Source organism: Methanobrevibacter arboriphilus JCM 13429 = DSM 1125, from assembly GCF_002072215.1.
Lineage (GTDB): Archaea > Methanobacteriota > Methanobacteria > Methanobacteriales > Methanobacteriaceae > Methanobinarius > Methanobinarius arboriphilicus.
Genome location: NZ_JXMW01000012.1, coordinates 1 through 57,671, shown reverse-complemented (window position 1 = coordinate 57,671; position 57,671 = coordinate 1). Strand labels below are relative to the sequence as shown.

The 57,671-nt window shown below is 26.0% G+C and carries 42 protein-coding genes; 26 read left to right on the top strand and 16 right to left on the bottom strand.

The window, feature by feature from the left end:
• Position 1 precedes the first annotated feature (1 nt).
• Positions 2-1,363: a Ni-sirohydrochlorin a,c-diamide synthase gene (gene cfbB, locus MBBAR_RS06800; protein ID WP_080460551.1), complete on the top strand. Its 1,362-nt coding sequence runs from the start codon at positions 2-4 to the stop codon at positions 1,361-1,363.
• 507 nt (positions 1,364-1,870) lie between these two features.
• On the top strand, positions 1,871-2,701 hold the full coding sequence (locus MBBAR_RS06795) for a F420-dependent methylenetetrahydromethanopterin dehydrogenase (protein ID WP_080460550.1): 831 nt from the start codon (positions 1,871-1,873) through the stop codon (positions 2,699-2,701).
• A gap of 239 nt (positions 2,702-2,940) precedes the next feature.
• Here the strand turns inward: MBBAR_RS06795 and hisB are convergent, their stop codons facing one another.
• The 3 genes from hisB to MBBAR_RS06780 form a co-directional block, all read right to left on the bottom strand.
• Positions 2,941-3,525, bottom strand: a complete 585-nt coding sequence (gene hisB, locus MBBAR_RS06790; RefSeq protein WP_080460549.1) for an imidazoleglycerol-phosphate dehydratase HisB — start codon at positions 3,523-3,525, stop codon at positions 2,941-2,943.
• A gap of 188 nt (positions 3,526-3,713) precedes the next feature.
• Positions 3,714-3,962 carry an indolepyruvate ferredoxin oxidoreductase subunit alpha gene (locus tag MBBAR_RS10645; protein ID WP_282956049.1) on the bottom strand — a complete coding sequence of 83 codons (249 nt, stop codon included), beginning with the start codon at positions 3,960-3,962 and terminating at the stop codon, positions 3,714-3,716.
• A 240-nt stretch (positions 3,963-4,202) separates the two neighbouring features.
• Entirely contained in the window at positions 4,203-4,895 is a 693-nt protein-coding gene (locus tag MBBAR_RS06780; RefSeq protein WP_080460547.1) for a TOBE domain-containing protein, read from the bottom strand.
• Positions 4,896-5,519: 624 nt separating this feature from the next.
• Here MBBAR_RS06780 and MBBAR_RS06775 point away from each other — a divergent pair.
• The 3 genes from MBBAR_RS06775 (at position 5,520) to MBBAR_RS06765 (ending at position 9,056) form a co-directional block, all read left to right on the top strand.
• Positions 5,520-6,821, top strand: coding sequence for a TrpB-like pyridoxal phosphate-dependent enzyme (locus tag MBBAR_RS06775; RefSeq protein WP_080460546.1), 1,302 nt, complete (start codon positions 5,520-5,522; stop codon positions 6,819-6,821).
• A gap of 480 nt (positions 6,822-7,301) precedes the next feature.
• A complete protein-coding gene (locus tag MBBAR_RS06770) occupies positions 7,302-8,513 on the top strand; it encodes an ammonium transporter (protein WP_080460545.1) in 1,212 nt (403 codons plus the stop codon).
• A gap of 204 nt (positions 8,514-8,717) precedes the next feature.
• Entirely contained in the window at positions 8,718-9,056 is a 339-nt protein-coding gene (locus MBBAR_RS06765; RefSeq protein ID WP_080460544.1) for a P-II family nitrogen regulator, read from the top strand.
• 141 nt (positions 9,057-9,197) lie between these two features.
• Here MBBAR_RS06765 and MBBAR_RS06760 read toward each other — a convergent pair whose 3' ends face one another.
• Positions 9,198-9,953 (bottom strand): hypothetical protein, encoded by a 756-nt coding sequence (locus MBBAR_RS06760; protein ID WP_080460543.1) that lies wholly within the window; start codon positions 9,951-9,953, stop codon positions 9,198-9,200.
• A gap of 547 nt (positions 9,954-10,500) precedes the next feature.
• Between MBBAR_RS06760 and MBBAR_RS06755 the strand changes: the two genes are divergently transcribed.
• The gene (locus tag MBBAR_RS06755) at positions 10,501-11,088 is read left to right on the top strand and encodes a flavodoxin family protein (RefSeq protein WP_080460542.1); all 588 of its coding nucleotides are present in this window, start codon (positions 10,501-10,503) and stop codon (positions 11,086-11,088) included.
• A 221-nt stretch (positions 11,089-11,309) separates the two neighbouring features.
• On the opposite strand, the gene MBBAR_RS06750 is transcribed toward MBBAR_RS06755, so the two are convergent.
• Positions 11,310-12,851 (bottom strand): flippase, encoded by a 1,542-nt coding sequence (locus MBBAR_RS06750; protein ID WP_080460541.1) that lies wholly within the window; start codon positions 12,849-12,851, stop codon positions 11,310-11,312.
• Between the two features lie 451 nt (positions 12,852-13,302).
• On the opposite strand from MBBAR_RS06750, the gene MBBAR_RS06745 reads away from it, so the two are divergent.
• The 6 genes from MBBAR_RS06745 (at position 13,303) to MBBAR_RS06720 (ending at position 20,676) form a co-directional block, all read left to right on the top strand.
• Positions 13,303-14,352, top strand: coding sequence for a DUF1786 domain-containing protein (locus MBBAR_RS06745; protein WP_080460540.1), 1,050 nt, complete (start codon positions 13,303-13,305; stop codon positions 14,350-14,352).
• A 59-nt stretch (positions 14,353-14,411) separates the two neighbouring features.
• Positions 14,412-15,110 carry a PHP domain-containing protein gene (locus MBBAR_RS06740; protein WP_080460539.1) on the top strand — a complete coding sequence of 233 codons (699 nt, stop codon included), beginning with the start codon at positions 14,412-14,414 and terminating at the stop codon, positions 15,108-15,110.
• A 76-nt stretch (positions 15,111-15,186) separates the two neighbouring features.
• A complete protein-coding gene (locus tag MBBAR_RS06735) occupies positions 15,187-15,996 on the top strand; it encodes a DUF63 family protein (protein ID WP_080460538.1) in 810 nt (269 codons plus the stop codon).
• A 212-nt stretch (positions 15,997-16,208) separates the two neighbouring features.
• Positions 16,209-17,750 (top strand): 2-isopropylmalate synthase, encoded by a 1,542-nt coding sequence (locus MBBAR_RS06730; RefSeq protein WP_143746155.1) that lies wholly within the window; start codon positions 16,209-16,211, stop codon positions 17,748-17,750.
• Between the two features lie 363 nt (positions 17,751-18,113).
• A complete protein-coding gene (gene albA, locus MBBAR_RS06725; RefSeq protein WP_042702564.1) occupies positions 18,114-18,392 on the top strand; it encodes a DNA-binding protein Alba in 279 nt (92 codons plus the stop codon).
• A 316-nt stretch (positions 18,393-18,708) separates the two neighbouring features.
• The gene (locus MBBAR_RS06720) at positions 18,709-20,676 is read left to right on the top strand and encodes a YhgE/Pip domain-containing protein (RefSeq protein ID WP_080460537.1); all 1,968 of its coding nucleotides are present in this window, start codon (positions 18,709-18,711) and stop codon (positions 20,674-20,676) included.
• Positions 20,677-20,767: 91 nt separating this feature from the next.
• Here the strand turns inward: MBBAR_RS06720 and MBBAR_RS06715 are convergent, their stop codons facing one another.
• The 5 genes from MBBAR_RS06715 to MBBAR_RS06695 all read right to left on the bottom strand — a co-directional run bounded on the left by MBBAR_RS06715 (position 20,768) and on the right by MBBAR_RS06695 (position 26,595).
• Positions 20,768-21,940, bottom strand: a complete 1,173-nt coding sequence (locus MBBAR_RS06715; RefSeq protein WP_080460536.1) for an aldo/keto reductase — start codon at positions 21,938-21,940, stop codon at positions 20,768-20,770.
• A gap of 94 nt (positions 21,941-22,034) precedes the next feature.
• Positions 22,035-23,291 (bottom strand): outer membrane protein assembly factor BamB family protein, encoded by a 1,257-nt coding sequence (locus MBBAR_RS06710; protein WP_080460535.1) that lies wholly within the window; start codon positions 23,289-23,291, stop codon positions 22,035-22,037.
• Positions 23,292-23,447: 156 nt separating this feature from the next.
• Positions 23,448-24,701, bottom strand: a complete 1,254-nt coding sequence (locus MBBAR_RS06705; RefSeq protein ID WP_080460534.1) for an ABC transporter permease — start codon at positions 24,699-24,701, stop codon at positions 23,448-23,450.
• Positions 24,702-24,786: 85 nt separating this feature from the next.
• Positions 24,787-25,953 carry an ATP-binding cassette domain-containing protein gene (locus tag MBBAR_RS06700; protein WP_080460533.1) on the bottom strand — a complete coding sequence of 389 codons (1,167 nt, stop codon included), beginning with the start codon at positions 25,951-25,953 and terminating at the stop codon, positions 24,787-24,789.
• A gap of 114 nt (positions 25,954-26,067) precedes the next feature.
• Entirely contained in the window at positions 26,068-26,595 is a 528-nt protein-coding gene (locus tag MBBAR_RS06695; protein ID WP_080460532.1) for a PadR family transcriptional regulator, read from the bottom strand.
• A gap of 426 nt (positions 26,596-27,021) precedes the next feature.
• On the opposite strand from MBBAR_RS06695, the gene MBBAR_RS06685 reads away from it, so the two are divergent.
• Positions 27,022-27,789 carry a sugar phosphate isomerase/epimerase family protein gene (locus tag MBBAR_RS06685; RefSeq protein WP_080460530.1) on the top strand — a complete coding sequence of 256 codons (768 nt, stop codon included), beginning with the start codon at positions 27,022-27,024 and terminating at the stop codon, positions 27,787-27,789.
• A 30-nt stretch (positions 27,790-27,819) separates the two neighbouring features.
• Here MBBAR_RS06685 and MBBAR_RS06680 read toward each other — a convergent pair whose 3' ends face one another.
• Positions 27,820-28,611 (bottom strand): HAD family hydrolase, encoded by a 792-nt coding sequence (locus MBBAR_RS06680; protein ID WP_080460529.1) that lies wholly within the window; start codon positions 28,609-28,611, stop codon positions 27,820-27,822.
• Between the two features lie 837 nt (positions 28,612-29,448).
• On the bottom strand, positions 29,449-30,033 hold the full coding sequence (locus MBBAR_RS06675; protein WP_080460528.1) for a hypothetical protein: 585 nt from the start codon (positions 30,031-30,033) through the stop codon (positions 29,449-29,451).
• 733 nt (positions 30,034-30,766) lie between these two features.
• On the opposite strand from MBBAR_RS06675, the gene gatA reads away from it, so the two are divergent.
• The 9 genes from gatA (at position 30,767) to MBBAR_RS06635 (ending at position 47,735) form a co-directional block, all read left to right on the top strand.
• Complete coding sequence (gatA, locus tag MBBAR_RS06670; protein ID WP_080460527.1) at positions 30,767-32,152, top strand: Asp-tRNA(Asn)/Glu-tRNA(Gln) amidotransferase subunit GatA; 1,386 nt, start codon at positions 30,767-30,769, stop codon at positions 32,150-32,152.
• Positions 32,153-32,374: 222 nt separating this feature from the next.
• Positions 32,375-34,033, top strand: coding sequence for a nucleotide-binding protein (locus MBBAR_RS06665; protein WP_080460526.1), 1,659 nt, complete (start codon positions 32,375-32,377; stop codon positions 34,031-34,033).
• A 339-nt stretch (positions 34,034-34,372) separates the two neighbouring features.
• Positions 34,373-41,860 carry a transglutaminase-like domain-containing protein gene (locus MBBAR_RS06660; RefSeq protein ID WP_080460525.1) on the top strand — a complete coding sequence of 2,496 codons (7,488 nt, stop codon included), beginning with the start codon at positions 34,373-34,375 and terminating at the stop codon, positions 41,858-41,860.
• Between the two features lie 14 nt (positions 41,861-41,874).
• On the top strand, positions 41,875-42,339 hold the full coding sequence (locus tag MBBAR_RS06655) for a hypothetical protein (RefSeq protein WP_080460524.1): 465 nt from the start codon (positions 41,875-41,877) through the stop codon (positions 42,337-42,339).
• A gap of 72 nt (positions 42,340-42,411) precedes the next feature.
• Entirely contained in the window at positions 42,412-43,203 is a 792-nt protein-coding gene (locus MBBAR_RS06650) for a hypothetical protein (RefSeq protein ID WP_080460523.1), read from the top strand.
• Between the two features lie 55 nt (positions 43,204-43,258).
• Complete coding sequence (locus MBBAR_RS06645; protein WP_080460522.1) at positions 43,259-45,283, top strand: right-handed parallel beta-helix repeat-containing protein; 2,025 nt, start codon at positions 43,259-43,261, stop codon at positions 45,281-45,283.
• Positions 45,284-45,295: 12 nt separating this feature from the next.
• Positions 45,296-45,607 (top strand): right-handed parallel beta-helix repeat-containing protein, encoded by a 312-nt coding sequence (locus tag MBBAR_RS10100; protein ID WP_143746154.1) that lies wholly within the window; start codon positions 45,296-45,298, stop codon positions 45,605-45,607.
• Positions 45,608-45,652: 45 nt separating this feature from the next.
• Positions 45,653-45,880: a hypothetical protein gene (locus MBBAR_RS06640; RefSeq protein ID WP_080460521.1), complete on the top strand. Its 228-nt coding sequence runs from the start codon at positions 45,653-45,655 to the stop codon at positions 45,878-45,880.
• Between the two features lie 34 nt (positions 45,881-45,914).
• Complete coding sequence (locus MBBAR_RS06635; RefSeq protein ID WP_080460520.1) at positions 45,915-47,735, top strand: hypothetical protein; 1,821 nt, start codon at positions 45,915-45,917, stop codon at positions 47,733-47,735.
• Positions 47,736-47,943: 208 nt separating this feature from the next.
• On the opposite strand, the gene ribB is transcribed toward MBBAR_RS06635, so the two are convergent.
• From ribB to sepS, 3 genes are all read right to left on the bottom strand, one after another.
• Positions 47,944-48,612 (bottom strand): 3,4-dihydroxy-2-butanone-4-phosphate synthase, encoded by a 669-nt coding sequence (gene ribB / locus MBBAR_RS06630; protein WP_080460519.1) that lies wholly within the window; start codon positions 48,610-48,612, stop codon positions 47,944-47,946.
• A 230-nt stretch (positions 48,613-48,842) separates the two neighbouring features.
• On the bottom strand, positions 48,843-49,241 hold the full coding sequence (locus tag MBBAR_RS06625; protein ID WP_080460518.1) for a DUF120 domain-containing protein: 399 nt from the start codon (positions 49,239-49,241) through the stop codon (positions 48,843-48,845).
• Between the two features lie 25 nt (positions 49,242-49,266).
• Complete coding sequence (gene sepS / locus MBBAR_RS06620) at positions 49,267-50,931, bottom strand: O-phosphoserine--tRNA ligase (RefSeq protein ID WP_080460517.1); 1,665 nt, start codon at positions 50,929-50,931, stop codon at positions 49,267-49,269.
• A 455-nt stretch (positions 50,932-51,386) separates the two neighbouring features.
• Between sepS and tfrA the strand changes: the two genes are divergently transcribed.
• The gene (tfrA, locus tag MBBAR_RS06615; RefSeq protein ID WP_080460516.1) at positions 51,387-53,036 is read left to right on the top strand and encodes a fumarate reductase (CoM/CoB) subunit TfrA; all 1,650 of its coding nucleotides are present in this window, start codon (positions 51,387-51,389) and stop codon (positions 53,034-53,036) included.
• A gap of 63 nt (positions 53,037-53,099) precedes the next feature.
• On the opposite strand, the gene MBBAR_RS06610 is transcribed toward tfrA, so the two are convergent.
• Positions 53,100-54,443, bottom strand: coding sequence for an amidohydrolase family protein (locus MBBAR_RS06610; RefSeq protein WP_080460515.1), 1,344 nt, complete (start codon positions 54,441-54,443; stop codon positions 53,100-53,102).
• A gap of 452 nt (positions 54,444-54,895) precedes the next feature.
• Between MBBAR_RS06610 and hisG the strand changes: the two genes are divergently transcribed.
• The 3 genes from hisG to MBBAR_RS06595 are packed head-to-tail and all read left to right on the top strand — an operon-like array spanning position 54,896 to position 57,289.
• A complete protein-coding gene (gene hisG, locus MBBAR_RS06605; protein ID WP_080460514.1) occupies positions 54,896-55,768 on the top strand; it encodes an ATP phosphoribosyltransferase in 873 nt (290 codons plus the stop codon).
• 33 nt (positions 55,769-55,801) lie between these two features.
• On the top strand, positions 55,802-56,632 hold the full coding sequence (locus MBBAR_RS06600; RefSeq protein WP_080460513.1) for a fumarylacetoacetate hydrolase family protein: 831 nt from the start codon (positions 55,802-55,804) through the stop codon (positions 56,630-56,632).
• Positions 56,633-56,653: 21 nt separating this feature from the next.
• Positions 56,654-57,289: a MarR family winged helix-turn-helix transcriptional regulator gene (locus MBBAR_RS06595; RefSeq protein ID WP_080460512.1), complete on the top strand. Its 636-nt coding sequence runs from the start codon at positions 56,654-56,656 to the stop codon at positions 57,287-57,289.
• Positions 57,290-57,671: the final 382 nt, after the last annotated feature.

Sequence of the window (57,671 nt, the reverse complement as noted above, 5' to 3'; positions counted from 1 at the left end):
CATGAGAATTGTATTGGCTGGAACTGGTAGTGCGGTAGGTAAAACAACTATTTCAACAGGAATTATGAAAGTATTATCTGATGAAATGAATGTACAACCTTTTAAAGTTGGTCCTGATTATATTGATCCTTCATATCACTCTTTAGCTACAAAAAACCCTCCTAGAAATCTTGACTCATTTTTTATGAATGAGGATCAAATTAGAAGTTCATTTGTTAGAGGTTTAGAAATTTCTAAAGCTGAAATTGGAATTATAGAAGGTGTTAGAGGACTTTATGAAGGTATTAGTCCTACAGGGGATGTTGGAAATACTGCTTCAATAGCTAAAGCTTTAGATGCTCCAGTTATACTTATTTTAAATGCTCGTAGTCTTGTAAAAAGTGCAGCTGCTGTTGTTTTAGGGTTTAAAACTCTTGATCCTAATGTTAAAATTGAGGGAGTAATACTTAACAAAGTTAAAGGAAAACGTCATTATCTTAAAGCTAAAGAAGCTATTGAAAAACTTTCTAATACCAAAGTAATTGGTGGAATCCCTCGTGACGATGACTTAATAGTAAAAGAACGACATTTAGGTTTGGTACCAGCATTAGAAAAAGAGAGAATTGCTAATGATATTAATAAATGGGCTAATGTTATTAGAGAAAATATTGACTTAGATGCTTTAAAAAATATAGCAAAATCAAATTCAAAAGTTAAAACAGATTCTAAAACTGAACTTTGGACTTCTGAAAATAAAAAAAAGACAAAAATTGCAGTAGCTCTTGATGAAGCGTTTAATTTTTATTATACTGAGAATTTCGAAAGTTTAGAAGATAATAATGCAAAATTAATCTATTTTAGTCCTTACAAAGATGATGAGGTCCCTGATGTCGATGCTCTCTATCTTGGAGGAGGATATCCTGAAATTTTTGCAAAGGAGCTAGAATCTAATCAATCTATGCGAAAATCTATTAATAAATTCCATAATAATGGTAATCCTATTTATGGGGAATGTGGAGGTTTATTGTATTTATCAAAATCTATTGATGGGTTTAAAATGTGTGATGTTATTCCTCATCCTTCTAAGATGACTGATAAGGTTCAAGGTCTTAGTTATGTCATCGCTAAGTCAAATAAAGATAACCTTATTTCAAAAAAGGATGATATATTTAGAGGACATGAATTTCATTATACAAAGCTTCAAATTGAGAAAAATCTGATTAATGATGTTAATTTTGCTTTAGATATTCAAAGAGGAAGAGGAATAATTAATAATCATGATGGTATTTCTATTGGAAATACTCTAGCTAGCTATCTTCATATTCATGCTTGTTCTTGTCCTAATTTTGCATATAATTTTACAAATAATATAATTGAATTATAAAATAATTGGATTATTGAATAATTGGATTATTAAATAAGTGGGTTATGAAATAAATCATATAATTCCCTTTAAATCATTTTTATATTATTAAAAAGATCTCTTATAAAATTTATAAAATTTAGATTTTTATTAGAAATATTTTTATTAGAAATTCTAGAATTATAATTTTATGTACAAAGATTCACTTTTTTATAATTTTTCATAATAAACATTAAAATATATTAATAAAAATTAAAATTAATAATATAAATATTTTTATATTTAATTAAATATAATAGCTTTGAATTAAATATTTTCTATAATAAATAATTTTAATAGCTAATTTCTCAAAAATACTGGAAATTAAACCTATTGATTAGTTTAATTGTTTTCATTAAGCTTATTTCTTATTATATTTTTATATTAATGAGTTTTTTCAATAATATGAAACTTATATATAAACTTAATGGTCTAAACCAAAACATAAAGTACTTATTAAAAAACAATAAATAAAAAAATGGTGATAAAATGGTTGTCAAAATTGGAATTATAAAAAGTGGTAATATTGGTACTTCTCCAGTATTAGATTTATTACTCGATGAACGTGCTGATAGACCTAACATAGATGTTCGAATTATCGGTTCTGGAGCTAAAATGAACCCAGAACAAGTAGAAGAAGTAACTCCAAAAGTTAAAGACTTTGACCCAGATTTTGCTATATTTATAAGTCCTAACCCAGGTGCACCTGGACCAGCTAAAGCAAGAGAACTCTTATCTGGATATGATATTCCTGCTGTAATTATAGGGGATGCTCCAGGAGCTGGAAAGAAGGATGAAATGGATGAACAAGGTTTAGGATATATAATTGTTAAAGGAGACCCAATGATTGGAGCAAGAAGAGAATTACTCGATCCAACTGAAATGGCTTCTTTCAATGCAGATGTTATTAAAGTTTTAGCTTTAACTGGTGCTTACAGAGTAGTTCAAAATGCTATTGATGCTCTTATTGAAGCAGCTGAAGCTGGTAAAGAATTAGAATTACCAAAAATCATATTAACTGCTGAAAAAGCTGTTGAATCTGCAGGATTCACTAATCCTTATGCAAAAGCAAAAGCTATTGCTGCCTACGAAGCAGCTGGTAAAGTAGCAGACATTGATACTAAAGGTTGTTTCATGGTTCGTGATGCTAACCAATATATACCACTCGTAGCTGCTGCTCATGAGTTAATTGGAACTGCTGCTAAACTCGCAACTGAAGCAAGAGAAATCGAAAAAGCTAATGACTCAGTTTTAAGAACTCCACACGCTGGTGACGGTTCTATTGTTTCAAAAACTAAATTGTTAGATAAACCATCCTAAGTTTATATTAATAATTAGATTTTATTCACCGTTTTAAAAACGGTGTTTCTTTTTTTTATTGTTTCATTAATTTATTGTTTTATACTATATTTTTGGCTATTTCGTTTTATAATGATTTTGATATTTTAATTTTAACTTATATAATTATCAAAATATTATTTTAGAAAATATTATTTTAGATATTAAGTATTTTTTTTAGTATTAAGTATTTTTTTGTTATTAAGGCATTTATTTAGTTATTAAAGTATTCCTTTAGTACTTGGAATTGAATCATGCTCTACTTTACAAGCATCATGCAGTGATTTTGCAAATGCTTTGAATATTGCTTCAGCTTTGTGGTGATCATTTGAACCTTCAGCAGATATATTTAAATTTACCTTTCCTGAACTTGCGAAAGATTCAAAAAAGTGTTTAATCGTATCACTAGTCATATCTCCAATTTTATCATTATTAAATTTGAAATTAGCTTTGAAATAGCTACGTCCACTTATATCAATTGCGACTGTAGCTAAAGAATCATCCATAGGTACTATTGCATGAGACATTCTTTTAATTCCTTTTTTATCTCCAATAGCCTCTAAAAATGCTTTCCCAAGTAAAATTCCAACATCTTCTATTGTATGATGGTCATCTATATCTATATCTCCTATGGCTTGGATATCTAAATCAATCATGCTGTGTTTTGAAAATGATTCAAGCATATGATTAAAGAAATTTATCCCACTATTAATATTGTATTTTCCTTCACCATCTAAATTAATCTTTATTCTAATATCTGTTTCAGATGTTTTTCTTGAAACTTTAGCTAATCTATTTTTCTCCATTTCAACCACTAAATTTTATTATTATTTATTTATTATTTTTTATAAGAGTATTATTCAATAAGAGTATTATTTATATAGAAATTTATTTATAAACTATTATATATTTAGAAATATTACTTAGAAATATTATTAAGAAGTATTATTATATAAGGTATTACTATATTGAAATATTATTAATATATTAATTGTTAAATGCCTAATTTGCTTTTTCCAGATTTTGCTTTTTTAAGTCTTTTTATTTCTTCTTCTTCATTTGGAGCATTTCTTTCTATAGTTATTGCTCCTTCTGGACATTTCGATGCACATAGGGTACACACATGACAGTATTCAAGATTATTTGCATGTGCTGTTTTATTTATTTTCCAGATTTTTTGACCTTTGGGACATATATCTTTGCACTCTCCACAACCAGTACATTTATCTTTATCAACTAATATTTTTAAAATAAAAACACCTCATCATCAATAACTTAAAAGATAAAATATTATTTAATAATAGAATAGTATCTTATTTAATAATAAATTATTATTTAATAGAATACAGACTAATTACTAAAGTAGAAATTACTGAAGTATAATTGTTAAAGTAGTATAATTGCTAAATTAGAATAATTAATAAAATAGATTGATTAATAAAAAGATTAATTATTAAGATAGCATAATACTAAAGTATAATTACTAAAGTTTCAATGTTGCTATGGAAACAGCTTTGAAACCAAGATAAATTTCTTTCCCTAATCTTAACTTGAGATTTTCTTCTGCTGAACGAGTTATGTTTGAATATAAATAAATTCCACCAACATCTGCTTTAACTCTTATCATTTCTCCACTGAGACTTATTTCGACTATTTTCCCTTTTAATATATTTCTAACGCTTGATTCTTGTTCTTCTAACATTATAAATATATTATCATAGCTTATTAGAGCTAAAATCTTGTCTCCAACTTCATATTTTTCATTTAAAGGAATTGTCATATCAAGATCTTTCATCTCAATGTTCATAACCTGTTTTTCTTTGTTCACTGAAATAACTTCAGCTTCAATCTCGTTTACTTCTTTATGGAGTTCCATGATTGCATTAATTTTTTTACATTCTTTTAAAATTAATCTTCCTTCTGAGGTTAATTTTGCACTACCTCCTCCTCCTTTACCTCCTTTTGTAGTTGAAACAACAGCTATTTCTAATGAAGTCTCAATTTTTTCTATATAATTAAGAGATGTTCTATAAGATATTTTTGTTAGTTTAGCTGCTTCTGTAATAGAACCTGTTATGTTTATATAGTTAAGGAGATTAAACTTTTTTTCATTAAGGAGAAAATTTTTATCCCCAACATTTATTTTATATTCTACACCTGCTTTGACTTCTGTCATTAAAATCCTCTCTAACCTAGTTTATTTTTAAATATTTAATATATATCGTTTATATATATTTAATGTTTGTTAAATATCTTAATATTTGTCAATATCTTTAATATTTATCAATATCTTTGTATTTTATAAATACCTTTTAATTATTAATTATATTATATCTCTTTTTATTATATTCTTCTATATTATATTTCTATGTATTATTACTATCTTTATTATTTCTATTATTATTTTCTTTATTGTTTTTAGTATTATCTTAATTATTATTTTTATTATTGATAAAAATTATAAAGACATAGAGTTTATATTGATGAAGATTATATGTGATGATGTATTATAAATAAATAAAATATATAATTGAATATAATATTAATATTAAACAAAATATTATAATGTACAATAATGTACAACAAAGGTTTAAATAGTACCTTAAATAATTTTTAATATAATGATAAATTACACAAGAAACATAATAAGAAATTATAACAAGAATTTATAATAAGAAATTATATCTATGAATATTTTGATAAAATTTACAAATAATATTATTTATGTAAATAATTTATGTAAATGATACTATTCATGAAAAATCCAAATAAATATAATTTAAACAATAGAAAAAGGTGAATTATGTATAAAATAGAATTATCTTCCGATGAAGTACCAAAAAAATGGTATAATATTAATGCAGATCTTCCTTCTGAAATTCCTCCTCCGAAAAATAGTGAAGGTAAAAATCAAATTGAATATCTTCCTAAGATTTTTTCAAAAGGAGTTCTTGAACAAGAATTTTCAACAGAAAGATATATTAATATCCCAGATGAAGTAAGAGAGTTATATATGCGAATGGGTAGACCAAGCCCTTTATTTAGAGCTAAAGGTCTAGAAGATAAGTTAAACACTCCTGCAAAAATATATTTTAAAAGAGAAGATTCTTCTCCAACCGGTAGTCATAAACTAAATAGTGCGATTCCACAGGCATATTATGCAAAAAAAGATGGAATTGAAAGATTGACAACAGAAACAGGCGCTGGACAATGGGGTACTGCTCTTTCACTTGCTTGTTCTCAAGTTGATTTGGATTGTACTGTTTATATGGTTAAAGTATCCTTTGATCAAAAACCTTTCAGAAAAGTCATAATGGGTATCTATGGGGGGGAAGTTCATGCTTCTCCAAGTAAATATACAGAAGTTGGAAGAAAAACTTTAGCTGAAAATCCAGATCATCCAGGGTCTCTTGGAATAGCTATTTCTGAAGCTATTGAAGATGCATTAGATAATGAACATGCATATTACTCAATTGGTAGTGCTTTAAATCATGTAATGTTACATCAAACAATCATAGGTCAAGAAGTTAAAACACAATTAGAGATTGCTGAAGAAGAACCTGATGTAATGATTGGATGTGTTGGTGGTGGAAGTAACTTTGCAGGATTTACATTTCCTTTTATTAAAGATAAAATTGATGGTAATAGTGATTGTGAGTTTATAGGTGTTGAGCCTAGTTCTTGTCCTACTTTGACTGAAGGTCAATATGATTTTGATTTTGGAGATACGACTGGTTTAACTCCTCTTATTAAAATGTTCACATTAGGGCATGATTTTGTAGCTCCTTCTGTACATGCAGGTGGACTTAGATATCATGGTATGTCTCCTCAGGTTTCTTTACTTAAAAAAGAAGGATTCATTGATGCTAGATCTGCTACTCAGAAGGAAGTTTTCAAGGCAGGTGTCTTATTTGCTAAATCTGAGGGTATTGTACCTGCACCAGAATCTACTCATGCTATTAAAGTTGCTATTGATGAAGCTAAAAAATGTAAAGAAACTGGAGAAGAAAAAACAATTGTTTTTAATTTATCTGGGCATGGTTTACTTGATCTTGTAGGATATGATAAATTTCTTTCTAATCAGTTATCTTCTGATAATTGAGTAAATTGATTAGCTAAAAATATATTATGTTTAATATAATCTCTTTATATTTCTTTTAGGTGTCTATTTTTCTTTTATTCTTTTTATTCTTTTTATTTTTCTTTTATTTTTCTTTTTTGCTACTTTTTACTATTTTTATACTTAATTTCTTATTTAATTAATTCATTATATTTTTTAATTTATTTATAATAAATTTGATTTTTGTTGTTATATTGATTAATATTTCATTCTTTTTCCTATGTATTATATATTTTATTGTTGAAAATTATAAATATTGCTTAATTTCTAATTATTTTACATATCGGTGAATTATAATAAGTTTTATATACCTTAAAATTAATATAGCTGTAGGTATAAGGTTTCCGTTTTCCTTATATTCATAAAATAATTTTTATTATTTTATTGTTCTATTTTGTTTTATTTAGGATTTAAATTAGAATATTTGTTTATTAATAAATTAATCTATATAAGAGGTTTTTTATGGAAGGAATACTAAATGCAGGGGATACTTCATGGGTCCTTATTTCTACTATCTTAGTACTTTTAATGAGTATCCCAGGGATTGCTTTTTTTTATGGTGGCTTAGCTAAAAAGAAAAATGTTTTAAATACTATGTTTTTAACTTTAATTGCTTTTTCAATAGTAACAATAATTTGGATAGCTTTTGGTTATGAGCTTGGCTTTGGAAATTCTATTTCAGGTTTTATTGGATACCCTACAAGTATAATGTTACATGATGTTGGAATAAATTCAATAACAGGCACAATACCTACATATGTTTATATAGCTTTTCAACTAACCTTTGCAGGGTTGACAGCAGCTCTTATTTCAGGAGCTATTGTTGGAAGAATGAAATTTTCAGCATGGATTGTTTTTGTAGTGCTTTGGACAATTGGTGTTTACATTCCTATCACACACTGGGTTTGGGGTGGTGGATGGCTAATGAACATGGGAGTTATTGATTTTGCTGGAGGAACAGTTGTTGAAATATGTTCTGGTCTTTCTGCATTAGCATTAGCTTTTATCATTGGAAGAAGAAAAGACAGGTCTCTCTTGCCACACAATTTGGGATACACCGTATTGGGTGCAGGATTTCTATGGTTTGGATGGTTAGGTTTTAATGGAGGTTCTGCTTTAACTGCTGGAGGTCTTGCTGCATCAGCTTTATTAGTTAGTAACTTAGGAGCTGCAGTAGGTCTTTTAACATGGGTTTGTATTGATATTTGGAGAGAAGGAAAACCAACTGTACTTGGTGCTATTTCTGGTGCTATTTCTGCTCTTGTTGCTATGACTCCTGCTGCAGGATTTGTAAATGCTGATGGAGCAGTTATAATTGGATTTTTTGCAGCAATTTTATCATACATAGCTATTAGTTATATTAAACCGAAATTTGATTATGATGATGCTTTAGATGTTTTTGGAATACATGGAGTATCGGGTATTTGGGGAACTATAGCCACAGGAATTTTTGCAGTAGTTGCTGTTGGAGGTGTTTCAGGATTAATTGAAGGTAATGCTAATCAACTTTTAATTCAATTAATTGCTACGGTTTCTACAATGGCTTATGCATTTGTAATAACATTGATAATAGGCAAATTCATTGATTGGACAATTGGTCTTAGAGTATCTGAAAAAGAAGAAATAGAAGGTTTGGATACCCATATCCATGAAGAATCTGGTTATAGATTATAAAACTTTATCATTTTACAAAAATTTAGAATATAATATATATTAATAAAAGTCAAGATTTAATTAAATAAAAAATTAATTAAAATCAAAGATTAATTAAATTATATGAATAATGAGGTATAATATAATTTTGTTTGAAATATTTTTTATTTGAAATATGGTTTATATTAATATATAAATTTATCAATATTATTAGAGGTTTCTAAAATGAAAAAAATTGTAGCTATTATTCGTCAGGAAAAATTAGAAGATGTTAAAAATGCCCTTGTCGAAGTTGGTTGTCAAGGAATGAATTTAGCTGAAGTTAAAGGAAAAGGAAGACAAAGAGGGCTAAAAGAGTATTATAGAGGTCATAATTATTGTATAGAATTTCTTCCAAAAACAAAATTAGAGATAGTTGTTAATGATAATCAAGTTGAGGAGGTTGTAGATGCTATTATTAAAAGTGGTCGAACAGGGGAAATTGGAGATGGAAAAATATTTATTTCTAATATTGAAGAGGTTATAAGAATAAGAACTGGTGAAAGAGGAGAAAAAGCAGTTTAATGCCCAGCATTAATTATTTTTACTCTTTTTAAATATTTTATTAGTTTTAAACATTTTATTAGTTTAAATATTTAAATTTAAATATTTTATTAATTTTTAACTATTTTCAATGATTTTTCAATGTTTTGAATGTTTATTAACTTAGTATGATTTTAAGATAAACTCTTTTAGCTTTTTAGAAATATTTTCATGATAAGTTGCAGATTGTTTTGCTTTTTTAAAGGCAAGTTCTTTGTTTTTAAATTCCTGTTTTAAATTTTCACATTCTTGTTTTAACTTATCATATTCTTCTTTAAGTATTGATACTTCTTTTTTTTGCGAATATTGGAGTGTTTTTATACTATACTTTAAATCTTTTATATATGAGTCTAAAAATTCTATTTTTTCCTTTAAATCCTCTTTATCTTTTTTTAGATCTTCGTTTTCCTGATTTAATCTATTTAAATCTTTATTTTTCTCTAGAATTTTTATTTTATCTAAATTAGTAGGTTTTTCTGAAAATATACAATTTTCTAGTTCTTGATCATTAGTTTTTGCTTCATATTTTTTGAGTTTTTTCTCAAGAGAACTATTTTCCACTTTTAATTTTTCTATATTAGTTTTAATATTATAGATTGTATCATTATTTTTTTCTATTGTAGATTTTAAAGTATCGTTATCTTCGCTTAATTTATTATTTTTTAGTTTCAACTTGTTTATTTCCTCAGAACTTCTTTCAATTTCATTCATATATTTTGATGGAATAATGAGTACAACTTCATCATTTTCAAATATATTATCTTCTTTGGGCACTGTTATTTGAACTTGTTCTGTTTGGTATTTCTTTTTTTTACCATTTTTTAGAGTTCTGTTATATTCTCTAGAATATTTTTTAACGATAGCTCTTATAAATTCCATAAGAATCCTCAATATAAATTCTACTAAATAAATATATTATATTATATAATTATATTATATATTTTTAATATAATTATTTTTAATATAATTATATATTATTATATTATTTATTTTATTATTATCGTTTATTTATCTTTTTATTATTTTTATTTTATTATTTTTATATTATTATTTTTCATCCCTATTTTTTATATCATTATTTTTATATTATTATTTTTCATCTCTATTTTTTATATCATTATTTTTGTATTATTTATCTCATTTTTAACCTTAATTATTTTATTATTATGTATAATTAATTCATTGATATTGTTAAGATATTTTTGTTAATTTATGAACAATTATATTTATAATGAAATTAATAATAATAATATCGATTGATTATCCCAATTAGAGTATTAAATAATAATACAATGTTATTTTAGTGGTTTAATTTAAGAGATAATCTAAAGGTGAAATAGCTTAAATAATACAATATATTTTAATATTTAGGATAAAACTTTTAACTCAAAATTTAAATTTGGGTTAAGTTTGGGAGGCTTTATTCATGTTTATTGTAGGAATTTGTGGAAGTCCAAGAAAAAAAGCTACTGAGTATGTTCTTGATAAATCTTTAGAGGATTTAAAAGAACAAGGCTTTGAAACTGAAATGTTTACTGTACGGGGCAAAGAAATAAATCCTTGTCGGCACTGTGATTATTGCTTAAAAAAGAAAGAATGTGTAATGAAGGATGACATGTTTGATGTTTATGATTTGCTTAGAAAAGCAGATGGAATTATACTTGCAAGTCCAATGTATAATGGATCAATTTCATCACAAATTAAAGCTGTAATGGATAGATGCCGAGCTCTTGGTGCTGAAGATATTAATTTACTTAAAGGTAAAATAGGCATGTCAATCGCTGTTGGAGGTGACAGGGCTGGAGGGCAAGAATTAGCTATTCAGCAGATTAACACTTATTATATTTTAAGTGGAATAATTCCTGTAAGTGGAGGTCCTTTTGGAGCTAATCTTGGAGCTACGCTATGGTCACAAGATACACTGGAAGGGGTAAAAAAAGACGAATATGGTTTTAAAACTTTGAATAAGACTTTAAAACGATTTGTTGAATTTTTAAATAATTATAGACAATAACATTATAAACAAATTATAGACAATAATAGTATAAACAATATTAAGAAATATAATAATATTAAGAAATATTATATAAATTTAATAAGAGAATATTAATAAAAATATTGTAAATAAAATAAGGAGTATTTTTATTATTTTTTATCTCATTATTTATTTTTATTTCATTTTATTATTTATCTTTTTTTCTTTATTTTTTAAATAATTATATGAATCTCTAATAATTATATGAATCTTTCAATTACTTTTAAAACTTTATTAATTATATTGGATAATGGTCCAAATTTATGAGAAAATCTACGAATAGCATTTATATCTTCTTCAGAAAATGATCTTAGAAGTATTAAGAATACTAAATAAATTATTGGGCATGCTATTATTCCTAATATTAATCCAAGCACTGTATTTGGAATAATTAAAATAATTAAACCCATTAATAATGATGATATAACAACTTTTCCAATAAAGGAAATAGGGGCTTTTGTATTTGTTAAACTAAAGCTCATTTTTAATATAGGTATCATGATTAAAAAACATGCTATTGTAGTTGCAATAGCTCCACCAACAATTCCATAAATTGGAACCATTAGCCAATTAAGAATAAATGTTGCAATTGCCCCTGTTACTAAGACATACATTGGAATTCTTGGGTTTCCAATACCTTGAACAATACTTGAAGAAATTGCAAACAGTGAATAAAATGTCATTCCTATAACAAGAATACTTAAAGCAGGAGCTGCATCTAAAAATTTTGGAAATGTAATTTGAAGTATTGGAGTTGAAAATAATGATATTCCAATACACATAGGGATAACAATTAACATTGAGTATTTATATGATTGTGAAACATACTTACTAAGCAAATTTTGATTTTTTGTACTGAATGCAGCTGAAACTGCAGGTAATATTGTTGTTGCAAGTGAAGTTGAAATTATCAAAGGGAATCTAGAAATTGGATCTGCAGCACCAAAATACCCTGTAAATGTATCTCCCAATAATTTAGCTATAACAAAAGTAGATATTGCAAAAATAAGCATTTCAGCTAATGCAGTTATAGTCACTGGAACAGCAAAGAATATCATCTTCTTAGCTAACTTTAACTCTTCATAAATTGAAAATTTATATTCCACTTCTGGCTTAGGGACATATTTCCACATATATTTCTGAAATATAATAATAGATAGTATTGCTGAAGCTGCAAAGCCTATTACAGAACCCATCACTGCTCCAAATGCAGAATATCCTAATAAGACTAATAAAGTAGCAAAAATTATCATAGAAATTTGTTCTGTAGCTCGGGTAGCTAAAATATATTCCATTTTGATAACACCTTGGAAAGCACCTCTAAATGCTCCTACGATGACACTAAATGGAACTATGAAACCTACTGCTTGTAATGGATATAAAAGTCCTGGCATTTTTGGGTTTAAAGCTGCTAAATAAGGAGCTATAAAAAAAACCATTAGAAAACCAAATAAAATTCCAAGAAAGAGCATTATTTTTAGCGATGTGTATATTGTTTGTCTTGCAAGGGCTCTTTCATCAATAGCTGTATATTCTGCCACATACTTAGCTATAGCTGGAGGCAACCCTCCTGCAGATAATACTTGAAGAATACCTTGAAATTGTAATGTATAACTTAATATTCCATAAGAGGAGGGTCCTAAAAGCTGTCCCATTAAAAATCGATATACGAATCCTCCAACACGAAATATGATATTACCTATTAGTATTAAAATGCTTCCTCTTGCTAGCCTATTACTCATCACATCACCAAGATATAATATAAGATATAAATATAAAATGAAATTTAAGATATAATGTATAAAATTTAAGATATAAAATATAAGATAAGTATAAATTATAATATTATTTTTAATTTGATTACTATTTAGTTTATTATTGTTTTACTTCATATTTAACTTAAGTTCAATATGTATTTTTATTTTATTATTTTTACACATTTTATAATTCATAATCATTTAATTTCATAACCATTTTATAATTAATTTTATAGTTATATTTTGAATTCTAAATTAAATATTTAAAATTAAATATTTAATATTAGTATATTTTTAATATTTTTAATAAAAAATATTTTTAATATTTTTTAATATTTTTCTCATTGAATTTTTCATTGAATAATATAGAATATATAAATAATTTTAAATTTTTATAATTGAATAGTTTTAAATATTTTTAAATACAATTATTTTTATGAAAATTTTAGCAATTGACATTGGTGCAGGAACTCAAGATATATTATTTTATGATGATGAAAAAGAACTTGAAAATTCTATAAAATTAGTTCTACCTTCTCCACCTATAATAATTGTTGAAAAAATTAAGGAACAAACAGCTAAAGGAAATAATATTTACTTTGATGGAACTATAATGGGTGGGGGGAAAATCAAAAATGCTATTATTGCTCATATAAAAAATGGCTATAAAGTAGCTATGGAAAAACACCCTGCTCGGACTATAAAAGATGATTTGAAAGTAGTTGAGGATTTAGGGGTTGAAATTGTTGATAGTGGTAGCTTTTTAAAAGATTCAAAATATTCAAATTATTATAAAATAAGCTTAATAGATGTTAATATTGAACAAATAACTTCAACAATTTCAGAATATGATATAAACTTCAAATTTGATAAAATTGCAGTCGCTGCTCAAGATCATGGTTTTAGTGAGAAAATGGGTGATAGAGATTTTAGATTTGAAAAAATTAGGGAAAAGTTAAGTTATCCTATGCCTGTTGAAGAATTTGCTTTTGATGGTAATGTTCCTGATTATTTTTCTCGAATGAAAGCTATTGAAGAATCTCTTTTTGGTTTAAATCCAATTATTATGGATTCAAAATTTGCTTCTATTTGTGGGGCTTGTTTTGATCCTGAGATTTCTCATTTAAACAGTTTTGTTGTTATGGATATTGGTAATGGTCATACAATGGCTGCTTCTATTGAAGATGGAAAAATTCAAGGTGTTTTTGAGCATCATACTTCTAGTTTATCTCCAGAAAAAATAGAAAGACTTGTCCAAAGACTTGTTGAGGGAACTATAACTCATAAAGAGGTTCATGATGATTATGGTCATGGTGCACATGTAGTTAATCCTATTTCAACTCTTGAAAAGGTTGTTGTTACTGGACCTAAGCGAAAAATCATTGAAAAAACAAATTTAGCTTATTATAATGCTTCTCCTGGTGGAGATGTCATGATGACTGGTCCTGTTGGTTTGATTAAAGCTGTTGAATATTTAAAAAATTAATATTATTACAAATAATAATTAAAAACTAAAATAAAATAATATATATTTTTTTTGATAGAATGAAATTAGATCCTCATATTCATAGTTGTTATTCTGGAGATGCCAGGTCTAGTCCTAAAAGCATTATAAATCAAGCTAGAAAGATAAAGTTAGATATTATAGCTATAAGTGATCATGATACTATTAAAGGTTCTAGAATAGCTTCTGAAATATCAAAAAATTTTGATGATATTCTTGTTGTGCCTTCTATTGAAATTAGCTCTTCTGAAGGCCATATTCTTGGTTTTGGAGTAGATGCTGTGATTGAAAAGGGTCTTTCTCCTGAGGAAACTGTGGAAAAAATCCATGATGAAGGTGGAATAGCTATTATACCTCATCCATTTTCTTCTTATAGGAGTGGCCTTTTTTTTAAAAATGAAAAAACTTTTAAAAGTTTACTGGGGGATTATAAACTTAATAATAGCTTAGTCAGGGGCGTTGAAGTTTTAAATGCTAGATATATCATTGGATACTCTAATTATAGGTCTAATAAAGTTGCTAATAAATATAATTTAGCTAAGATTGGTTCTAGTGATTCTCATTTTATTGAATCAGTTGGTAATTGTTATACTGAAATTATTGATATTGATAATGAACCTACTGTTGATGATGTTATTGATTCTATTAAACCAAATAATACTATTGCTAGAGGTAAAAGGACTTCTAATTATTTAATTGCTAAGGAAGTATTTAACAAAAAAATAAGGAGAATTTATTAGTTATATTTATTTTTAACTTTATTTAAAATAATAATTATTTAATATAATAATTATTTATATATTTATGGATGATAAAATGTCTATTGAATCCTCTTTTATCAATTTTTTATCAATTTATTTTTTTTCAGGATATACTATATTTAACACAATTGTTTATGGGATAATTCTTGTTCTTGTTCTTTTCATGATTATTAAAATTTTTAAAAATTATAAAATCAACCCCACTGATCTTATAATTCCATTAATACCTTTTATTTTTCTGGGGTCTAGTGTAAGAGCTTTAGTTGATAATGGAATATATCCTTACAATTGGTTTTTAATAACTCCAGGAATTTACTTTATTGTAGCTGGTATTGTAGTGCTATCTCTTTTTTTAGGAATATTTATTCAGAAAAAAACTAATTTTGATTTTAAATACACATTATTCTTCATTGGATTAATTTTAGCTATTATTAATTTAATCAATATTCAAAGTATTAATTTAATAGCTTTTAGTCAAGTTATCTTATCTTGGTTAGTGATGACTGTTATTTTTATAATTGTTGGTATATTTTGGGATCTTTTTACTTTAAGTTCTTATGATGGTAAAATAAATCTATCAATCATATCTGCTCATTTGTTTGATGCATCTTCTACTTTCATTGCTGTAGATTATTATGGCTATTTTGAACAACATGTCCTTCCTGGATCAATATATAATCTAGCTGGAACAGCAATTACCATGTTTCCACTAAAAATAATTGTTATATGTATCTCTTTGTATATCATTGATAAATATGTTGATGATGAGATTTTATCTGGAACTTTGAAATTAGCTATTTTTATACTAGGATTAGCTCCAGGAGTTAGAAATTTTTTAAGTTTAGCTATTGGAACTTGGATTTAGTATTGGATATTTAACTTAATTTATATTATTTTTAATTTAAATATTTTAATTTAAATTTTTCAATTTAAATTTTTCATGCCTATTTATCTTCTTAAAATTTTTATACTATTAAGAACAGATTTTATAATGTTATATTTTTTTATCAATTATTCCTGATATTAAATATAACTAGAAGAATATTCAATATAGAGGAATCAAATAGAGGAATCAAAGTGGAAATAAACGATTTAAAAATTCCAAAGAGTGATATTACCCTTCCAAAAAAGGTTAAAATTTTTGATACAACTCTTAGGGATGGAGAACAAGCTCCAGGAGTAGCGCTGACTACTGATGAAAAAATACAAATAGCTCAGAAGTTAGACAATCTTGGAATAAATACTATCGAATATGGATTTCCAGCTGTTTCTGAAGGAGAGCGGAAATCGGCTAAATTAATAAATGATTTGGGTTTGAATGCAAATATTTGTGGTTTAGCTAGAGTATTGAAAAATGATATTGATGCTTTGTTGGATTGTGATTTAAGCTATATGCACACTTTTATTGGAACTTCTCCTCTTCATAGAGATTTTAAACTTAAAATGTCAAAAGAAGAGATTGTAGATAAAGCTTCTTCTGCTATTGAATATGCTAAAGATCATGGTATAACTGTAGAATTTTCTGCTGAAGATTCAACTAGAACAGAATTTGATTATCTTGTCGATGTTTATAAAGCTGTGGAAGATGCAGGTGCAGATTTAATCAATGTTCCAGATACTGTTGGTGTTTTAGTTCCAACTACTTCTAGGAAATTAATTTCTAATCTTAAAAATGAGCTTTCATTACCAATAAGTGTTCATTTTCATAATGATTTTGGTTTAGCTGTTGCTAATTCTCTTGTTGCTATTGAATCTGGAGCAGAACAAGCTCATGTAACTGTAAATGGAATTGGAGAACGAGGAGGTAATGCTTCTTTAGAAGAGCTTGTTGTTACATTAAAAGTTGCTTATGGTCTTGATTTAGATATTGACACTACACAATTATACAACTTGTCTGATTTTGTTTCAAGAGTTACTGGTATAAAAATGCCTCCTAATAAGCCTATTGTTGGTGAAAATGCTTTTGCTCATGAATCTGGTATTCATGTTCATGGTGTTTTGGAAAATGCAGCTACTTATGAACCTATTGCTCCTGAACTTGTTGGTCACACTAGAAAAATAGCTTTAGGTAAACATACTGGTGCAAATGCACTTAAAGCAAAATTAACAGAATATGATATTAAAATGGATGAAGAACAGTTTTGTACTGTTTATGATCAAGTAAAAGGACTTGGTGATAAAGGTAAATCTATAACTGATGCTGATTTGAAAGCTATCGCTGTAACAGTTCTTGGAAAAGCTAAAGAAGAAGCTGTTAAATTGATAGGTTTATCTGTTAGTTCTGGTTCTGGAAAAACGGTTTCACCAACTGCAACTGTTAAGTTAATGATTAACGGTGAAGAAAAAGAAACTTCTTCTATTGGTGTTGGTCCGGTTGATGCAGCATTGAATGCTATTCAAATTCTTGTTAAAGGAACTACTAATATACAGCTTGAAGAATATCATATAGAAGCTATTACTGGTGGAACTGATGCTTTAGCTGAAGTTTTTGTTATTACTTCTGACGAAGAAGATAATAAGGCTACTGGGCGAGCTACTCGTGAAGATGTTATTATGGCTAGTGTCGATGCAGTTTTAAATTCAATTAACAAAATTTTAATGATAAAAGAGGCTAAATAACAGTATAAATGAATTTTTTTTATTTTTTATTTTTATCATTTTTAACTTTTTATTTTATTTCATTTTCTTTATTTTTCATTTTTTGATTTAATTGTTGCATCTTTTTTTGTTGTATTCTTTTTAGTATTATTTCTACTTTTATTTAGATTTATTCTTAATTTTTATTAATTTTTTAGTATTACCTTTTTTAAAAGTTGTTTTGATATTTTTCTTTTAAAATTTTTATAATAATAATTTTTTTTAAGTGAATTTAATACTAAAAATTTAGTATTTTTTAAAAAATGTTTTTAAAAGATATTAAAAACATAAATTATATAATATGGTTAAATAATATATTATTACATAGTATCGGAGGTCATTAATATGCCAGAAGAAAATATTGTATACATTGGAAATAAACCAGTAATGAATTATGTACTAGCAGTAGTAACTCAGATGAACAGTGGCGTATCCGAAGTTGTTCTGAAAGCAAGAGGAAGGGCTATTAGCAGAGCGGTTGATGTGGCTGAAATAGTTAGAAACCGTTTTATACCAGATATGGATGTTGAGAGTATAGATATTTGTACTGAAGAAATTGTTGGAAACGATGGTGTTTCAACCAATGTTTCTACTATAGAGATACATCTTAAAAAAGATAATTAAGGCTTTAGCTTTTTTTATCTTATTTTTATATTGTATTGATTTTTCTAATTTTTTATTATAATTTTTATTAGTATTTTTATTCTAATATTTTTTAACTATTTTCTCATTAATGATAATTGTCCTATTTAGTATTAAAATAAGGAATATTTGTATTAAAAAGTGAGCATTCATTCGAAAAATTTATATTGTTGAAATTTTAGATATTATGTATCAGATATTATGTATCTAATATATAATTATTAAATGATTATTTAATATTATATAATTATTTAATATTATTATTTAAGAGACTCATGTTTAAAGATTTAAGATTTCAATGTTTAAAAAAGTTTTATTTATATTTAAAAATGATATTAAAACTATATTTACTAATCCTGTAGTTTTTATAGTTTTAGTAGCTATAATAATTATACCTTCTTTTTATGCATTGGCTAATATTGATGCTTTTTGGAATCCTTATGGAAATACCGATAATCTAAAAATAGCTGTTGTAAATCAGGATTTAGGATGTTCTACAGCTAATGGAACTTTTAATATAGGAAATATGCTAGTTAATGAATTAAAAAATAATAAAAACTTTCATTGGGAATTTGTAAATTATCAAGAAGGCTTTGATGGATTAAATAAAGAAGAGTATTATGGAATGATTATAATTCCTCCTAATTTTAGTAAAAATATATTTTCAATTGAAAGTTTAAACCCTAATACTTCAGAGATAACTTTTATAACTAATAATAAGATGAATCCTGTTGGTTCAAGAATAAGTTCTACTGGTGTTACTCTTACTCAATATAAGATTAATGAAGAGATTACCAAGATTATAGATGATATAATATTTAGTAAGTTGTATAATATAGGGGAGATAGCTAAAGAAAATGAAGGGAAGTTTTATTCCCTTAAATCTTTTTTAAATAATTTGAATGCTAAATCTGGAACTATTGGCTCATATTTAAATGTTGGTAAAGAAGAAATGGGCGATGTTAGTAAAATCTGGTCTACTATTTATAAAAATTTACCTCAGCTTAAGAAGGATTCTGATATTTTAAGATCTGATTATGATAAGTTATATAATCAGATTTCTTCTAATCCTCAAAAAGCCTTGAATACTATACATGACATGGAAGCTATGGATAAAGAGATCATTGAAATTTTGAGTTTTGCTGATGCTTTTTTAAATAATTTATATAATCTAACAAAAGATGAAAAATTAAAACCTATTATAAATGATCTTGAAAAGGATTTAGCTATTGCAAAAGAGTTATTGATTATATTAGAAGATATTGAAAAAAATATTGATGATGTTGATCATAATAAAGGTAACTTTCATAAGCTTAAAAATCTTATAGATAAGTTGGATGATTCTGTTGATAATCTTTATAAAAATAAGGAAACAATTAATAATAAGATTAAAACTGCTTTAAAAGAGATTGATTATGCGAATTCAAATTGGCCAATAGCTAAAAAGTATATTGAGGAAGCTACAAATAAAATTAATAGTATAGATTATAATAAGTTAACTGATCTTTCCAATGCAAATTTAACCAGTATTAATAATTATTTCCAAAGCCCTGTTAAGCTTAAAGAAAAAAATTTATATCCTAATCATACTTATGGTGAGGAGATAGCTCCATTTTATATATGTTTAGCATTGTGGGTAGGCTGTATTATGACTACAGCAATGTTAAGTACAAGATTTAGATCAAATTCACGAACTCTATTAGATAAAAATAAATATTTTAAAAATAGGTCTATTAATTCTCAAATTAACATAAATAACCTTCAAAATGATTATATTGGTATTTATTTTGGGAAAATGGGCTTTTTTTTGATAATCGGTTTATTACAATCTGTAGTTATCATAGTAGGGTTGTTACTATTGGGTTTAAATGTAAGTTCTGAGTTTTTATTCATAATTACTACATTTTATATAGGGCTGTGTTTTATGATATTTTGCTATTCTCTTGTATCTGCTTTTGGAGATTTGGGGAAAGCTCTTGCGATTCTTTTACTTGTTTTTCAAGTTCCTGCAACAGGGGGAACATATGCAATACAACTTTTACCAAAATTTTTCCAATCAATATATAATTTTTTACCTTTAACTTATGGTATTGGTGCACTTAAAGAAGTTATTATAGGTGTTTATTGGAGTAATTATTTCTTTGACATTTCTGTCTTATTATTATATCCGATTTTAGGAATTATTATTGCATTATTAGTAAAAGGAAAGTTAGATAAAACTATTAGGTATATGGAAAGCAAGTTAAATGATACTGGATTGTTTTAATATTTTCAATGTTTATTGAGCGTATATATAATTAGTGTATATTTTCTATTATTATATATTAGTTTATTAGCGATAATCAATAGTGTATTGATTATCTATATATTATTAACTTGACTATTTTTCCTAATAATCGATAATACCACTTATCCATAGATTTACTAACATTTTTTAACTCTTCAATAATAGCTATTTCTTGAGGGCATTTTTTCTCACAGACTCCACATTGAGTACACTTATATGCTGCTGATTTATCTTCAGTAGCATTTACATACATTACTTGTGGCTTAAATCCTCCAAACATTGATTTATCATTGTAAGATGAAAAACAAGTAGGTATATCAACTCCTTGGGGGCATGGCATACAATAGGCACAGTTAGTACATTCAACCTTTATTTTACTTTTAAACTCTTCTTTAACTTTTTCTAACATTTGTTTTTCTTTTAAACTAAGTGAATTTGGACTAGATTCTGATGCAGCATTTATATTTTCTTCAATGATTTTATCATCATTCATTCCAGATAAAACTACCTTAATAGCTGGATTATCCCAAACCCATCTTAATCCCCATTCTCCAGGAGACCTTTTAACATTGAAATTTTCAATAATTTTTTTTGCTTTTTTTGGTAATTTTTCAACTAACATTCCTCCTCTTAGAGGTTCCATTGCAATTACTCCAATGTTTTTTGATGCAGCATAATTTAATCCTTCAGTTCCTGCTTGATAATGTTCATCTATATAATTATATTGTATCATACAGAATTCCCAGCCATAATCATCGATTATTTTTTTAAATTCATGTAAGTTGCCATGAAATGAAAAACCAAAGTTTATTATCCTTCCTTTCTTTTTTTCAGAGTTTATAAAATCTAAAATTCCAAGATTTTTAAGATTTTCCCATTCTTCAAATTTTATAAGATTATGTATTAAGTAGTAATCTATATAATCAGTTTGTAGCCTTTTTAGTTGATTTTCAAAAATTTCATCCATTTTTTCTCTAGTTTTGATAGTCTGAACAGGGATTTTTGTTGCAATTTTAACTTTTTCTCTACAATTATTTGATTTTAAAATCTTTCCAAGAGTTTCTTCACTTTTAGGATATAAATATGCAGTATCGAAATAATTAACGCCTTTTTCAATAGCGGTGATGATCTGTTTTTCTGTTTTTTCATAATCAATTGATTGATTTTTCTTTGGAAATCTCATACATCCATATCCTAAAACAGATAATTTGTCTTCATTTTTTTCTATTTTCCGATACTTCATGTTAATTCTCCTTATATTATTTATAATTAAAAATAAATTTTAAAATAAAAAATAGAGTTAATAATTATAAAGTTTAATTTCTATTTTTAGTTTTTTATTTTCTTCTTCTTTTTATAAAAGTTATTAAACCTATTATTACAGCTAAAACAACTATTATAACAATTATAGTATAGTATACAAATACAGAAATTGGTGTATTTAATTTATCTCCATCTAATGAATATAAATATCCATCATTACCTGCAAAAAATATTACATCACCGTATATTACTGAAGAAGAAGTTATTGGGGAATTAAATAGATAAATTCCAGGATTATAGGTTAATTCTGGGTTTCCAGTATATTTATTTAAGATATATTGAGTTCCATCATTTGATCCAAAAACAACTTTATCTTCGTATATAGCAGGTGTAGTTCTAACATCTTCTCCTGTTTTATATGCCCATTTAAAAGTACCATCTCTAGTATCTAAACATGTTAAATTATCACTATCTGAACCAACATACAAATTATTGTTTCTTAAATCTAATGATGCAGATGAATTGACTTTATTTCCCAAGTCATATTTCCAAGCAAGGCTTCCATCTGACCCATTTAAACTATAGATTGTTCCATCAAGAGAACCTATATATACTTTACCGTTTCCATAGTTAGGTGAAGCTACTACTTGATCTCCAGTAGTGTAGTTCCATATTTGGCTTCCATCATTTCCATTTAGTGCGAAAATTACTCCATTTGTAGAACCAACATAGACAGTTCCATCAACATATGTTGGTGAAGATTTTACCTTTCCTCCTATTTCTTTTTCCCATAGCTTAGATCCATCTCTTGTATTTAAAGCATAAACTTTACCATTATCTGCTCCAAAATAAATAGTATCATTGGTTAATGTTGCGGTAGATTCAATTGGTTTTGAAACCTCAAATTTCCAAGATAGTTTTTTATTTTCAATGTTATAATTATACATATATCCTTTATTATTATCTACATTTGCACCTATAAATAGATTATCTCCTTTAACAACTGGAGATGCTTGGACACTTCCATTTAATTGATATTTCCAGTTTGTATCACCATTTTCCATATTTATAGCTTCAAGTAATCCATTTTCAGATGCTAGATATATTATTTTATCTTGTATAGCTGGAGAAGATAATATAGGATTATTCATACTATGTATCCATAAATTTGAAACAAAATCACCTGCTTCTTCTATAAAGCCAGTATGTTCAACGTTTTCTTGAAACATTGTCCAATTATTATTAGCTCCTGCAATAGGATTTATAAAAATAGCAAGAATAGCCATTACTATTAAAATTTTTTTAAAATTATTTGTCATCGATTTTGACATTAAATCACCAAGTAATAATTAAATTACTAATAATTAAATTAGTAATAATTAAATCAATAATTAAATTAATATTTAATCAATATTTAATTAATATTTAATTAATATTTAAATCAACATTTAAATCAGTATTTTTATTATTATATTTTTTAACCTCTATTATACATCTCTGTCGAATCTTATAACTCCTGCAACAAAGAAAAATACTAAAAATCCTAGAAGGACTAAGAGATCAATCCATATATCTCCTATTCCTGCTCCTTTAATCATTACTCCTCTCATAGCATCATTTAAATAAGTTAATGGGAATAAATAAGCTATCTTTTGGAAAATCCATGGCATAGTTTCTATTGGATAGAATACCCCTGATACGAACATCATTGGCATAGTGAAAGGCATTACAATCTGTGTATAATCTTCTTGTGTTTGTGTAGTTGCAGAAATCATTATTCCAAACCCAACAAATGTTAATGCTCCAAGTATGAGCACCCCTATAGCTAAGAAAATATTTCCATTTATCGTTATACCAAAAAGTAGAATCGCGGCTGCCAGCAGTATTAGAGCTTTAGCAATTTCTATTATTAGTTTTGAAAATATTTTTCCACCTACAACAGTTGTGATACTTGTAGGAGTCATAAATAATCTTGCTAATTCTCCTGTTTCTCTCTCACCTGCAATAGATTGCCCCATACCCATCATACATGACATCATAACTGTCATAGCTAAAACTGCTGGAACTAAAAAGTCAATATATGCAATATCTCCATATATTCTGTTTATTTGTAAGTTTATAGAATTTATTATTCCATTAACATTTGATGAAATTGAATTATCTGCTTCTGAGCTATCTACTGTTGAATTATCTGCTGCTAAACTGTTTGTTGTACTGGTTGCTCCATTATCATTTGTAGAACTACTTTGAGGACTCATTGCAGTATTTTGAACTTCTAAACTAGCTAATTTCTCAGCACCTATTTGTGCACTTAGCTGACTAAATAATCCTTGTGTAGCTGGAACTATGGCTTGGGAAGCTATTTGGTCTGATGAATCTAGATAAAGTACTACCATTTTACTTTGATCCGTGCTAGTATCATCATAATTTGGCGGCAGTATTATAGCTGCCTTCACCTCTCCGTTATTTACCATCTCCTTTGCTAAATTCACATTTGAAGTAATATTTTTTACTTCAAAAAGAGACATATTTTTAACTGCCATAAGTGTCTGGTCTGTCATTTCTCCATGACTTTGATCTACAACAGCTATAGGAACATTTTCTATAGTTCCTCCCATACCATAACCAAACAATACTATCATTATTATTGGGAAAAGAAACATTGATACTAATCGTGGTTTATGTCTCCAAAGGGATAAAAGATCCTTTTTAAGCATCCACATAAATTTTTTTCCTTCCATATATTCTCAACTCTTGTTATAATTATTATTTTTGATTATCTGTAGTTATTATATTTATTATCATCTTTATTTATTTATCAGTGTATTATTCATCAATTATATTTATATTAGTTTTATCAACAGCTTTTTTACTAGTAACATCTACAAAAACATCTTCCAAGGAAGGATCTCTAGTATTAATTGATTTTATATTACCATCATCCTTAATAACGATTGCAATAACATTACTCACACTATTTTCAGCAAATCTATCAACAGCTATGGTTAATCTAGTACCATCACTAGTTTGATTAGAAGTAACATGATAAACAACATCTAATTTTTTGATATCTTCTAAAATTTTATCATTCATATTTTTAATCATTATACTAATTTCTTTTGAATGTTTCTGTATTTCTGCAAGATATTCTGGGCTGTGGTTATCTGGATCTTTGTCAAAAAGAGCTGTAGGAATACTTTTATGCTTTAATGATTCTTCAATTGATTTTAATTCGTCTGATTCTTTTTCAGTGAATTCTCCTATACTGGACAAGCTTTCCATTTTTTTAAGAACTTCTAGCTCGTTTTTATGCATTAAATTATCTTTTAATCCTTGAGGAGTATCATATGCAGCTAATTCTCCTAAATTCATAATACCAACATTTTCACATAACATTTCTACTTCATACATATCATGAGAACATAAGATTATAGTATGGCCATGATCATTTAATTCAGCTATTAAATCCCATAAAACCATTTTAGTGGTAGGATCTAAACCTATTGTTGGTTCATCTAAAAATAAAACATCTGGTCTATGAATTAAACTTGCTACTACGGATACTTTTTGTTTTTGACCTCCAGACATCTGTTTAACTAGTTTATCTTCAGCATACTTAATATCAACTAGCTCCATGAGTTCTGGGATTCTTTCTTCTTTTTCATCTTCATTGAGTCCATAGTAGTCAGCACAAAGTTCTACATTTTCTTTAGCTGTTAAATCTTTATAAAGACTAACAAGCTGTGGAACCATTCCTATTTTCTTTCTTACTTCATTTGGATTTTTAGTAACATCATAACCTCCAACTGTTGCAGTTCCACTTGTTGGCTTTATAAGACAGGTTAACATTTTTATTGTTGTGGTTTTACCTGCTCCATTTGGTCCTAAAAATCCAAAAATACTTTTATTTTTTATTTTCATATTTAAGTCATTAACAGCAAGAAAATCACCATATTTTTTTGTAAGTGAATCGGTTTCTATTGCATATTTCATTTATTCACCTCTTTTTAGTTTAAATCCCTTTTTTATCTATTTTAAATATTTTTATTTAATTATTTTAATTATTCAAATGCTACTTTACTTTTTAAGACTTTTTTTTGGGATGTTTTAACATTCTTTTTGATTTTTACAATCTTTTCCTGCATTTTTATGAGGAACTATAACATCTCTCCAAAATTCTTTCATTATTGGTGGAACATCTCTATGAGGCTTTTTCTTTATTAGTTCAATGGTATTAATTCCTTTCTCTGTAGCTTCATAGAATTTTAATTTTCTTTTTCCTTGAAATTCCCAATCTCCTTTTATTAATCCATTTTTTTCTAACTCATGAAGGATAGGATATATTTTATTAGGACCAGGTCCTTTAAATTTTAATTTTTTCGTGGTATTTCCTTCCTTCATTTTTTTTATTATTTCATATCCATGAATTCTTTCTTTTGTTATAATCCAAAGAACTATTATTTTTAAAAAACCTTTCATAACTCCTAATAGCAATGATTTATCAAATTCACCCACCATTGGAAAATCTTCATTTTCTTCTATGAATTTTTCATCATCTTCTTCATAATTATCTTTTTCTAAGTCTTCATCCATATTTATTTCTCTATAATTGCTGTTTATATTAATCATATTCATCCCATTCCTCAGAATATTTTCAATAAAAGGTTTTAGAGTATAAAATCTAATTGGTCTTCTATTTTAGCCTAATATTCAGAATACCTTAATTTTATGATTCTTTATAAAATATTTTATAATTTTTATAATGGTGCACTTCAACTCAATATATATAAAACTGATATATTCAAATTTGTATATATCAACTTTTTGATATATCTTTATTATAGATATTTTTCTATATATAAATCTTTTCATAGATACTTTTTTCAGATAAGATAATTTTTCATAGGTACTTTTTTCAGATAATTTTTCATAGATATTTTTTAGATTTTGCTTTAAGATGCTCTTTGATACTTTTTTCATCGATAATCTTATAATATTTAGAAATAAATATAAAACAATTCTAATAAAAATAGATGGGAAAATGAAATTAGGAGGGAAAAAATGAAATTGGGATTTTCATCATTATCACTTTTTATGAAGTCTTTAGAAGAAATTTTAGATATAGCTACAAATGATAAGTTCGATCTTTTAGAGATACTTTGCGAAGGTCCTTACTGGCCAAGAAATCTTCTTAATTCACAAAATCATATAAATCTTGAAGTATTTGATTCATATGATATTGAATTGATGTTACATAGTCCAACTATCGATTTAAACCCTGCTAGTATGAATGAAGGCATAAGAAACGAAACAGCTAAGCAAACAAAAGAAGCATTGGATTTAGCAGCTAAGATTGGTGCATTAGCAATTACTACTCATCCTGGTGTTGTTCATAGAAAAGAAGAAAGAATTAGAAATTTAGCAATTAGATTCTGCATAGAAACCTTGAAAGATTGTCAAAAATATGCTGAAGATGTAGGTGTGATACTTTCAGTAGAGAACATGCCTAATAAACAGGAATATTTAGCTAATTCTCCAGAAGAACATAGAAAACTAGTTGAATCTGTTGGATCTTCAGCTACAATTGATTGGGGGCATGCTAATACTTATAAATCTCCTTATGAATATTTAAAAATTCCTAATATTAGCTATTTTCATCTTAATGATAATGAAGGTGAAAAAGATTCTCATATTCCTCTTGGAAAAGGATCAGCAGATTTTAGTAAGAATTTTTTAAACCAAGTTAAAAAGGGAATAATAGAATTAAATAATTATGAGGATGTTTTGAAAAGTAAACAATATATTTTAAAAGAGTTGAACACTGATTAAATTTAAAATTCAATATTTAAAATTCAATATTTAAAATTCAATATCTAATACTTGACATATTTGGTTTATAACAATATCTGCAGCATCAAAAACTTTTTTTGATACTTCTTCATCTTGTTCAAGTGTAAGAACTGCTAAATCAGCTTTTTCAAATGCAAGTATGTCATTTGGTCCATTTCCAACCATCATAACTTTATATCCTTCTTCTTGTAATTTAGCAACAATTTCTCTTTTTCTTTTTGTATTAGCTGTTTCAAAAACATTTTCTTCAGGTATGTTTATGATTTCTGCAAGTTCATACAATGACTTTGCTCTATCTCCTGATGCTATAAATGTGTGGATCCCTCGGTTTCTGAGAGTTTTAATAACTTCACTAACATATGGAAACACTTTTCCTCCAGCAGCTATAACATAATCTACTTCATAGGTATTTAAATTTAAAATAAAAGCAGAACCACTACATAATTCAATGAAATTATTCTCTGCACTAAGTTGGTAAGCTGTTTCATGGAATTCTTTTAGTTTAATATTACTTTTTTTTAATATTGGTAGTATTTCTTCTTTTGAAATATTTGAAGATGAGTAGCTGATGTCTAATGGGATATTATAGTTTTTTATGAAATCATACAACTTTTTTTCACCATTAGCTAACATAATACATTTTTTTGTATCGGTTTGTATTACAACAAGAGCACTATTCCCTAATTCATCTATTAAATCTAAAGAATTATTATCTGCTCTTTCACCAGTTTTAATGTTTTTAACAACTCTACATCTTTCTAATAGTGTTCCTGCATTATCAAAAACAATAGCTTTTTTCATATTAAATACCTATATTCTAGTGGTTTTTATAAATTACTAAATTATTTAAACTTTAAAAATATAATTATATTATTAATTTTTTATATAATTGTATATATTAAATATAATTTTTGGAAATATCTTAACTTTTTTACTTTTAAAAGCTCTCTTATAAAAATGAAATATGAAAAAGAAATGAAAAAGAAGTGAAAAATAACTGAAAAAATAAAATAATTAGTAATATTGCAGGAGAAAATATTAATTTGAAAAAAATCAAATATACTTCTTAATAAAATAAATTGAGAGTGAAAAAAGACTAGTAAAAGTTGACGAGAATGTTTCTTCAATGCTGAATGTTACTGATCAAGAAGAGTTCCTTGAATTTATTAAAAACAGATTTAATAATATTTTATTACTCATATAACTATTTTAATATTACTTTGAAAAGTATTCTATTTTTTCTTTTTTATATTATGATTTTATTTAAGAATTATTAAGAAAAATATTTCTCATCTGAAACTATAACTATTTTATTATTATTTTTCATCATCTAATAATTCAGGGATTTTAGCATTTCTTTTTGTTAAAATACTTTGACCTTCTTCTTCTCCAATTCGTTTTCTATTATCTCCAGCTATGTTCCACACTCTTTGAGCTATATCTTTACTTTTTTCAAACCCTTTAGTGTTTTTTAGTTTTTGTTTTTATGACTAAAAAGATGGTATGCTGTTAGCTGTTGAAATTAGCCTTTATCGTAAAAAGATTGAGAAAATGTTACATGAGGGTATGTTGTGAGGGTAAGTTTTCTGATTTTATTGAAACTTGGCATGGATGAATTTGCAATGAATATACGAATATTTAAACTATAATTGATTCAAATCTACAATATTTAGGTAAATAAACTCCAGTACCTATTGTGTAATGTAATGTTTTAGTTTTTGGATGATAATAATAATTAGTGTAAAACTTAGGCTTGGTTTTTACATGATAAGTTTTGTATTTTGTTTTTAGTGAATATTTGAAGTCAGTCATTTTGACTTTTATTTTAAGGTTTATAGGTTTTTTAATTATCTTCTTGACAAGTTTATAATTATATACAACAAAATCTTGTTTTTTATAATCATACTTATATTTAGTTCCTACATAGATTTTCCCGTTTTTCTTTATTATTTCATTTTTGTGTCCATGAGATACATCTCGACTACCTTTAGGTATATTACTTATACCCACCCAATATTTATCTTTATAATAATCCTCGCTAACATGGACATTATATTGTGTTTTACCTTTTTTAATATAGAAATCTTTGTAGATATCCTCATTATATTTATCATATTTCCATTTCCCACCAGTATACTCTTTAGCCATCACAGTGTTAGCTAAACATAATGCCATTAGCACGGTTATTATTAATATTATTGTTATTTTTTTAAAATTTGTCATTTTTAATCACTAACTAATATTTTAGTAATCATACTATTTATTGTTGTTGAGAAATCTTTTGTTTAATAGTTTGTTGCCTTATATCTTCAGACACTTAGATTAATTGTTAGTATATGATAAAATTAAATCTATTGACTTAATTTAGAAAATCATTTAATTGTTAATAAGATAAATATTTAATATAACTAAAACTTTTACTATTTTTTTTTTATTTGAGGTATTTAAGTAGTTAATTATAAAGTTACAAGATTAAGAATTTTAAATGTAAACTTTTTTATAAATATTAGGTTTTTTCTGATTTACTGAAAAATTTATTATTTTTTAATTTAATATTGATAGTTTTTGAAAAGTAATATTTATTATTGTAATTTAATATATTAATTAAAATAGTATTTTTTTGTTCAAAAATTATAAATATTCTCATACCATATCTTACATTAGATCTTTTAAAAATACTTATGATATTTACATAACTTATGATATTTACAAATATTATTAAATATAATTATCAATTAAATGTAGTTATTAATTAAATATAATTATTAATTAAATGTAATTATCAAATATTATTTTATCAATTTCATAAAAATTTTCATAAGAAAATATTATAAAAATTATCAATTATCATAAAAAATAATTTAAAAACATATTTAATTTAAAATTCGTCATATTTATTGTATAACTATATATAGCTACTAAATAAGCTAATTATAGCTAATAACTGGGTGTTGTAATGAATACTTTTGAAAAATCACAAAAAATTAAAAACAATGATTTAAAAGCTACTGAAAACTTGGAAAATTTTATAGCAACAATCGAAAAAAATAATCCTTCTATTAATGCGTTTTTAGAGATAAATAAAGAATCTGCATTATCTCAAGCTAAAAAAATTGATGAGAAAATTAAAAATGGATTGAAAATTGGATCTTTAGCTGGATTAGTGTTTGGAATAAAAGCTAATATAAATGTAGAAGATAGAATAATCTCTGCAGCTTCTAAAACATTGGAAAATTACTATGGAAGTTATGATGCTACAGTTATAAAGAAGATAAAAGAACAAGATGGGATAATTATTGGAATGTGTAATATGGATGAGTTTGCAGCTGGTAGTTCTACTGAAAGTTCATATTTTGGAGCTACTGAAAACCCTGCTGCTCCTGGTCATATTCCTGGTGGTTCAAGTGGTGGTAGTGCTGCAGCTATTGCTTCTGAAATGTGTGATATTACACTTGGTTCTGATACTGGCGGTTCTATAAGAAATCCTGCATCTCATTGTGGTGTCATTGGATTTAAACCTACTTATGGTGCAGTTTCAAGACAAGGTCTTCTTGATTTATCAATGAGTCTTGATCAAATTGGTCCTCTTTCAGATAATGTGTCTGGGATTTCTATGGCTCTTGATACAATTGTAGGTTATGATGAAACAGAATGTACTAGTTTAAATCAAAAATTCCCTTCTTTTACTGATATAGCTACTCAGGGTCATGAGAAATTACAGGAAGATGTAAAAGATATGAAGGTCTTATGCATCAATCAATTCAAAGATGTAACTGATGAACATATAAATAAAATAATTGATGAATCAGTTGATAAAATTGGGGACATGGGTGCTGAGGTAGTTGAATCTAGCTTCGATTATATTGATTTGTGCTTACCTACATATTATCTTATAAACTATGTTGAGTTTTTCTCAAGTACAAGAAAGTATGATGGAAGAAAATATGGTCATAAGATTGAGGATGTTTGTGGTGAAGAAGTACTTAGAAGAATAGAGATGGGTTCATATATATCACAACAAGAATTCAGTGGAAAATATTATAAAAAAGCATTACAAGCAAGATCACTTATTAGAAATGAAATTAACAAGTTATTATCTGATGTTGATCTTATTTTAGGTCCAACTGTTCCTAAACTTCCCCATAAAATTGGAGAAAAACTTGAGCCAATGGAAATGTATGCTTATGATGTTTTAACAGTTATAGCTAATTTAGCAGGTATTCCTGCTGGAAGTATGAAAGCTGGGGAGTATAATGGAATTCCAGTTGGATTACAGCTTCAAGCTAAGCCAAATGATGATGATAAAATTATTAAAACTATGGCTGCATTAGAATCATTATAATAATAAATTTAACACTATTAAATTGTTTTTAATATTGTAATAATTATTTAAAATCGAAATACTTACTTAAGATTAAATTATTTATTTAATATATTAATAATTATAATAAATATTTAAGAAATATTTAAGTTAAGAAATATTTAAGATCAAAAGTATTTATTAAAATATTTTAATTTTAAAATCATAATAATTAATCATAATAATAATATTACTAGTTGAATCATTATGAAAATTGGATTAGTTTATGTCAAAGGAGCTCTTCCAGGATTTGAAGATTTTGGAAACTTACCAACAGATATTGTTAAATCAAATGGTTTAATTAAAGAGTCTAATGCTTTAAAAGCTAGTGAAGAGCTTGATGCAATCATAATTCCTGGAGGATCTCTTCTTGAATCTAATTCTGTTTCAACTGATTTAGCTAATGAAATTACTAAAATGGCTCATGATGGAAAACCAGTTATTGGAATATGTTCTGGTTTCCAATTATTAGCTAATGAAACTGATGTTGGACGAAAATCTCCATGTCCAATTATTAAAAAAGGTTTAGGTTTACTTGATGTTAATTTTTCTCCTTTAATTAGTAATGATCGTATTAATGCTGTTATATCTGATAATAATAACTCTTTTTTTACAAAAAATATTAGCTCTTCTGATTTTATAACTGGTTTTCATTGTCATACTTATGGTAAAATTGAAATTATTGATGAAAATGATGATAATAGTTCTAAAGATGAAAATACTATTAAAAACAATTTTGGAGCTAAACCATTACACTATTCTAAAATTAAACGAATGAATTATGGGGATACGGATTCTTCTATTCTTTCAGGTGTTTCTAATGATGATGGAAATGTTATAGGTACAATGATTCATGGAATACTTGATGAAAACCCTATAATTGTTGATAATATTCTTGATTATATTGGTGCTAATTATATTGAGCTTGATGATATATTTAAAGCTAATGAAAAACTTAAAAAATTCATAAAAAGTGAATTAGCTATTGATACTGGAATAACTACTAAAAATATTAATAGATGTAATGAATTTAAAAAAATTATTATTTCTTCTATTAACAATAAAATAACTAATTCTAAGGATATTAATTTTTACAACCTTGATTCTTTTAATAAAGAAATTCCTCCCACTCTTATGATTGGAAGTACTGGTTCTGATTCTGGAAAAACATTTATTGTAAGTGGTATTACAGGAGCTTTAACAAAAAAAGGGTTAAATGTAGCTGTTTTAAAAGTTGGACCAGATGTAAGAGACATAGAACCTTCTCTTTATTTAACAAAAAATAAGATGGAGGATTATTCCTCAATTAAAATTGGTCATATTGGATGGATGGATATTGAAGAAACCTTAAAAAGATTAAAAAATTCCAATTATGACTTTGTAATTATTGAAGGAGTAATGAGTGTATTCACTGGTATATTAAATGAGAAAATCCCTTATTCTGGTGCTGAAATAGCTGTATCATCAAATATCCCTATTTTAATGGTTTCTGGAGTTAATAAAGGTGGAATAGAGTCAGCAGCTGTTGATTTAGTTTCACACACAAATAAATTAAAAGAGATGGGGGTTAATGTTAATGGAATCTTATTAAACAAGGTTTATGATGAGAATATATTTAACAATGTTTCTAGGTTTATAGCTACTGAAACTGGTCTTTCAGAAGAAGATATACTTTATCTTCCAAAGATAAAGATGGATATTAGGAGTACAACTCCAGAAGTAGAAATAAAATTAGAAGAATTTTCAAAATATGCTTTAAAAACAGTTGAATCATATCTTGATTTAGAAAAAATAGTTAAAATGGCAGCTATTCCTGGATTTAAAGGATATTTGTCTTTTGATGATATAAAGAAGTTTTTTTAAGTTTTAATTTGTTAATATATTATCTGATTTAAATATTTTTTATACTTTTGTAATATTTTTTTATAATACTTTTTTATACTTTTTTATACTTTTATAATACTTTTTTATACTTTTATAATACTTTTTTATACTTTTATAATACTTTTTTATACTTTTTTATACTTTTTTTATTTTTGTAATATTTTTGTAATGTTTATATATGATGAGGGATAATATTTATATAACATAAAGAATGTTCGCTATTTATATAAATTGTTATTTTTGATTGTTGTGATGATTAGATAGTTATTTTATAGTAGATGATGTGATGAATTTAGGAATTTAAGGGGAACACGGGAAATGAGTGATGTTGATAAGTTAGTTCGTATATTTATTCTATTTTCTTTTATAACTTTATTTTCATTATCTTTAGCATCTGTTAGTAGTGCTGGTTTTGATGATATTCGTGAAACTATTGCTGATACTGATCCAGGTAAGACAATAACACTTCAAAATACTACTTATAACGGTGATGGTTCTGGGATATTAGTTAATAAGAATATTGTTATTCAAGGTCCTTCTGGTCAGTATGCTACACTTGATGCTAAAAGTGAAAGTCGTATTATGAGGACTGGTAATAATACGGTTGTTACTTTTAGGAGAATTATTTTTAAAAATGGTTTTCTTGAAGGAACTGGTGCTGGTTCAGCTATTCGTGCAGGTGGACAGATAATTATTGAAAATTGTACTTTCCTTAATAATCAAGGCGAATCAGGAACAGCTGTTTTTTTATCTCCAGATGCAGATAACTCTAGGATAAATAACTGTATTTTTAGGGGAAATAAAGGTATTTATGCTGGTGATGATGATTGGGTTGAAGGTGCTGCTGTTGATGTTCATGCAGGGAATGTTAATATTACAAATTCTGTTTTTGAAAATAATCAGGCACTTGATACTGGAGGAGCGATTAATTTTGCTATTCAAAGTGTAGGTTCTCAATTAATTAACTGTAATTTCACAAATAATAGTGCATCAACTGGTGGGGCAATAAAAATTCTCAATACTGATATTCTTATTCGTAATTGTAAATTTACAAGTAACATTGCTACTTCAGGTGGTGCTATTAATCTTCGCGATTCTAAAGTCAGATTAGAAAATTCAACATTCACTTCTAACTCAGCAGCAAATAATGGTGGGGCAATCTATAATGATTTATCTAATGTTTCACGTAATGGCTATTTGAATATTTCTTCTTCGAGTTTTAAAGATAATAATGCTGTTAATGGTGGAGTAATATATTCAAAAAATATCTTAAATATTAAAAACTCTAACTTCACAAATAACAGGGCAACAAATAATAGTGGAGTTATCTATTTATCCAACATTACAATGCTTTTAAACACTTCATCACTTGTTAATAACAGTGCAACAAATGGAGTAGCAATATACTCAAGTTCTTCAAATATAACAGCTAATTATAATTATATAGCTAATAATACAGGTAACAAATATGTTTACATTACTGGATCAAGCACTCATATTGATTTATCTTATAATTGGTGGGGTGAAAACAATAATCCATTAATTAACCATGTTACTAACTCTAGTAGTGTTGTTTTAAGTGATTATTATACTGTTAAAGTTAAATTTATTAGTTTAGAGGGTAATTTAGCTACTTTTAATTATTTTTTAACTCTAAATAATAGTGAAAACTCACTTGGTTCTAATTATTTACCAGTTTTTTATGGTGATTATTATAATGGAACCAATCATACTCGATTTCAAACTAATACACAAAAAACAATAACCACTAGCTTAAATAGTGACAAGCTATTTAAAGTTAGTGTCGATGACTTTTTAGGTTATCTTGTTGTTTTTGTTAATGATACTTATGGTGATGACTTTTATAGCGGTAGTTCCTGGGAATCTAGTCTTAAAAGTTTGAAAAAAGCAGTAAATCTTGTGATTGATGGTGGGTATGTTTATATAGCTTCATCAGTTTACAATGGAGTGAATAATACTAATATTTTGATTGATAAAGATGTAAATATTATTGGTGCTAATGGAAGTGAAGGTATTGTTTTTGATGGTGAAAATAAATTTAGTATTTTTAAAATTTACAATGCAGATGTGAAAATTAGTAATATTACATTTATTAATGGTAATAGTGCTAATGGTGGAGCTATTTATTCTGATAATTCTAATTTAACCATAAAAGACTCAAACTTCTTAAATAATACAGCTACTAATACTGGTGGGGGATTAGCAATCAATGGTGGAGGCTATTTCAACCTATCTAATATTAAATTTTCTAATAATCATGCATCCTATGGTGTGGGAATTTACTTAAAAAATACTACTAATTTTAACTTATACTCATCAGTCTTTGAAAATAATACTGGAATTATTGGTCAATCAATATACTTAAATAAGGATAATAAAGGGTTTAATGTTTCATACTCCTTGTTTTTAGATAATGGTAATAGTATTGTTTTTTCCAATGGTTCTAATACTGGTTACTTTGATTATAATTGGTGGGGAAATAACAATTACACTAATCATACTAATCTAAAAGTAAATAGCTATTATACTGCAATTTTCACTTCCAATAAGACTGTTAATACTGTTGTTGGTGATAATTGCACAATATTTTATTCTTTTCACTTGAATAATACAATAAATAAAGGAAATATAAACTTTCTGCCTGATTTTAATGTTTCACTCTATCAAAGCGATATATTCCTTGATTTATTAAATGTAAAAGAAGATAAGACATTTAAATTTCTATTAAAGCATGTTTATAATAATCTTTCTATTTTTACAAATAATAGAGTTTTCTTTTTTGAGTATTTGGTTGGTAAAGGTAAATTAGAAATTAAAAACTTTACTATATTGGTTGATAAAATTAATTATGCTGACAATATAACTTTAAAGATAGATTTAAAATATAATTTCACAGGAAAACTAAATATAACTCTAAAAACAGCTAATAAGACTGACAATAATATTTTAACAAGAGAAATAAGTTTTAGAAATGGTATTGGTTATTTTGATTATGTTATAACTTTATTAACTAATGTTTTATTTGATATTCAAGGAACCAATAATGTTGATTACAATAATACTAATAATATCAGTACTTGGGGTGTTGTTAAGTACTATCTTAATATAAGTAATATTATTATTCAGAATTTTAACTATGGAGATGATTTGAATATTAATATTGACTTATATCTTTTTTCTCTTAATCCTAATATTACTCAAGTATTTAATGTTACTGTTAATGGTGAAATAAGGGAAATAAGTTTTATTAATAATTATGGTGTTTGGGTTCATACAGTAACACAGGCAGGAACAGTAAAATTTAATGTTAATTTAGAAGAGGATGATTATTACTATTCTGCAAATAAAAACACTAGTAAATTCTTCAACTGCACATTCTATATAGATTCTGTAAATGGTGATAACAGCAACATTGGAACCAGCTCAGATAAAGCTTTCAAAGATTTTAAATATGCTTTAAATCTGCTTATTAGTGGTGGGACAATATATGCACTAAAAGGAAACTATACTGGAGAAAATAATACTAATATAACCATTAAAAAAGATGTAAACCTCTATGGACTAAATAATATCATATTCACCACAAAAAATGATAATATGAGAGTGTTTACTGTAGAAAACGGTTTATTATACATAGCTAATATTATATTTTCTGGTATTAATTTTAATGGTGATGGAGGAGCAATATATACAATCAATAAAGGTTGCATTGAGATTATTGATTCAAAATTCATAAATAACAATATTGATGGTAATGGAGTAATCTATCTTAATTCAACTGGAAGCCTTATAAACAGAACAGAATTTATTAATAATACAGCTTTTAATGGAGGAGCTATTTTTATAGAAGGTGATAATAATATTATTACTTCTTCAGAATTTATGAATAATATAGCTAATCAAGGAGGAGCAATATTTATTAAAGGAGATGAAAACACTGTTAGCTATACTCGATTGTTTAATAATAGTGATCATACTTTAAAACAAGTCTATAATACTGGTTATGGATCTAATTTGTCTTTTAATTGGTGGGGAGATAATTTTAATCCTTTAGGTGCCCATATTAATAATACGGGTAGTATAAATTCACTTAATTATTACAAAGTAGTTTTTAAGGATTTAGGAGATAGTTCATATTCTTATCAATTAGCTTTAGATGGCACAACAAATTCTGATGATATTTCTAATTTCTTATCTTTTAATGGTTATTATCATGATAAATTATCTGACCTTCAAGGAAGTTTTATAGCTAATACTAATCTACAAATCATTAATGTTAATGGTAGCCTTGGTTTTGTAATGTTTAATGTTGATAATTGGAATAATATGATGATATTTGTCAATGGAACAGGAGGATCTGATTTAAATAATGGTACTGATTGGGATGTTGCAGTAAAAACAATACAAAGAGCATTAGAATTAGTTGTTGAGGAAGGAACAATTTACATTGCAGGAAATATTACTTATAAATCACTTAATAATTTGAACCAGACTGTAACTAAGAATATTACCATTATTGGAGCGTCTAGCTATAGTGGTGGAGCTATAATTTTAGATGGTGAGAAAAATCCAGATATTAATGTTTTCACAATTATTGACTCAATAGTTACCCTCAAAGAATTAGTTTTCACGAATATTAACGGAACAGCTATCAATAGCATTAATTCTAAATTAGAATTATTAAAATGTGATTTTATAAATAGTACAAGTGATATTGGTTTAATTAGCTTAAATAATTCTTATGTTGAATTTAATGATACTAAGTTTAGTTTTATTGATGGAAAAGTGATTAATTCTTTTAAAAGTGATTTAAAGTTTAATAATAGTTTATTTATTGATATTAAAACTAATAATGGTATTATTCATGGTTTTAACACTGATTTGATTTTTAATAATACAGAATTTAGTAACATTATTGGTAAAAGCTCTATTATTTGTGTTGATAGTGGAAATATTAATGCTTTTAATTTAAATTTCGTGAATGATAATATTAGTACTTTTTATGTTAATAATAGTGATTTAACTATTGAAAATAGCTTATTTGAAAATATTAGCCTTAATAATAGTGATATTGATCTTATTCATGTTGTTAATGGGAATTTAACTGTCAATAATACTGTTTTTAAAACTATTAGAAATGGATTGGTTTTATATTTAAATAATTCTAAACTTATTTTAACAAGTTCTAATTTTATAAATAATGATTTGAAAGCTAATAATCTTATTTATTCAACTAATAGTGAGTTGAAATTTAATAGGGTTAATTTTGTTAGTGATACTACTAATAATAATCTTATTTTTACTGATAATGGTAATTTATATATGAATTCTTGTATATTTGAAAATATTGTTGTTGATGGTTCTGTTATTTTTAATACTCATAGTAGTTCAAATTTTAATAATGTTACATTCTCTAATATTACTTTAATCGATGTTAACATTGTTAATGATGTTAATGGGGGAGTATATTTTAATGATATTATTTTTCAGGATATAGCTAATGGAACATTATTATATACTAATAATTCAAGTTTTAATATTGAAAATAGTAGATTTAAAAAACTTAAAGGAAACTTGCGTGTTGTTGAAAGTGTTAATAGTGATTTGAATATTATTAATTTGATTTTTGAAGAGATTAATTCAACAGCTAACTTGTTTTATGTTATTGGTGGTGATTTAAGTTTTAAAAATCCAGTATTTGAGGGTATTGTTTTTGAAAATGATTCTTTCTTGTTTTATACTAATAATTCTAATGTAAATATTGATAATTTTGTTTTTAACTCAACTATCAAAGGAAAACTCATTAATGTCCATGGTGGAATTGTAAATATTAATAATTCTGTATTTAAAAATTTTAATAACTCTAATATTATTAATAATAATGGAAAACTCAACATATTTAATTCTAATTTCACAAATATTCATAGTAATGGCGTTATTTATAATAATGGTGTTTTAAAAATCAGTAATTCATTATTTAAAGATATTAATTCTAATGAAAGTGTGATCTTTAATAATGGTTTTTTAGTTGGTTCTGGTTCTGTTTTTGATAATATTATTTCTGGTGGTGATAGTGGGGTAATATACTCTATAAACACTCTTAATATTGTATATTCTAATTTTACTAATAATAAAGCAATTAATGGTGGGGTTATTTATGCTAATGGCTCTGTGACTATTGATTCTTCTTTATTCGTTAGTAATTCTGCTGAAAATGGAGGTAGTATTTATTTAGGTCAAGGACAGTCAAATATTACTTACTCTCAGTTTAAAAATAATACTGCTACTAATGGTGGAGTAATATATTCTGGAAGTGTTTTAAACATTGTTGCTTCTAAGTTTGATGGTAATAATGCCACTAATGCTGGGGCTATCTATTCAACTAATTCTTTAACTATTAAAGGTGGAGGCATTACTAATAATAATGCAGATTATGGAAGTGGAATATATAATTCAGGTATTTTAAATCTATCAAGTGTTTTTTTTATTAATAATATTGCTAAAATTATTGAAATAGATATTTCAGCTCCTATTTCAGCAAAATCAGGATCTAATATAATTATTGAAGGGAAACTACTCTATGGCGATAATGTAGCTAATGTTATTTATACAACAAATGGAAATTTACTTATTAATAATGAAAAACCACTTATTTCTAATTATCCTTCAAACAAAAAATTTATTTTAGAGATTAATGGTAAATTAATGACGGAATTCTCTAATCAAGATGGATTAGTCATTTTTAATCTTATTTTAGAAGTTTCTAAAAACATAACATATAAAGCGACTTTATCTTATACTCATGAATTTGCTTCATTTTCTACTTTTAAAAATATTAAATTCATTTTAGATAGTAAAAATATGGTTAAACCTGTTTTAAATAATGCTACTTCAGCTGTTAATCCTAAAATTTCAACAACTACAACAAAAACATCTAATGTATTTTTACCTCAAGCAAAAACCATTAATATACCTCCTGTTAGTGTTAAAGAAGTTTATAAGAATAAGAAATGGGTTAAAGTTTCTATGAGTAAAACTTACAATAGTTTCCCTGATAAGAAACTTAGAATAAAAACTAAATACACGAAAAAAACTGTTAAATATCAATTTGTTAGTAAATTAAATCCCGGTAACAAGAAAAAAATTAATAAATATACTATTCAGTCTAATGTGACTTATAAAGATGGAAATAAGTTTATTAAAAGGATTAAAACAGTTAAAATTAGTTATAAATATAAATATCTTCCAAATCCTTATTTATCTTCAACATATGGCTGCAATGTGAAAGATTCGTTTATTAAAAAGTTAGCGAAAAAGTGGATTAAAGGTAAAAATACTAAAAAAGCCCAAGCAGATGCAATACTATCAAATGTACAGAAAAAAATTGAGTATGGTAATTATGGTGAAACACTTTATGGTGCTAGTGGGATGTATGACAAAAAGAAAAAGAAATGGCATAAAGGTAATTGTGTTGATTCTTCTCATTTAACAATTGCTTTGCTTCGTTCAATAGGCATTCCAGCTAGATATGAGAGAAAAATTGGATGGGTAAATGAGGATCATACTCAAACAACTGGGCATGTTTGGGTACAAGCATATGTTAACAATAAATGGTTACAGGGAGAAGCAACAGATAATAATCCAGTAGGTTTTAACCCTAAGTCGTATAAAAATAAAGTTTTTTCATGGTTTACAGATAAGTCATTAGATAAAAATAGTCATGTTATAACTTATTATTGGCCACCAGAACAAGCCCTAGATAAAAAATATGTTAAATTTAGCTAAAAAAGGAGAAGATGATGATGAAAAATAAAAATTTAATAATTATATTAGTATTATTTTTGTTCATTGTGGGTGTTATTAGTGTTTATTTTATATTAAACACTAATGATAATAATGTTAAAGAAAATATTGGAAATTCTACGAAGAACATTAATAAATCGAAGAATATTACAAATGATTATAAAGTAAACAGCAATAATAATAAAGCTAAAAATATGAAAAACAATGATAAATCACAAAATAAATCAGAACCGATATTAATAAGAAAAGGACAAGCTATTTTAAAAACTAAAGATATAGTCAATGATCTTAATTTAGGTGAAAAAGTAAGTAAAACTTCTAAATTAATTAGTATTGGGAAAAAACATTATTGGGTTGTCTCAGTATACAATAAAACTAATAATCTCAAAACTGGAGATTATTATATTAATGCTAAAACTGGATATAGTACTGATCCTGCTTTATTAGCTGTTGGGGTATGAATTTTATTAGTAAAAATTAATGTTTGATACTTCTTTTTATGATATATTTTAAAATTATTTTTAGGTGTTAGAATGATTAATGAAGTTAAAAAGATACTAATATTTTTCCTGATTGTTTTAGCTATTAATTTGGTTTTGGGAGAGGTTAATGCTAATGATCCCCTGATTCCAGAACAACCCCCAAGTCATAGTGTTATTAAGTCTTTTAAGTTTTATGTATGCAATGCTTATTATAATAAAGTAGCTAAAATCAAAGTTAAGTTAATTGGGAAAGATAATAAACCTGTTAAAAATATGGGGCTTTTTTTAACTAAAGTTACTAATAAGTTGATATATCCTGGAGTTGATATTGGTTCTGTAATGACTAATTCTAAAGGTATAGCTACTTTTAAGAATAAATTAACTGAATTTGGATATATTACTATTTTAGTTCATTCTAGTGAACATATTTATGCAATTGGTGGTGGCGATAATACTGCTAGCTGTGGAATTTATGTTTATAAGTCTTTTTTGAAGCAGAATAATAATCTTTCTGTTAAAAAGCATAATGTTGGTTTGAAGAGTTATTTTAAGTTGAAAGGTCACAGAACTTCGACTTTTAAGGTTTATTATAAGATTCCTAAGGGTGTTAAGTATTCTAAACCAAAAATTAAAGGTAACGGTTTTAAATCTGTTAAAGTCAGATTTAATCATAAAAAGAGAATAGCTATTTTGAAAGTTAATAAATTAAAACCTAAAAAGAGCATATCTGTTAAATGGAAACTTTATGCAAAGTCTGGTAATTATACTATTAAATCTGTTGTTAAAAAACCAAAATCTACAAAATTTAGAGGGAATAATGTTTTAAAGAGGATTAAAGTTTGATAATGTTTGCTTTGTTTTTAATGAGTATGAATAAAAAATTTTGGAGGATAAAATTATGGATAGAAGGTATTTAATGATTAATATTATCTTATTTGCTCTATTATTGTTTGCTTCGATATCTTCTATTAGTGCTGTGTCTTATAGTGTTGATAGTAGTTGTGATAGTGATTATATTCAGAATTTAATTAATAATGATTCATTAAATATTACAGAGTTACATTTTTCTAATGTTTCTGGTAGTGTTTTTGATGGTATTGTTTTGGATATTTATAAAAGCATTGTTTTTACTTGTGATGATGGGGTAGTGCTTAAAGGCAAGTGTTCTTTTGCTTATGCTTTTAATGTTTTATCTGATGATGTTACTGTTGTTGGTTTTAATTTTGTTGATTATTTTATGGGTGTTATTGCTGACAATGTTAATAATTTGAGCATTGTTAATAATACTTTTAATGTAAGTATTGATGGTGTTGTGATAGGTTATTCTCGGAGTGTTAATATTCTGGATAATGTTTTTAATGGTGGTTATAATTCAAATTATGGGGTTAATGTTAATCGTTGCGAATATGTTAATATTGTTGGCAATTATTTGAATAATACTACTCTTAGTGTTTATGTAAGCGAATCTAATAATATTAATGTTTCTGATAATAATTTGATTAATACTTCTGTTTATGGTGTTGGATTTCAAAGAGTTAATAATTCTATTATTTCTAATAATTCTCTAGAAAATGATAGTAATTATTGTATTTCTATAAATCATGGGGATAATGTTACTATTGAGGGTAATAGTATAAAAAATAGTAAGTCTGATGGATTTTATGTTTATTCTTCTAATAATATTAAGATTAAAAACAATACTGTAGAGAATAATGAAGGATATGGTGGCCTTATTTTAAGTTCTAATAATACTGTTATAGAAGAAAATAGTATTAAAAATAATGGTGCAGAAGGTTTCCATTTAGACTCTTCTAAACGAGCTAATATTAAAAATAATGCCATAGAAAATAATTCTGGTACAGGAATTTCCGCAAGTAATTCTGATAGTTTAAATATAACAAGAAATACTTTAAAGAAGAATAAAAATGGAATTAAAGTCACATATTCTGCAGATTCTCAGGTTGAATATAATGTTATTAGTGAAAATAAAGAAGTAGGATTACATTTAGTGAAAATTGAAAAATGTGCTATTAATAATAATACCGTACACAATGATGTTATAGGAATTTATATTAATTCTATTAATAGTAGTAGCTTATATAGAAATGTTTTAAAAAATAATTCAGAAGCAGGGATTTATCTTTTTAACTCTGAAAGTTTAACTTGTGCTGAAAATAATGTTACTAATAATAATGCGGGATTATATGGAGATAATTTAACAAATTTGAATATTACAAATAATTATCTACAAAATAATAAAAAAGGTGGAATCTATTTACTATTAGCATATAACAATATGATTTCAAATAATAATATTTTAAATAATGATTTACATGGTTTGGTCATTGAACAAGGGATTGGAAATACAATAACTCGAAATTTATTTTACAATAACAAGGGGAATGGAATAGATATTTATGGAGATAATAACAAGATTAATTATAATATAATTTCATCTTCAGGATTTTATGGAATAGCTATTGATGGATCTAAAAGTAATCAAGTTACCTATAATAATATTTCAAATGTTTATTATGGAATTAATGTTTATTCAGAGAATAATCATATTACTAAGAATAATATAAAAAAGTGTCATATTGGAGTATATCTTCATAAAGGGAAGAATACAGTTTCAAATAACATGATATCTTCCAATTCTAAGTATTTAGGCAATTCTTATGGTGTTTATGCAACTGGAAATAATAATAAAATTTTAAACAATAAATTTAGTACTAATACAACTGGTATTAAGATTAAAGGAGATAAAAATACTTTATTTAATAATCAAATTTCAAGTAAAAAAGAAGGAATTTCAGTAGAAGGACATAATAATAAGATAAAGTCTAATAAAATTACTTCTAAATCTAATGGTTTAAAATTAATAGGCAATAAGAATAAAATTACTTCCAATAAATTTAAATAGAAACTAAATAGTATAATTCTTAATGGAAATAATAATTCAATCTCAAAAAATAGGGCAAGTAATAATAAGAATTATGGAATCCAATCTTTTGGAAATAAGAATACGATAACTCAAAACACAGTTAATAAAAATAAAAATCATGGTATTAAGGTTAATGGTGATAGAAACAAGGTTAAATATAATACTGCTCGTTCATGTGGTGAACATGGGATGAAGATTAATGGTGATCGAAATATTGTTTATTATAATAAGTTAGGTAAAAAAATGAGTAAAAGAATCTGTGTTTATGGATATAAAAATAAGGTTAAAAAGAATAAGGCATGATAAAGATGGGCCTTATTTTAGCTAATTGTTATTGGAGATTTAATAATGAATATTATATATAAAAGATGTACTATTACTAAAAATGGTGATCATGGTGTTAAAATGATTGGAAATAAGAATATTATTACTCGAAATATGATTAAGTTGAATAAGTATCATCAGATTAAGTTGTTGGGGTCTGGTAATAAGATAACTAAGAATAATTTTGGTGTGAAAAAGAGTAAAGCATTGCATACTGTTTATTCAAGAAATAGTTTTAATAAAAACAAATAAATCATGGTGAAATATTAAAATTGAGGTTTATTTTATGAGTTTTGGAAGGTTTCTGTTAATTTTCATAGCTTTTTTTATTTGTTTAACATTTGTTAGTAATGTTAGTGCTTCTAATATTTATGTTGAAGGTTCTAATGATTCTGTTGGTGATGGAAGTAGTAATAACCCTTACAACAATTTAAAAATTGCTGTTAATAAGAGTAATTCTGGATTTGGAGATACTATCATTATTGGTGGTGGGAAATATAAAGCTTCTGATAGTAATACTAATTTGATTATTTCTCGAAATGTGAGTATTTATGGAGCTAAATATTATTATAAAGATAAAAATATTGAAGATACTGTGATTGATGGTGGAAACTATACAAGATTTTTTAATATAAGTAAGGGAGTTACTGTAAATATTTATGGAATAACTTTTATAAATGGTAATCATAAACCATCTATGGCTATTAATTCTTCTAATTCTTCCAATTATTCTATTTTTACTGTAATTCCTGTGGTTATTGGGGGTAATAGGGAAATTTTCGTTTATGGTGGTCCTGGTGGTGCTATTTATAATGAAGGTACATTAAATATTGATGACTGTAAATTTGAAAATAATTTAGCTTCAACTCATGGTGGAGCAATTTATAATTCTGGTAATTGTAATATAATAAGGTCAATTTTCATTAATAATTCTGCTCTACACTATTCTTATACTATTCTTATAATGTGTGGAGGGGGATATAATGTTTATGAAGGGTCAGGTGGTGCAATAACTAATAATAATGGCAATTTAACTATATTATATTCTAATTTTACATCTAATAATGCAACTACTGGAGCTGCTGTTTATAGTATTAATAATTCAAATTTAACTATTGAGTATTCAGGATTTTATTATAATTCTGTAGTTAAAGGAGCAATATATAGTTGTAAATCCTCTAAGTTGAGTATTATAAGATCTAATCTTATTAATAATGGTAAGGATGGAATACTTATATTTACAGAAGGAAAAGCAAAGATAATCTATAATAATATTTCTGGGGCTTATAATAGCATATATTCTAATGGAAATAGCATTATAATGAATAATAACATTTTTAAAGCTTATTATGGTATTTATAATTATGGATTTGCTATTGTTGAGAAAAATATTATAAAATCCTGTGTTGTTGGAATTTATAATGAATTTAATCCAATAAAAATTCTTTATAATATTTTAAATAATAATAGATATTCTATAATTAATTATGGTTCTTATTCTACTATTTATGGAAACACGCTTAAAAATATATCATGTGGGATTTCTAATAATGCAGATTATGTAAATATTAAAAATAATAATATTTCTGCTATGAATTATGGAATTTATTTGTATGGTGAATATAATAATCTGTATAATAATTTTATTAATTCAGGTGGTTATGGGATTAAAATTCGAGGTAATTCTAATAATATAAATGCTGGGTCTTTTGGTAGTATCATAGCTAAAAAAGGAATATACATTGTTGGTCATAAAAATATATTAAAAAATTTAAAAATTAAGTCTAAAATTTATCTTATAAATGTAACTGGTAATAAAAATTCTATATTTTTTAAAGTTTTAACTAAAAATATTATGTTTGGTGTCCATTTTAAAGGTCTCTATAATAGACTAAATGGAAATATAATTATTAGTTGGCATTATTGCATTGGATGTCATCCTATTAAAATATTTGTAAACATTAATATAACTCCAAATAGCACGATCAAACAGAATAAATATCCTAAAATAAAGATTTTCAGTGTTAAAAGTAATAATAAAACAAATAATAATGATATTAAGGAGAACAAATCTTTAAAAAAAAGGTTGAAAATAATAGTTTTTTAAGTGTTTTAGAACCATTTTTTGATTCTTTTAGAATTTATATTGAAAACCTATTTGATTTTGTAGAAAATCTTTTCAGTGATTTGTTAAATGATTTAAATGGGGTATTCTTATATAAAGATTTAACTGATTATATAAATTAAAAATATTCTTAATATGTTACATTAAATAATAATAAAGATTTTAAGATTAAAAAAGTCTTTTATACTTTTTAATCTTTTAGGTATTCTTCTATAACTATATTTCCATCCATGAATATTAAATCATGTTCTTCAGCATAGTCTTCTGCATCAGCTACAGACCTTGCTTCACCAGTATTGCCGTCCATCATTTCACAAACAACGGTTACAGGTGTTATTCCAGCCATTTCACCCATAGCTAAGCTTATCTCAGTATGTCCTTGTCTTTTTTTTAAAAGATTATCTGCTCCTCTAAGTAAGGATACATGGCCTGGAGATCTAAATTCTTTTCCAAAATCATCAAATCTTTCTTCTTTACACATTTGAGCCATTTTACTTATTGTAAGAGCTCTGTCATTATCAGTTATTCCAGTGAATGTTTTCCTGTGGTTTGCCCAAACAGAAAATGATGATCTTTCATCATAGGGAATGTCATCTGGAGTTAGTTTTCCAAGAATTGGGTATTTTTCTTTAGCTACATCCATAATATCAGTCATAAATGGTAATCCAAGACTATCACAGTATTCTGGATGAATACAGCAACAAATCAAACCTCCAGCATCATTTCTCATGGTAGCTACTTCTTTAGCTCCAACGAATTCTGCTCCTATAATCATGTCAGTTTCACTTTCTCTTTTCTCATCATCATACATAAGAACAAATTCACCATTTTGTAATGCTTTTAATGCTTTTTTTAACATGATTTCACCATTTATTATTTTTATATCTATTAGTTCAAACCTATATAATTTTTATTATTCATTAATTTTTTATTATTCCTATATTTTTATAATCAATTTTTCATTATTCTTATAATAATTTTTAATAATTATTTATGCATTGATTTTTTATTATTTTGAATTTTTTATAATCAATTTTTATTATTTTTATAATTTTAATAATTTTTCATTAATAAATATTTATTATTACTTTATTGTTCATCAATACTGATTTTAACTTCGTCTTCGTCTTTTAAATTAAATTTTTTTCTAAGATTTTCTTTAGCTATAAATTCTAGATAATTTTCTTCATGTGTGGTTTTATCTGGGAATACTATAGCTCCAGTAACAGTATTTTGGGTATTTAGATCTTTTAATTTAGCTTTAATATATCTAACACCACCAAAACCTTCTCTTGGTTTTATAATATTATTAGTATTTGACTTTATTCTTTTTATTGAGTCCAAATACTTTTCAGGAACAACTATATTAAGCGTTCCGGGGTATGGTGTAAAACCACATTTTTCATTGAATTTTGACTTGTAAAATTTTTGTCCTAAAAAATACGCTCCTTTTCCATATCCTGTAGCTATTGATCCTTTGATTTCCATAATAACCATCATAATCTTTTAATTATTATTTAACTTCTAATTTTATAGTAGAAAATATTGGTCCTCTAATATCAATTAATTTATTTTCATTATTAATATAATTCATAGCAATATTATCCAGCTTTAGATTAACATCTGATAAAGCCCTTGCAATTGTATTTCTAAATATTAAATCTTCTGATCTACTAAGGACTGCTTCTTCAATTTTATAAGCGGTTTTTGCACTTAATGCATCTATATATCGTATATTAGTTGGAACACCATTTTTAACTGCATCATAAATAATCTTTGTATCATCTGGTATTTCATTTATAATATCTTTTTCATTATATTCTTGAGGATTTAACTCAACTTTTTTAATACTTAGCTCTATGTTTTCTGGAATACCAAGAATATTTCCACCATAAATATAAACATGGTTTGTTGAAGCAGGACCAAGAAGTTTAGCATTATTTTCCCCTTCAAAAGCTTTAACTGATATTTCTTTATTTAAAAATTCCCCTTCAAATATTGTAAACTCACAAGGAGAATTACAGTCTTTTTCATTAGTCCAAACATTTAAAATGCTCTCCATTAGGGATTGCCCTTCTTCTGTAACAGGATAATAATTATAATTTAACATTGTAGCTATATCACGATCACTAAGCTCTAATTTTTGATATAATTGTGGATATACTAAGTTTCTAACATCATTCATCTGATTTAAAACCATAGCTATTCTTTCAACACCTAAACCAAGATTCATCACTTCTTTTTCAATTCCATATTTTGAAAGAGCTATTGGGGAATAAAGTCCAAAGGTAGCTATTTCAACCCATTCATTTAACTTAGGATGATATCCATAAACCTCAGTCTGTGTTTCTGGAATATAATATTTAGATTTTTTTTCATCAGGAACAAATTTAAATTTAGAAAATCCAAAATACTCAAGTAATGCTTCTGAAATAGCTTTCCCCATGTCAAGAGTCACTTCATCATCTACAATAACACATGATGCTGAATGATAGGTCATAAGATGACTAGAATCTTCTTTTTGCTCTCTTCTAAAACATCTATCTATTGAAAACATTTTTAATGGGGGTTTAGATTTTTTAACCATCTTTTCAAGTGATATGAACCATCCTGAAGTCATATGGGATCTAAGTGTGGTGTTACTTGCAATAGGCATTAAATCTTTAATCTCTGGAAAAACTTTTTCAAGAATACTCAATCCTTCTTCATTGTCTATTTCAAGTGCTTCAGAAACTTTCAATACAAGATCGTCTCCATCAAGATATCCTTTTTTGTATCCTCTAAAGACTTCTTGGAGCTTAGCTATTTTTTCATCAGTAATATCTTTTCCAAGTTTTTTGATATAATTTATTTTATCTACACCTATTCCAATATCTGGACGAGGTAGTCCTGCTAAATAGAAACATCTATCAAGAACAGCTGGAGCTTCAGGACCAAACTGTTTGTAAACATCATTTTTATCAATAAATAAAGGATTAACAGCTTCGCTGAAACCAAGTCTAAGGTATGCTTCACGAAGCATTGCTATTGTATCATTTAAGATATGTGATTTTCCTATTTCATATTTTAATCTAGGATATTCTTTATCAGGATGTGATTTTTTTACTAAATTTCCAGATTCAACCCAAGCACGCTCAAAATCTTTTTTAGCTAATTTTATAATCTTTTTCTTATCCAATCTAGTTCCTCCTGATATAATTACTTCATGATACGATTATTTAATAATGATTTATTCTAATAAGTTATTTTTATTCAATTTAATATTTTTTTATAATATTGAAAAATATTTATATTAAAAATATTTATATTATTATCCAAATAGTTCTATTGATTATTATTACCTATATCATTTGATTAATATTATTTACGTCATTATTTTAACTATTATTATTTATATTCTTATTTTGAATGTTATTATTCATTTAGTTATTTTAACTATTATTATTTATGTCCTTAATTTAACCATTATTTAATTTTATATTTTTATAATTTATATCTTTAATATACTATAAACATTTTAACACTTTTTCATAATTTTATAAAACATTATAACTTTATAAAAGTATTATAATCTTATAAAATTATTGTAATTTTATAAAAATATTTATAAAATTAATATCAAATATTACTATTATGGAAACTAGAATTATTAAATCAGATGTTCTTATTATTGGCTCAGGGGGTGCTGGATGCCGTGCAGCAATCGAAATTTCCAATAATGGTCTTAATCCTTTGATAATTTCTAAAGGACTTTCATTTAGATCCGGTTGTACTGGAATGGCTGAAGGAGGTTACAATGCAGCTTTTGCATTTGTCGATGAGGAGGATACTAAGGATATTCATTTTAAGGATACTATAAAAGGTGGTAGCTATCTTAATGATTCTAAATTAGCAAGAATATTAGTAGATGAAGCTACAGATAGATTAATCGATCTTGAAGAGTATGGTGCTCTTTTTGATAGACAAGATTCGGGTGAACTAAATCAAAGACCATTTGGAGGTCAAACATTCAGAAGAACTTGTTTTCAAGGTGATCGGACTGGGCATGAGATAATGATGGCTTTAAAAGAGGAGATAATAAAGAAAAAAATTCCTACAATTGATGAAGTTATGATAACTTCACTAATACCCGATGATTCTAAACAAAAAGTTATTGGTGCAGTGGGATTATCTTTAAAAAACTCAGAAATCATTTTTTTCCAATCAAAAGCTGTAATCTTAGCTACTGGTGGAGCTGGTCAGCTTTATCCAGTAACTTCTAATACACTTCAAAAAAATGGGGATGGCTTTGCATTAGCTTACAATGTAGGGGCAGACCTTATTGATATGGAGGAAATTCAATTTCATCCAACTGGAATGTTATATCCTGATTCAAGAAAAGGAATTCTTGTTACAGAAGCTGTTCGTGGTGAAGGAGGAATTCTTTTAAACAAAAATAATGAGCGTTTCATGGGTAATTATGATGATAGAAAAGAATTAGCCACTCGTGATGTTGTTTCAAGAGCTATTTATAATGAAATAAGATGTGGGCGTGGAAATGAAAATAGGGGAGTTTATCTTGATGTTACTCATCTTGATGATGAGGTTATTGAGGAAAAACTTGAAACAATGCTTTTCCAGTTCCTTGATGTTGGTGTTGATATAAGAAAACAACCTATGGAAGTAGCTCCAACTGCTCATCATTTTATGGGTGGAATTAGAATTGATGAAAACTGTAAGTCCACTGTTAGCAATTTATTTGCTGCAGGAGAGGCTGCTGGGGGAGTTCATGGAGCTAATCGTCTTGGTGGAAATGCATTAGCTGATACTCAAGTGTTTGGAAAAAGAGCAGGAATTTCAGCATCAAAAGCTGCAAAAAGCTCTGATTTTGGAATTAACAATGAAGAAATCAAAAATGAAATTGATAGAATAAATAAACTATTTAAGAAAGGACCTATTCTACCATTTGAGATTAAAAAAGAGCTTCAAAATTTAATGTGGGATAAAGTAGCTATAATCAGAAATGAGAAAGACTTAAAAGAAGCTTTATCTCATATTAGGACATTAAAAGAAAAATTAAATGATATGGATGTTAATAATGAAACACATTATAATAAAGGGCTTCAAGAAGCTTTAGAAGTTATTAACATGATTGAAATTGCTGAATTAACTGTAAAATCAGCTTTAATTAGAAAAGAAAGTCGTGGAGCTCATTTTAGAGAAGATTTCCCTGATACAAAAGAAGAATGGAAAAAGAGTATTGTAATGAATAAGAATAATAGTGTTAAATGTGTAAGTAGATAAAGATGTGTAAGTAGATAAAGATGTAATTAGTGATCTTTTCTTATATCTTTAATTTTTTATTACTTATTTTGATTCTTCTCTTATTTCTTTTAACTCTTTAATAGATTTATTAGCTTTTTCAATAATTTTACTTTCATTTAATGTTATTAATTTCTTATCTTCCATCAATATTTTACCATTACAAATGGTTGTATTCACATTAGATCCATTAGCTGCATAAACAAGATTTGAACTAATCTTTTCACTCATTGGATTTAAATTAACTGATTTATTATCTATTAATATTAAGTCTGCTTTTTTACCAATTTCAATTGAACCTACTTCTTTTTCGAGATTTAAAGCATTAGCTCCATTAATTGTTGCCATTTTTATTGTTTGATTGGAATTTAAAGATTCAGGATTCATATTATTTACTTTTTGAAGAAGTGAAGCAAATTTCATCTCTTCAAACATATCTAAATTATTATTTGAAGCTACACTATCAGTTCCAAGCCCTACACATACATTTTTTGATAATAATTCTTGCACTGGAGCTATTCCTGAGGCTAATTTCATATTACTACAAGGATTATGAGATATTTTGACATCTCTTTTTTTTATAATTTCTATTTCTTCTTTAGACAACCACACTCCATGTGCAGCTAAAACATCACTATTTAAAAATCCAATATCTTCTAAATATTCAAATGGAAGTTTTCCAGTAGCTTCTTTAACATCTTCAATTTCTTTTTTTGTTTCATTCATATGTATGTGGATTCCAACATTGTATTTATTAGCTTCATATCTTACTCTTTCTAATAACTCTTTTGATGCTGTAAATGTTGCATGTGGTCCAAAAAATGTTTTTATTCTTCCTTCAGCAGTATCATTACAATTTTTTATTAATTTTATGTTTTCTTTAAATTCATTTTCACGTTTTTCCTCATCACCAAAATCAATCATTCCATAAGAAAGACATCCCCTTATTCCTGATTCATTTACAGCTTTAGCTACATCTTCCATGAAAAAATACATATCATTGAAGGTTGTTGTACCAGATTTAATCATTTCTGTAATTGCTAAAAGTGCACCATCATAGCAATATTCTCCATTTAATCCAGCTTCAGTTGGCCATATATGATTGTTTAACCATTCATCAAGAGCCATATCATCAGCTAATCCCCTAAGAAGATTCATAGATATATGTGTATGTGTGTTAATCAGGCCTGGCATTAATATTTTGTTTTTTCCATCAATAATCTTTTCTACACCTTTTGAATTTATGAGTTCCTCATTTTTTTTAGATATTTCAGCTATTTTATCGTTTTCGATTAATAGATCTCCTTTAAAAGACTCTATGTTATCTTTTTCTGCTGATTTTGGATTTAATATTGTTGCATTTTTAATTAGAATATTTTTTGTTTCCATTGTATCACCCATTTATCAAATTTACTTGTTATATATTAATAAATAGTTTTTATTTATATGTAGTAATTATTTTATTATTTTATTTTATTTTTTTATATTATTATTTGCAATTTTATGATACTAATCTATTATTTTATATAACGTGATATTTAATATAATATTGATAAAAATAAAAACAATATAAAAAATAATAATATAAAAAAATAAAATAAAATAATAAAGATAACAATATAAAATTCAATATAAAATTATATAAATTATATCTATTATAAAACCATAATAATTCATACTAAATCATATTGACTAATACAAACTCACATAAACTCACATAAACTCACATAAACCCATATAAACTTATATAAAGTTATATAAACTCATATGGTTTTATATAATTTTATAAAAATTGTATAAAAGTACATAATAACTAAAAACAGATATAATAAGGAGAAATAATGAAAATTAAAATTGCAATTCCGTCTAAAGGGCGAATTAGTGATCCTGCAGTAGCTATCTTAGAAAAAGCTGGCCTAGGACTTAAAGATGCTTCTAATAGAAAATTATTTTCAAACACTCATAATTCTGATATTAGTGTAATGTTTGCTCGTGCAGCTGATATTCCTGAATTTGTAGCTGATGGTATAGTGGACATGGGAATTACTGGCTTAGATTTAATCAAAGAAAGCAATTCTGATGTTGAAATTTTAACTGATCTTAAATTTGGTCAAACTAGCTTAGTTCTTGCTTCTCCTGAGGATTCTGATATTAATTCTCTTGATGATATTAAATCAGAGATTGTTGTAGCAACTGAATTTCCTAATTTAACTGACTCTTATCTTAAAAGTCATGGAATTAATGCAAAAATTGTTGAGCTCACTGGTTCAACAGAAATAGCTCCTTTCATTGGGATAGCTGATATTATAGCAGATTTAACTAGTACTGGAACTACTTTAAAAATGAATCATCTTAAAATTATTGATAATATTTTAGATAGCTCAATAAAGCTTATTGCTAATAAAGATGAATATTTTAACAATAATGAAAAGAAAAATCTTATAGGCACTGTTAATATTAGTATTAATGGTGTTATTGAAGCAGAAAGGAAAAAATTACTAATGATGAATGTTTCAAAGGATAATTTACAAATTATTAAAGATTTAATGCCTTCAATGACTGGCCCTACTGTTTCAGAGGTTTTATCTGATAGGGAGGATACTGTAGCTGTTCAAGCTGTTGTAGATGAGGAAGAAGTTTTTGATCTTGTAAATAAACTTAAAAATTCAGGTGCTAGAGATATATTAGTTGTACCTATAGAAAGGATTATTTAAATTATTCATTATTAAATACTGATGAGGAATTATATGAAGTTTTTAAGATTTTTTGTTAATGATTTTCTTTGTAATGATAATGATATTATGAATTGTTCTTTTGATTCCTCTAATATTAAAAGTGGTTATTTTGATGGTGAAAAGATTGTTTCATTGATTGATCCACTTGAAATTGTTTTAAATAATTGGCAAAATGAGGGATATCTTGAAGATCAGATTTTAAATAGCTATTCTCTTGAAGATGTTATTTTTGCTCCACCTACCAATCCTTCAAAAATTATTTGTATTGGTTTAAATTATAAAGATCATGCTCAAGAACTTGGCATGGAACTACCTGATGAACCTAAAATTTTTTTAAAGCCTCCTTCTTCTGTAATTGCTCATCTAGACGATATCATATATCCTGAAATGTCCTCTGAGGTAGATTATGAAGCAGAATTAGCTATTATAATATCTAAAACTGGGAAAAATATTAGTTTTGATGATGCTGATGATCATATTGGTGGTTATACAATATTAAATGATGTTACTGCTAGAGATATTCAAAGAAAAGATGAACAATGGACTAGAGCTAAGAGTTTTGATACATTTGCTCCGATTGGTCCTTATATTGAAACAGAAATGGATCCTATGAATCAAAATATATCTTTATATATTAATAATAAAGTTAAACAAGAATCTAATACTAAAAACATGATTTTTTCTCCAAAAGATCTTGTTGAGTTTATTTCAAGTATAATGACTTTAAATGCTGGTGATATAATTGCTACTGGGACTCCTTCAGGTGTTGGACAGATGAATAAGGGAGATATATCTGAAGTAACAATCGAAGGCATTGGAACACTAACTAATAAAGTCATTTGATTTTTTAAATAAGGGGATTATATGGATTTAGATGAAAAAGTCGATAAAAGTTTAATGGATGAATTTTTAATAAGTGATCTAGTTAAAATTATTCATAAATCATATAAACATTATTTAATGCATCAATTAGCTTACTTGGACGTGACTCCTGGTCAAATTCCTTTTATATTAGAGTTAATGCATGAACCACTTTATCAAAGTGATTTAACATCCAAATTACTTTTAAGCAGAGCAGTAACAGCTAAAACTCTTAAAAAACTTGATGAAAAAGATATAATTGAGAGGAGAGTTGCTAAAGACAATAAAAGAAAAAATGAAGTTTTTTTAACTAATAAAGGAAAAGTTATCGCCTCTAAAATTGAAAAAATTGAAGAAAATTGGGATAATATTCTTTTAAAGAATTTCATTAAAGAATTCCCTGATTTAGATGAAGAAGGATTAAAAAAAATATTAAAATCTTTAGCTAAGGCTTCTTTGAATTCAATTATTGAAGAAAGAGAAAATTTTGATGATTTTGGAGACTTTGATACTTTTCATAAGATGTACCATTCTAGAGGCCATCCATTTAAAGGACATCATTTTAGAGGTAATATGTCTAGAAAAGATTTTTTTAGAAAAAGAGGAGAGTTTAGAGTGAAAAGATTTAAAAAACAATAATATTTTTAGAAAACATTATATTTATATAGTTATTAGTGTTGTTTTTAATTATTTTAATTATTTTAATTATTTTAATTATTTTAATTATTTTAATTATTTTAATTATTTTAATTATTTTAATTATTTTAATTATTTTAATTATTTTAATTATTTTAATTATTTTAATTATTTTAATTATTTTAATTATTTTAATTATTTTAATTATTTTAATTATTTTAATTATTTTAATTATTTTAATTATTTTAATTATTTTTAATTATTTTTAAATTATTTTTAAATTATTTTTAAATTTATTTTTAAATTATTTTTAAATAAAAATTATTTTTAATTTAAAAGATAATTTAAAAAATAATTTAGATAATAATTTTAGGTAATAATTTAA

Bases quoted from the DNA above. Each gene is read 5' to 3' on its own strand.
- MBBAR_RS06625 (WP_080460518.1), bottom strand. From the start codon at position 49,241: ATGGAAATCAAAGGATCAATAGCTACAGGATATGGAAAAGGAGCGTAT.
- MBBAR_RS06645 (WP_080460522.1), top strand. From the start codon at position 43,259: ATGGATAGAAGGTATTTAATGATTAATATTATCTTATTTGCTCTATTA.
- gatA (WP_080460527.1), top strand. From the start codon at position 30,767: ATGAATACTTTTGAAAAATCACAAAAAATTAAAAACAATGATTTAAAA.
- MBBAR_RS06710 (WP_080460535.1), bottom strand. From the start codon at position 23,291: ATGTCAAAATCGATGACAAATAATTTTAAAAAAATTTTAATAGTAATG.
- cfbB (WP_080460551.1), top strand. From the start codon at position 2: ATGAGAATTGTATTGGCTGGAACTGGTAGTGCGGTAGGTAAAACAACT.
- MBBAR_RS06770 (WP_080460545.1), top strand. From the start codon at position 7,302: ATGGAAGGAATACTAAATGCAGGGGATACTTCATGGGTCCTTATTTCT.
- MBBAR_RS06740 (WP_080460539.1), top strand. From the start codon at position 14,412: ATGAAATTAGATCCTCATATTCATAGTTGTTATTCTGGAGATGCCAGG.
- MBBAR_RS06745 (WP_080460540.1), top strand. From the start codon at position 13,303: ATGAAAATTTTAGCAATTGACATTGGTGCAGGAACTCAAGATATATTA.
- MBBAR_RS06760 (WP_080460543.1), bottom strand. From the start codon at position 9,953: ATGGAATTTATAAGAGCTATCGTTAAAAAATATTCTAGAGAATATAAC.
- MBBAR_RS06735 (WP_080460538.1), top strand. From the start codon at position 15,187: ATGTCTATTGAATCCTCTTTTATCAATTTTTTATCAATTTATTTTTTT.
- hisG (WP_080460514.1), top strand. From the start codon at position 54,896: ATGAAAATTAAAATTGCAATTCCGTCTAAAGGGCGAATTAGTGATCCT.
- MBBAR_RS06715 (WP_080460536.1), bottom strand. From the start codon at position 21,940: ATGAAGTATCGGAAAATAGAAAAAAATGAAGACAAATTATCTGTTTTA.
- MBBAR_RS06675 (WP_080460528.1), bottom strand. From the start codon at position 30,033: ATGACAAATTTTAAAAAAATAACAATAATATTAATAATAACCGTGCTA.
- MBBAR_RS06795 (WP_080460550.1), top strand. From the start codon at position 1,871: ATGGTTGTCAAAATTGGAATTATAAAAAGTGGTAATATTGGTACTTCT.
- MBBAR_RS06720 (WP_080460537.1), top strand. From the start codon at position 18,709: ATGTTTAAAAAAGTTTTATTTATATTTAAAAATGATATTAAAACTATA.
- albA (WP_042702564.1), top strand. From the start codon at position 18,114: ATGCCAGAAGAAAATATTGTATACATTGGAAATAAACCAGTAATGAAT.
- ribB (WP_080460519.1), bottom strand. From the start codon at position 48,612: ATGTTAAAAAAAGCATTAAAAGCATTACAAAATGGTGAATTTGTTCTT.
- MBBAR_RS06610 (WP_080460515.1), bottom strand. From the start codon at position 54,443: ATGGAAACAAAAAATATTCTAATTAAAAATGCAACAATATTAAATCCA.
- MBBAR_RS06595 (WP_080460512.1), top strand. From the start codon at position 56,654: ATGGATTTAGATGAAAAAGTCGATAAAAGTTTAATGGATGAATTTTTA.
- hisB (WP_080460549.1), bottom strand. From the start codon at position 3,525: ATGGAGAAAAATAGATTAGCTAAAGTTTCAAGAAAAACATCTGAAACA.
- MBBAR_RS06680 (WP_080460529.1), bottom strand. From the start codon at position 28,611: ATGAAAAAAGCTATTGTTTTTGATAATGCAGGAACACTATTAGAAAGA.
- MBBAR_RS06780 (WP_080460547.1), bottom strand. From the start codon at position 4,895: ATGACAGAAGTCAAAGCAGGTGTAGAATATAAAATAAATGTTGGGGAT.
- MBBAR_RS06640 (WP_080460521.1), top strand. From the start codon at position 45,653: ATGAATATTATATATAAAAGATGTACTATTACTAAAAATGGTGATCAT.
- MBBAR_RS06685 (WP_080460530.1), top strand. From the start codon at position 27,022: ATGAAATTGGGATTTTCATCATTATCACTTTTTATGAAGTCTTTAGAA.
- MBBAR_RS06695 (WP_080460532.1), bottom strand. From the start codon at position 26,595: ATGAATATGATTAATATAAACAGCAATTATAGAGAAATAAATATGGAT.
- tfrA (WP_080460516.1), top strand. From the start codon at position 51,387: ATGGAAACTAGAATTATTAAATCAGATGTTCTTATTATTGGCTCAGGG.
- MBBAR_RS06765 (WP_080460544.1), top strand. From the start codon at position 8,718: ATGAAAAAAATTGTAGCTATTATTCGTCAGGAAAAATTAGAAGATGTT.
- MBBAR_RS06700 (WP_080460533.1), bottom strand. From the start codon at position 25,953: ATGAAATATGCAATAGAAACCGATTCACTTACAAAAAAATATGGTGAT.
- MBBAR_RS06705 (WP_080460534.1), bottom strand. From the start codon at position 24,701: ATGGAAGGAAAAAAATTTATGTGGATGCTTAAAAAGGATCTTTTATCC.
- MBBAR_RS06635 (WP_080460520.1), top strand. From the start codon at position 45,915: ATGAGTTTTGGAAGGTTTCTGTTAATTTTCATAGCTTTTTTTATTTGT.
- MBBAR_RS06755 (WP_080460542.1), top strand. From the start codon at position 10,501: ATGTTTATTGTAGGAATTTGTGGAAGTCCAAGAAAAAAAGCTACTGAG.
- MBBAR_RS06660 (WP_080460525.1), top strand. From the start codon at position 34,373: ATGAGTGATGTTGATAAGTTAGTTCGTATATTTATTCTATTTTCTTTT.
- MBBAR_RS06750 (WP_080460541.1), bottom strand. From the start codon at position 12,851: ATGAGTAATAGGCTAGCAAGAGGAAGCATTTTAATACTAATAGGTAAT.
- MBBAR_RS06655 (WP_080460524.1), top strand. From the start codon at position 41,875: ATGATGAAAAATAAAAATTTAATAATTATATTAGTATTATTTTTGTTC.
- MBBAR_RS06650 (WP_080460523.1), top strand. From the start codon at position 42,412: ATGATTAATGAAGTTAAAAAGATACTAATATTTTTCCTGATTGTTTTA.
- MBBAR_RS06600 (WP_080460513.1), top strand. From the start codon at position 55,802: ATGAAGTTTTTAAGATTTTTTGTTAATGATTTTCTTTGTAATGATAAT.